The 57671-nt window shown below is 42.3% G+C and carries 57 protein-coding genes and 6 tRNA genes (1 of these 63 cut by a window edge); 39 read left to right on the forward strand and 24 right to left on the reverse strand.

Annotation, left to right across the window (positions count from 1 at the left end; genetic code table 11):
• Window positions 1-142: 142 nt before the first annotated feature.
• A complete protein-coding gene (gene crp / locus KCV09_RS02285; protein WP_004936591.1) occupies window positions 143-847 on the reverse strand; it encodes a cAMP-activated global transcriptional regulator CRP in 705 nt (234 codons plus the stop codon).
• A gap of 144 nt (window positions 848-991) precedes the next feature.
• On the opposite strand from crp, the gene KCV09_RS02290 reads away from it, so the two are divergent.
• The gene (locus tag KCV09_RS02290) at window positions 992-1414 is read left to right on the forward strand and encodes an OsmC family protein (protein ID WP_004936595.1); all 423 of its coding nucleotides are present in this window, start codon (window positions 992-994) and stop codon (window positions 1412-1414) included.
• 91 nt (window positions 1415-1505) lie between these two features.
• Here the strand turns inward: KCV09_RS02290 and gigD are convergent, their stop codons facing one another.
• Entirely contained in the window at window positions 1506-1958 is a 453-nt protein-coding gene (gigD, locus tag KCV09_RS02295; RefSeq protein ID WP_212515470.1) for an Lrp/AsnC family transcriptional regulator GigD, read from the reverse strand.
• A gap of 147 nt (window positions 1959-2105) precedes the next feature.
• On the opposite strand from gigD, the gene kynU reads away from it, so the two are divergent.
• The 6 genes from kynU to KCV09_RS02325 all read left to right on the forward strand — a co-directional run bounded on the left by kynU (window position 2106) and on the right by KCV09_RS02325 (window position 11187).
• The gene (gene kynU, locus KCV09_RS02300; protein ID WP_076032730.1) at window positions 2106-3356 is read left to right on the forward strand and encodes a kynureninase; all 1251 of its coding nucleotides are present in this window, start codon (window positions 2106-2108) and stop codon (window positions 3354-3356) included.
• Between the two features lie 38 nt (window positions 3357-3394).
• Window positions 3395-4807 carry an amino acid permease gene (locus KCV09_RS02305; protein ID WP_076032729.1) on the forward strand — a complete coding sequence of 471 codons (1413 nt, stop codon included), beginning with the start codon at window positions 3395-3397 and terminating at the stop codon, window positions 4805-4807.
• A gap of 8 nt (window positions 4808-4815) precedes the next feature.
• A complete protein-coding gene (locus tag KCV09_RS02310) occupies window positions 4816-5565 on the forward strand; it encodes an alpha/beta hydrolase (RefSeq protein ID WP_151815715.1) in 750 nt (249 codons plus the stop codon).
• Window positions 5566-5913: 348 nt separating this feature from the next.
• Window positions 5914-8493: an ATP-dependent chaperone ClpB gene (clpB, locus tag KCV09_RS02315; protein WP_104124739.1), complete on the forward strand. Its 2580-nt coding sequence runs from the start codon at window positions 5914-5916 to the stop codon at window positions 8491-8493.
• Between the two features lie 241 nt (window positions 8494-8734).
• On the forward strand, window positions 8735-10564 hold the full coding sequence (gene ilvD / locus KCV09_RS02320; RefSeq protein WP_151815949.1) for a dihydroxy-acid dehydratase: 1830 nt from the start codon (window positions 8735-8737) through the stop codon (window positions 10562-10564).
• Window positions 10565-10758: 194 nt separating this feature from the next.
• The gene (locus tag KCV09_RS02325) at window positions 10759-11187 is read left to right on the forward strand and encodes a hypothetical protein (protein ID WP_151815950.1); all 429 of its coding nucleotides are present in this window, start codon (window positions 10759-10761) and stop codon (window positions 11185-11187) included.
• Window positions 11188-11213: 26 nt separating this feature from the next.
• On the opposite strand, the gene rlmKL is transcribed toward KCV09_RS02325, so the two are convergent.
• Window positions 11214-13418 carry a bifunctional 23S rRNA (guanine(2069)-N(7))-methyltransferase RlmK/23S rRNA (guanine(2445)-N(2))-methyltransferase RlmL gene (rlmKL, locus tag KCV09_RS02330; RefSeq protein ID WP_004936607.1) on the reverse strand — a complete coding sequence of 735 codons (2205 nt, stop codon included), beginning with the start codon at window positions 13416-13418 and terminating at the stop codon, window positions 11214-11216.
• Window positions 13419-13718: 300 nt separating this feature from the next.
• Between rlmKL and KCV09_RS02335 the strand changes: the two genes are divergently transcribed.
• The 3 genes from KCV09_RS02335 to KCV09_RS02345 all read left to right on the forward strand — a co-directional run bounded on the left by KCV09_RS02335 (window position 13719) and on the right by KCV09_RS02345 (window position 16867).
• Window positions 13719-14735 (forward strand): aspartate carbamoyltransferase catalytic subunit, encoded by a 1017-nt coding sequence (locus KCV09_RS02335; protein ID WP_004936609.1) that lies wholly within the window; start codon window positions 13719-13721, stop codon window positions 14733-14735.
• A 10-nt stretch (window positions 14736-14745) separates the two neighbouring features.
• Window positions 14746-15981, forward strand: coding sequence for a dihydroorotase (locus tag KCV09_RS02340; RefSeq protein ID WP_004936611.1), 1236 nt, complete (start codon window positions 14746-14748; stop codon window positions 15979-15981).
• 103 nt (window positions 15982-16084) lie between these two features.
• Window positions 16085-16867 (forward strand): Rossmann-like and DUF2520 domain-containing protein, encoded by a 783-nt coding sequence (locus KCV09_RS02345; protein ID WP_212515471.1) that lies wholly within the window; start codon window positions 16085-16087, stop codon window positions 16865-16867.
• 104 nt (window positions 16868-16971) lie between these two features.
• On the opposite strand, the gene trmB is transcribed toward KCV09_RS02345, so the two are convergent.
• The gene (gene trmB / locus KCV09_RS02350; protein ID WP_212515472.1) at window positions 16972-17688 is read right to left on the reverse strand and encodes a tRNA (guanosine(46)-N7)-methyltransferase TrmB; all 717 of its coding nucleotides are present in this window, start codon (window positions 17686-17688) and stop codon (window positions 16972-16974) included.
• A 460-nt stretch (window positions 17689-18148) separates the two neighbouring features.
• Here trmB and KCV09_RS02355 point away from each other — a divergent pair, with 460 nt between their 5' ends.
• Window positions 18149-18760, forward strand: a complete 612-nt coding sequence (locus KCV09_RS02355; RefSeq protein ID WP_004936615.1) for a glutathione binding-like protein — start codon at window positions 18149-18151, stop codon at window positions 18758-18760.
• A 41-nt stretch (window positions 18761-18801) separates the two neighbouring features.
• On the opposite strand, the gene KCV09_RS02360 is transcribed toward KCV09_RS02355, so the two are convergent.
• From KCV09_RS02360 to KCV09_RS02385, 6 genes are all read right to left on the reverse strand, one after another.
• Window positions 18802-19491: a hypothetical protein gene (locus KCV09_RS02360; protein ID WP_151820153.1), complete on the reverse strand. Its 690-nt coding sequence runs from the start codon at window positions 19489-19491 to the stop codon at window positions 18802-18804.
• An 80-nt stretch (window positions 19492-19571) separates the two neighbouring features.
• The gene (locus KCV09_RS02365; RefSeq protein WP_004936619.1) at window positions 19572-20357 is read right to left on the reverse strand and encodes a thiazole synthase; all 786 of its coding nucleotides are present in this window, start codon (window positions 20355-20357) and stop codon (window positions 19572-19574) included.
• Window positions 20358-20371: 14 nt separating this feature from the next.
• Window positions 20372-20569 carry a sulfur carrier protein ThiS gene (gene thiS, locus KCV09_RS02370; protein WP_212515473.1) on the reverse strand — a complete coding sequence of 66 codons (198 nt, stop codon included), beginning with the start codon at window positions 20567-20569 and terminating at the stop codon, window positions 20372-20374.
• 12 nt (window positions 20570-20581) lie between these two features.
• Window positions 20582-20947: a DUF423 domain-containing protein gene (locus KCV09_RS02375; protein WP_004946532.1), complete on the reverse strand. Its 366-nt coding sequence runs from the start codon at window positions 20945-20947 to the stop codon at window positions 20582-20584.
• Window positions 20948-21063: 116 nt separating this feature from the next.
• The gene (rpoH, locus tag KCV09_RS02380; protein WP_004936628.1) at window positions 21064-21933 is read right to left on the reverse strand and encodes an RNA polymerase sigma factor RpoH; all 870 of its coding nucleotides are present in this window, start codon (window positions 21931-21933) and stop codon (window positions 21064-21066) included.
• Window positions 21934-22064: 131 nt separating this feature from the next.
• Entirely contained in the window at window positions 22065-22307 is a 243-nt protein-coding gene (locus tag KCV09_RS02385) for a sulfurtransferase TusA family protein (protein WP_081402570.1), read from the reverse strand.
• Between the two features lie 372 nt (window positions 22308-22679).
• On the opposite strand from KCV09_RS02385, the gene KCV09_RS02390 reads away from it, so the two are divergent.
• Window positions 22680-22892, forward strand: a complete 213-nt coding sequence (locus tag KCV09_RS02390; RefSeq protein WP_004653893.1) for a cold-shock protein — start codon at window positions 22680-22682, stop codon at window positions 22890-22892.
• 101 nt (window positions 22893-22993) lie between these two features.
• The gene (gene rhlB / locus KCV09_RS02395) at window positions 22994-24145 is read left to right on the forward strand and encodes an ATP-dependent RNA helicase RhlB (RefSeq protein ID WP_004936633.1); all 1152 of its coding nucleotides are present in this window, start codon (window positions 22994-22996) and stop codon (window positions 24143-24145) included.
• Window positions 24146-24206: 61 nt separating this feature from the next.
• On the opposite strand, the gene KCV09_RS02400 is transcribed toward rhlB, so the two are convergent.
• On the reverse strand, window positions 24207-24584 hold the full coding sequence (locus KCV09_RS02400; RefSeq protein WP_212515474.1) for a hypothetical protein: 378 nt from the start codon (window positions 24582-24584) through the stop codon (window positions 24207-24209).
• 207 nt (window positions 24585-24791) lie between these two features.
• Here KCV09_RS02400 and KCV09_RS02405 point away from each other — a divergent pair, with 207 nt between their 5' ends.
• The 13 genes from KCV09_RS02405 to KCV09_RS02465 all read left to right on the forward strand — a co-directional run bounded on the left by KCV09_RS02405 (window position 24792) and on the right by KCV09_RS02465 (window position 37590).
• Complete coding sequence (locus KCV09_RS02405; protein WP_025094832.1) at window positions 24792-25370, forward strand: nitroreductase family protein; 579 nt, start codon at window positions 24792-24794, stop codon at window positions 25368-25370.
• Between the two features lie 21 nt (window positions 25371-25391).
• A complete protein-coding gene (locus tag KCV09_RS02410; RefSeq protein WP_004936643.1) occupies window positions 25392-26465 on the forward strand; it encodes an NAD(P)H-dependent glycerol-3-phosphate dehydrogenase in 1074 nt (357 codons plus the stop codon).
• Window positions 26466-26520: 55 nt separating this feature from the next.
• Entirely contained in the window at window positions 26521-26976 is a 456-nt protein-coding gene (sixA, locus tag KCV09_RS02415) for a phosphohistidine phosphatase SixA (RefSeq protein WP_151815763.1), read from the forward strand.
• Between the two features lie 27 nt (window positions 26977-27003).
• Complete coding sequence (gene gspL / locus KCV09_RS02420; protein ID WP_151815762.1) at window positions 27004-28143, forward strand: type II secretion system protein GspL; 1140 nt, start codon at window positions 27004-27006, stop codon at window positions 28141-28143.
• On the forward strand, window positions 28143-28622 hold the full coding sequence (gene gspM / locus KCV09_RS02425; RefSeq protein WP_151815761.1) for a type II secretion system protein GspM: 480 nt from the start codon (window positions 28143-28145) through the stop codon (window positions 28620-28622). Before gspL ends, gspM begins: the two co-directional genes overlap by 1 nt.
• A gap of 92 nt (window positions 28623-28714) precedes the next feature.
• Window positions 28715-29719, forward strand: a complete 1005-nt coding sequence (locus tag KCV09_RS02430; protein ID WP_119689571.1) for a quinone-dependent dihydroorotate dehydrogenase — start codon at window positions 28715-28717, stop codon at window positions 29717-29719.
• A gap of 3 nt (window positions 29720-29722) precedes the next feature.
• Window positions 29723-30313 (forward strand): CvpA family protein, encoded by a 591-nt coding sequence (locus tag KCV09_RS02435; protein WP_212515475.1) that lies wholly within the window; start codon window positions 29723-29725, stop codon window positions 30311-30313.
• A 24-nt stretch (window positions 30314-30337) separates the two neighbouring features.
• Window positions 30338-31876 (forward strand): amidophosphoribosyltransferase, encoded by a 1539-nt coding sequence (gene purF, locus KCV09_RS02440; RefSeq protein ID WP_004936661.1) that lies wholly within the window; start codon window positions 30338-30340, stop codon window positions 31874-31876.
• Window positions 31877-31957: 81 nt separating this feature from the next.
• Entirely contained in the window at window positions 31958-33847 is a 1890-nt protein-coding gene (locus KCV09_RS02445; RefSeq protein WP_053469653.1) for a M48 family metallopeptidase, read from the forward strand.
• A gap of 93 nt (window positions 33848-33940) precedes the next feature.
• Window positions 33941-34582, forward strand: a complete 642-nt coding sequence (locus KCV09_RS02450; RefSeq protein ID WP_212515476.1) for a hypothetical protein — start codon at window positions 33941-33943, stop codon at window positions 34580-34582.
• A gap of 10 nt (window positions 34583-34592) precedes the next feature.
• Window positions 34593-35561 carry a 2-hydroxyacid dehydrogenase gene (locus KCV09_RS02455; protein WP_212515477.1) on the forward strand — a complete coding sequence of 323 codons (969 nt, stop codon included), beginning with the start codon at window positions 34593-34595 and terminating at the stop codon, window positions 35559-35561.
• A gap of 138 nt (window positions 35562-35699) precedes the next feature.
• Window positions 35700-37130 carry a M48 family metalloprotease gene (locus KCV09_RS02460; RefSeq protein WP_076032714.1) on the forward strand — a complete coding sequence of 477 codons (1431 nt, stop codon included), beginning with the start codon at window positions 35700-35702 and terminating at the stop codon, window positions 37128-37130.
• A 97-nt stretch (window positions 37131-37227) separates the two neighbouring features.
• Complete coding sequence (locus tag KCV09_RS02465; RefSeq protein ID WP_004936674.1) at window positions 37228-37590, forward strand: hypothetical protein; 363 nt, start codon at window positions 37228-37230, stop codon at window positions 37588-37590.
• A 9-nt stretch (window positions 37591-37599) separates the two neighbouring features.
• Here the strand turns inward: KCV09_RS02465 and KCV09_RS02470 are convergent, their stop codons facing one another.
• Both KCV09_RS02470 and rpsU read right to left on the reverse strand, forming a co-directional pair.
• Window positions 37600-38043 carry a GatB/YqeY domain-containing protein gene (locus KCV09_RS02470; RefSeq protein ID WP_025094844.1) on the reverse strand — a complete coding sequence of 148 codons (444 nt, stop codon included), beginning with the start codon at window positions 38041-38043 and terminating at the stop codon, window positions 37600-37602.
• Window positions 38044-38079: 36 nt separating this feature from the next.
• The gene (rpsU, locus tag KCV09_RS02475; protein WP_001136722.1) at window positions 38080-38295 is read right to left on the reverse strand and encodes a 30S ribosomal protein S21; all 216 of its coding nucleotides are present in this window, start codon (window positions 38293-38295) and stop codon (window positions 38080-38082) included.
• Window positions 38296-38440: 145 nt separating this feature from the next.
• Between rpsU and tsaD the strand changes: the two genes are divergently transcribed.
• On the forward strand, window positions 38441-39463 hold the full coding sequence (gene tsaD, locus KCV09_RS02480; RefSeq protein ID WP_212515478.1) for a tRNA (adenosine(37)-N6)-threonylcarbamoyltransferase complex transferase subunit TsaD: 1023 nt from the start codon (window positions 38441-38443) through the stop codon (window positions 39461-39463).
• 65 nt (window positions 39464-39528) lie between these two features.
• On the opposite strand, the gene KCV09_RS02485 is transcribed toward tsaD, so the two are convergent.
• Both KCV09_RS02485 and KCV09_RS02490 read right to left on the reverse strand, forming a co-directional pair.
• On the reverse strand, window positions 39529-40671 hold the full coding sequence (locus KCV09_RS02485; RefSeq protein WP_151816022.1) for a DUF6670 family protein: 1143 nt from the start codon (window positions 40669-40671) through the stop codon (window positions 39529-39531).
• A gap of 117 nt (window positions 40672-40788) precedes the next feature.
• A complete protein-coding gene (locus KCV09_RS02490; protein WP_004936685.1) occupies window positions 40789-41664 on the reverse strand; it encodes an ATP-binding protein in 876 nt (291 codons plus the stop codon).
• 166 nt (window positions 41665-41830) lie between these two features.
• Here KCV09_RS02490 and KCV09_RS02495 point away from each other — a divergent pair, with 166 nt between their 5' ends.
• The 7 genes from KCV09_RS02495 (at window position 41831) to KCV09_RS02525 (ending at window position 46740) form a co-directional block, all read left to right on the forward strand.
• Entirely contained in the window at window positions 41831-43336 is a 1506-nt protein-coding gene (locus tag KCV09_RS02495) for a DUF3336 domain-containing protein (RefSeq protein WP_025094848.1), read from the forward strand.
• Window positions 43337-43339: 3 nt separating this feature from the next.
• Window positions 43340-44128, forward strand: a complete 789-nt coding sequence (locus KCV09_RS02500) for a protein kinase domain-containing protein (RefSeq protein WP_151816021.1) — start codon at window positions 43340-43342, stop codon at window positions 44126-44128.
• Between the two features lie 103 nt (window positions 44129-44231).
• Window positions 44232-44316, forward strand: a tRNA-Leu gene (locus KCV09_RS02505).
• A gap of 50 nt (window positions 44317-44366) precedes the next feature.
• Window positions 44367-44440 (forward strand) — tRNA-Trp (locus tag KCV09_RS02510).
• 26 nt (window positions 44441-44466) lie between these two features.
• Window positions 44467-44551, forward strand: a tRNA-Leu gene (locus KCV09_RS02515).
• 548 nt (window positions 44552-45099) lie between these two features.
• A complete protein-coding gene (locus KCV09_RS02520; protein WP_151815204.1) occupies window positions 45100-46404 on the forward strand; it encodes a dicarboxylate/amino acid:cation symporter in 1305 nt (434 codons plus the stop codon).
• A 150-nt stretch (window positions 46405-46554) separates the two neighbouring features.
• Window positions 46555-46740, forward strand: coding sequence for a hypothetical protein (locus tag KCV09_RS02525; protein ID WP_004936698.1), 186 nt, complete (start codon window positions 46555-46557; stop codon window positions 46738-46740).
• A gap of 23 nt (window positions 46741-46763) precedes the next feature.
• On the opposite strand, the gene KCV09_RS02530 is transcribed toward KCV09_RS02525, so the two are convergent.
• Both KCV09_RS02530 and KCV09_RS02535 read right to left on the reverse strand, forming a co-directional pair.
• Window positions 46764-47210: a DUF2726 domain-containing protein gene (locus KCV09_RS02530; RefSeq protein WP_151815205.1), complete on the reverse strand. Its 447-nt coding sequence runs from the start codon at window positions 47208-47210 to the stop codon at window positions 46764-46766.
• 55 nt (window positions 47211-47265) lie between these two features.
• A tRNA-Asn gene (locus tag KCV09_RS02535) sits at window positions 47266-47341 on the reverse strand.
• Between the two features lie 329 nt (window positions 47342-47670).
• Between KCV09_RS02535 and KCV09_RS02540 the strand changes: the two genes are divergently transcribed.
• From KCV09_RS02540 to KCV09_RS02550, 3 genes are read left to right on the forward strand one after another with little or no spacing between them, the layout of a single operon-like run.
• Window positions 47671-49047: an amino acid permease gene (locus KCV09_RS02540; RefSeq protein ID WP_407651948.1), complete on the forward strand. Its 1377-nt coding sequence runs from the start codon at window positions 47671-47673 to the stop codon at window positions 49045-49047.
• 35 nt (window positions 49048-49082) lie between these two features.
• Complete coding sequence (locus tag KCV09_RS02545) at window positions 49083-49562, forward strand: Lrp/AsnC family transcriptional regulator (RefSeq protein WP_048763513.1); 480 nt, start codon at window positions 49083-49085, stop codon at window positions 49560-49562.
• Window positions 49555-50181: a YitT family protein gene (locus KCV09_RS02550; RefSeq protein WP_048763512.1), complete on the forward strand. Its 627-nt coding sequence runs from the start codon at window positions 49555-49557 to the stop codon at window positions 50179-50181. Before KCV09_RS02545 ends, KCV09_RS02550 begins: the two co-directional genes overlap by 8 nt.
• A 101-nt stretch (window positions 50182-50282) precedes the next feature.
• On the opposite strand, the gene KCV09_RS02555 is transcribed toward KCV09_RS02550, so the two are convergent.
• The 4 genes from KCV09_RS02555 to KCV09_RS02570 form a co-directional block, all read right to left on the reverse strand.
• Window positions 50283-50358 (reverse strand) — tRNA-Asn (locus tag KCV09_RS02555).
• Window positions 50359-50365: 7 nt separating this feature from the next.
• Window positions 50366-50441 (reverse strand) — tRNA-Asn (locus KCV09_RS02560).
• 177 nt (window positions 50442-50618) lie between these two features.
• The gene (locus tag KCV09_RS02565) at window positions 50619-51245 is read right to left on the reverse strand and encodes a superoxide dismutase (protein ID WP_004936712.1); all 627 of its coding nucleotides are present in this window, start codon (window positions 51243-51245) and stop codon (window positions 50619-50621) included.
• Between the two features lie 209 nt (window positions 51246-51454).
• Window positions 51455-52213: a Nif3-like dinuclear metal center hexameric protein gene (locus KCV09_RS02570; protein WP_055414573.1), complete on the reverse strand. Its 759-nt coding sequence runs from the start codon at window positions 52211-52213 to the stop codon at window positions 51455-51457.
• A gap of 174 nt (window positions 52214-52387) precedes the next feature.
• On the opposite strand from KCV09_RS02570, the gene KCV09_RS02575 reads away from it, so the two are divergent.
• Window positions 52388-53566 carry a trypsin-like peptidase domain-containing protein gene (locus KCV09_RS02575; RefSeq protein WP_004936717.1) on the forward strand — a complete coding sequence of 393 codons (1179 nt, stop codon included), beginning with the start codon at window positions 52388-52390 and terminating at the stop codon, window positions 53564-53566.
• Window positions 53567-53637: 71 nt separating this feature from the next.
• On the opposite strand, the gene KCV09_RS02580 is transcribed toward KCV09_RS02575, so the two are convergent.
• Genes KCV09_RS02580 through KCV09_RS02590 form a run of 3 tightly spaced genes read right to left on the reverse strand, consistent with a single transcriptional unit; the run spans window position 53638 to window position 55593 of the window.
• Window positions 53638-54246, reverse strand: a complete 609-nt coding sequence (locus KCV09_RS02580) for an OB-fold-containig protein (RefSeq protein WP_004936720.1) — start codon at window positions 54244-54246, stop codon at window positions 53638-53640.
• Between the two features lie 15 nt (window positions 54247-54261).
• Window positions 54262-54570 (reverse strand): Rieske (2Fe-2S) protein, encoded by a 309-nt coding sequence (locus tag KCV09_RS02585; protein ID WP_004936723.1) that lies wholly within the window; start codon window positions 54568-54570, stop codon window positions 54262-54264.
• 18 nt (window positions 54571-54588) lie between these two features.
• Complete coding sequence (locus KCV09_RS02590) at window positions 54589-55593, reverse strand: adenosine kinase (RefSeq protein WP_212515480.1); 1005 nt, start codon at window positions 55591-55593, stop codon at window positions 54589-54591.
• A gap of 313 nt (window positions 55594-55906) precedes the next feature.
• Here KCV09_RS02590 and KCV09_RS02595 point away from each other — a divergent pair, with 313 nt between their 5' ends.
• Window positions 55907-57671, forward strand: partial view of an insulinase family protein gene (locus tag KCV09_RS02595; protein ID WP_212515481.1) — the 5' portion only. 1175 nt of this gene lie beyond the right edge of the window; 1765 of the gene's 2940 nt are visible here — the first part of the coding sequence; its start codon is at window positions 55907-55909; its stop codon lies off the right edge, out of view.

Consider the following 57671-nt stretch of genomic DNA (forward strand, 5'->3'; position numbering starts at 1 on the left):
GTCATGTCATGCATGAATTGATAAGATTTGAATTAACTTAAAGCATAATTAGAGCTATAAATGTCAGTTTTTCGTATTGTTGTGCATTTAGGGCTGTAAAAAAAGCAAACCCTGAGGTTTGCTTTTTGGTATTTAGAAAAACTTATTCGTCATCAGTTTCATCATCGTGATAATTTTGTGCTTCTAAAGAAGCATCAAAAATCAGGATTGCCTTACCATCGGTTTCAATCATGCCTTGCTCTTCAAGCGTTTTTAAAACACGACCTACCATTTCACGAGAACAACCAACAATGCGGCCAATTTCCTGGCGTGTGATTCGAATCTGACGACCATTCGGTAAAATCATGGCTTCTGGCTGGCTCGCAAGATCGATGAGGCAACGTGCAATACGGCCCGAAACATCGATAAACGCAAGATCGGTCACCTTACGCGTGGTATTTTTCAGGCGACGCACCAACTGAGCAAAAACCGCATAACTTAAGTCTGGAAATTGCTTGCTGAGTTCATGAAAATTATCGTAAGAGATTTCAGCAATTTCACATACATCACGCGTTCTTACTTCTGCTGTACGTTGTGGGTTCGATTCGAACAGTCCCATCTCGCCAAAGAAGTCGCCTGGATTGAGATAAGCCACAACGATTTCACGCTCGTCATCTTCACGTAAAATAATGGAAACTGAACCTTTTAAAATCAAATATAAAGACTTAGATTCTGAACCTGCATCAACGATCGTGGTACGTTTAGGATAACGATTGATGTTTGCTCTTTTTAATAGTGCTTTGACTGATTCAGGTAACTGACCAGGTGATAGAGCATCTGTACTAAGTTGTGAGAAATTTGATGTCATTACTAAAGTTTCCAAAGAGGATAATAAGATCGCACAAGACTCAAATGAGTGTATTCATACACGGGAGATGAAATTCCTTCTCAACCCATTTTATGCTAGTGTACAGCTATACTGTAAATTTATAGCTTTTTTTAAGGAGTTGCAATGCAAACAAGTGTACATTGGTTAGAGAATGTCGCCTTCGAAGCAAAATCCGAAAGTGGCCATTCTGTGACCATGGACGGCTCTGCCGCTTATGGGGGTGAAAACCGTGGTCCACGTCCTATGGAATTGATTTTAATGGGACTTGGTGGGTGTGCTTCGTTTGATATTGTGACTATTTTAAAGAAAGCGCGTCAAGATGTGACAGATGTCGTGTGTGAGCTGAAAGCTGAGCGAGCAGACACCATTCCTGCTGTATTCACCAAAATCCATTTACATTTTGTGGTCACTGGCAAAGCGGTCAAAGAAAAGCAAGTGGCCAAAGCCATCGAACTTTCTGCAGAGAAATATTGTTCTGCAAGTAAAATGCTGACCGATGGGGGAGTTGAAATTACCCACGACTTTGAGATCATTGAAGCGACATAAGCATACATCGTTCAAAGTATAAAAACAGTGATAAAAAATGCTGACTTTGAGTCAGCTTTTTTATGCCTTTTGATGTTGTAGCTCAATCACTCTAGATCGGATTTTTCTGAATGACTTTGTCGAGAATGATCTTTGAGTTGATGCTCATGATTCCCTTGATCTTATTGAGCTTATTGATGATAAATTGAGAAAAGTCGGTCAGATCCTTAGTGGCCACATGCAGTACATAATTGGCATCGCCAGTAATAATGTAGGCATGAATGACTTCATCACATTGATCGATTTGATTTAAAAATGCTTTATGCTCGTGCTCGGTCAATTGAGCCAGTTTGATTTCCACAATCGCTTCAATTTTAATGCCCAATTTCTGATAATTGAGTTTTGCCTGATACTTTTCAATAATTCCGCTAGATTCTAAAATTTTTATCCGCCGATGACATGCCGATGCTGAAAGATGAACCAGATCAGCCAGTTCTTGATGGCTCAATCGTGCATTATCTCGTAATAATCCCAGTATTTTTAAATCGATTGTGTCTAAATTCATGTTTGAACTATATCCGTATAAACTCGTTATTTCTCGGATAATATCCTAAAATTTGAAATTTATGCTGATGATTATCGAATAAAATAAAAAAAACGCCGTGCTAAAATCGAATAATAAACGAACAGTTACACACGGATGGACCAATCAATGATTACCTTGGAACAATGTTTATTTTGGGATCACGAAGATGAACTGAAACATCTTCGTAATGAATTTTCGCTGCCTGAAGGTGTGATTTATCTCGACGGTAATTCGCTAGGTGCGCGGCCAAAAAAAGCCTTGAGCTATGCCGATCATGTTATTCGCCAGCAGTGGGGCGAAGATTTGATCAATAGCTGGAACAAGGCCGACTGGTGGGGGCTCCCAATACGACTTGGCAATAAACTGGGGCAGCTCATCGGCGCGAATCCAGATGAAACGGTGGTGTCGGACTCCACAACGCTGAATCTATTTAAGGTGTTATCTGCGGCAGTCAAAATACAGGCAGAGCAGCATCCTGAACGTAAATTAATTGTGGCAGAAAAAGAATCCTTCCCAACCGATATTTATATCATTGAAGGATTTATCGATCTGATCAACCAAGGATATCGCATTGAATTAATTGATGGTGTGACGGGTTTAAATCAAATACTCAGCACTGATGTGGCCGTAGTGGTGCTGTCTCATGTCAATTATCGAACTGGTTATTTGTATGATATGGCTGAGATCAATCAGAAAATACATACAAATAACGCATTGGTGATCTGGGATTTGTGTCATTCGGTGGGTGCGGTTCCAATGGCGTTAAATGAGACCAACAGCGATTTTGCGATTGGTTGCACCTATAAATATTTAAATGGAGGCCCGGGTTCGCCCGCTTTCTTATGGGTTAATCCAAAGCATTTGCAAAAATTCTGGCAACCATTGTCGGGTTGGTGGGGGCATCAAAAACCTTTTGATATGGCACAGCATTATGAGCCAGCCAACAATATCCGTCGTTATTTATGTGGTACACAGCCGATTATCTCCATGAGCCTGATCGAATGTGGACTGGATATTTTCTTAAAAACCAATTTAGAGAAAATTCGTGAGAAATCCCTAAAGCTCACCGATTTATTTATGCGCCTTATGCAGCAAGAATGTGCTGCTTATGGATTTGAGCTGGTGACACCAACCGAACATGCCGAACGTGGCAGCCATGTCAGTTATCGACATGCACATGGTTATGAAATTATTCAGGCACTTATTGCGCGAGGAGTGATCGGCGATTACCGCGAACCTGAAGTGCTGCGCTTTGGAGTTACGCCGTTGTATGTGGGCTTTGAAGATATCTGGCAAGCGGTGCAGCAGCTCAAACAGATCATGCAAAACAACGAATGGAAAAATGAACAATATTTGGTGCGGGCAGCAGTGACCTGATGGTCACCTCTATATGACGCGCAGGCCAGGAGGGCCTTATGGATAGTTTTGAAAAAATTCAATCTCGTGAAGCGGGACTACACAAGAAATTGACCGCAAAACAAATGGGCATGATTGCAATTGGAGGTGCAATTGGTACAGGGCTATTTATGGGTAGTAAGTTTGCCATTAGCTTTGCAGGTCCAGGAGTAATTTTAAGTTATGCAATTGGTGGATTAATTGCATTTGCCTTAATGGCTTGTCTTGCCGAAATGACGGTACAACACCCGACATCAGGTTCATTTGGTGCCTATGCCGAGCACTATATGGGGCCATTGGCTGGATTTCTGGTCCGATATAGTTATTGGGCGTGTATTGTGCTGGCGGTAGGAACTGAAATTACTGCGGTTGCGGACTATATGAAAATGTGGTTTCCGCATGTTGCTTCATGGATATGGATTGTCTTCTTTTCGGGTACGTTACTTGCGGTGAATGCGTATAGCGTGAAAGCATTTGGGTTGGTGGAGTATTGGTTTTCGACCATTAAGATTTTTGCGATTGTGGTATTTATTCTTCTCGCAATTTCCATTTTAACTCAAAGCCACAACGCAGGACATCAACTGGCGACCAATCTGATTGGTCAAGGTGGATTTATGCCCAATGGTGTTAAGGGTGTCTGGATTGGTGTCATCATTTCTATTTTTAGCTATTTAAGTATCGAAATGATCGCGGTTGCGGCAGGAGAAGCCTCAGATCCTGAAAAAGCAGTAAAATATGCCTTTAAAAGTACGGCTATTCGTTTGGTTCTGTTTTATCTGTTATCGCTGTTTTTAATTGTAGCGTTGGTGCCATGGACAGCACTGATCGCAAAAGATGCTACCAGCCCTTTTGTGATGGTCATGAAAATTGTGGGCATTCCGTTTGCCGACAGTATTCTCAACTTTATTGTGATTGTTGCGGCGCTTTCGGCTATGAATAGTATGCTGTATATCTCCACTCGAATGCTGTTTAGCTTATCGCGTGCTGGAGATGCCCCAAAACTATTTGGAAAGATTAGTTCTCAAGGGGTGCCATTCAATGCCTTGATGCTCTCTGCAATGGGAATTGGGGTAGCCAGCGTCGTGTATACACTCAATCCTGCGTCTGCATTTCCGATCATGATTGCATTATCAATGTTTGGTGCACTCTTTACTTGGGGCAGTATTTTCGTTACGCATCTTTTTTTCAGGGCACGTTTGAGTAAAAGCAATACTGCATTGAAATATCGTATTCCGATGAGCCGTGTGATTGCTTGGTTCGGTTTGCTTAGCATATTCAGTATTACGCTCACAACTTGGTTTACCCAAGAGTTTAAATCCACTTTACAGTTCGGATTGCCCTTTATATTGGTACTGGTGTGTTTTTATTATTTCAAACCAAATCCTGCGCGGATGAACCTTCCGCATAAAGAAAATTCGATTGAAAAACTCTGAATGATGCCATGAACAGACCTTACGACAATGCCACAACAGTGCCGAGTGAAGCCGCCATTTTGGCGGATTTTCAAAACCGAAGTAAGCGGGTGTACCAGCACTATGTGCATATGGCCGATATTTGCTATGCCAATTCGCCTCGGGCGATAATGGATGTATTTCCTGTAAAACAGGCGCAGAAAACCGTTATTTTTGTTCATGGTGGCTACTGGCAGTGGTGTGAAAAGTCTGATTTTGCTTTTATTGTGCCAGCGCTATATGAGCAAAATATACAGTGTGTATTGTTGGAATATGCATTAGCACCACTTGTGCCGGTCTATTTGATGATTGAACAAGTTCATGAAGCGCTAGACTTTATACAACATCAAGACTGGATCACTGAACACGTTGTAGTGGTGGGACACTCTGCTGGCGCTCACCTGACAGCCATGAACCTGACGCATCCACTCGTACAAAAAGCTGTTCTACTCAGTGGCTTGTACGATCTGCGGCCTTTATGCGATACGCATCTGAATCAGGCGCTTCAGTTGAGTCTAGATGATGCCGAGCGATTGAGTCCGGCATTACACACGCTCTCCCATAATACTCCTTGCGAATTATATTGCGGTGCAGATGAGCTACAGGAGCTTAAATGGCAAAGCGAGCAGTTTTATCATGCTCTAAAAGGATTGAATCAAACCCATGTCGAACTGCATCTCCTTAAGGATGTTAATCATTACAGTATCTTAGATGCCTATTTTAAGCATATCTCAACTTAGCTCTTTAATTTAAAACATAGATGTTAAAACATATGCCAAGCCACAGATCATCTGCCAATATCAAAAGCATAACATGATGATACAAGGCGCCTGAATCGGATGAAGTATAGTTAGCTTTAAGATTCGGGTATTTTTTAAAGTCTGATCATTGTATTTTGAAAGCGAAGTTAACAAAAACAGCATCGGTATTCACTTGAAATTTTTTAGAAAAGCACCCATATTAAAACCAACTTATATGAATTAAGTTTTGAATATAAGATAATGAAAAATATGAGAATTTATTTGAAATTTTAAAAAACGTTCCCATGTATTAGTCAAGTAGCAAATTGATGATGAGGAATAACAAGAATGCGTTTTGAGAAATTTACCAATCGCCTCCAGCAGGCACTTTCAGATGCGCAATCATTGGCAACCGGTCGAGATCATACCTCGATTGATGCACTGCACATTCTTTCGGTATTGATGGATGAGCCATCAAACCTGAGCCTGTTACAGCAGTCGGGTGCCAGATTACCTGAAATTAAACAAAAACTTGAACAGGCGCTTAAGGATGCGCCGACCATTAGTAATCCCACTGGTGATGTCAATCTGAATCCAGATGCGGTTAAGGTACTTAATCTGGCCGATCGACACGCACAAAAAGCGGGTGATGAATTTTTATCGACGGATTGGGTATTGCTGGCTTTAACTGAAACTGGCAGCACTAAAAGCTTATTGCAAAGTACGGGTGTGACCACAGAGGCACTGCGTAAAGTAATTGAATCTATTCGAGGTAATGACAAAGTCATGAGCAATAATCATGAAGATCAGCGTGACTCATTAAATAAATATACCATTGATCTGACCGAACGTGCTTTGGCGGGGAAACTTGATCCTGTGATTGGGCGAGACGATGAAATTCGTCGTACCATTCAGGTATTGTCGCGTCGTACCAAAAACAACCCCGTACTGATCGGTGAGCCGGGCGTAGGTAAAACTGCCATCGTTGAAGGTTTGGCGCAACGAATCGTTAATGGTGAAGTACCCGAGAGCTTGAAAAATAAGCGCGTATTGTCGCTCGATCTTGGATCATTGCTTGCAGGTGCCAAATACCGCGGTGAGTTTGAAGAGCGCTTAAAAGCGGTCTTGAATGATTTGGCCAAACAAGATGGCCAAGTGATTTTGTTTATTGATGAACTCCACACGCTGGTGGGCGCGGGTAAAACCGACGGTGCCATGGATGCAGGCAACATGCTCAAACCTGCCTTGGCACGCGGCGAGTTACGCTGTGTGGGTGCCACAACGCTAGATGAGTATCGTCAATACATTGAAAAAGATGCTGCGCTTGAGCGTCGTTTCCAAAAAGTACTGGTCGATGAACCGAGTGTGGAAGACACTATTGCCATTTTACGTGGGTTAAAAGAACGCTACGAAGTTCACCACGGGGTCAAAATTCTCGACTCGGCGATTATTGCGGCGGCAAAAATGTCACATCGCTATATCACCGACCGTCAACTGCCAGATAAAGCGATTGATCTGATTGATGAAGCTGCCTCACGAATCAAGATGGAACTGGACTCAAAACCAGAAGCACTTGATCGTTTGGAGCGCCGTATCATTCAGTTGAAAATGCAACTTGAAGCCGTGAAAAAGGACGAAGATCAGGGCAGTAAAACTGAAGTTCGTTACCTAGAAGAGCAGATTGCTAGTGTCGAGAAAGAATATAACGACATGGAAGAGATCTGGCGTGCAGAAAAAGCCCTAGTAGAAGGGACAAAAGATGCACAGGTGAAACTCGATCAGGCGCGGATTGCATTTGAAAAAGCGCAACGTGAAGGTGATTTGGCAGAAGCTGCGCGTTTACAGTATGGTGTCATTCCTGAACTGCAAAAGCAGCTCGAGCAAGATGAAGTGGTTGAAGAAAGTGAAGAGCCGAAACTACTGCGTAATAAAGTTACCGACAACGAAATTGCAGAAGTGGTGAGCGCCGCGACAGGCATTCCAGTGTCAAAAATGTTACAAGGTGAACGTGAGAAATTGCTGCAAATGGAAACATTTTTGCACAATCGCGTGGTGGGGCAGGATGAAGCTGTCATTGCAGTATCGAACGCTGTACGTCGTTCACGTGCTGGCTTGTCAGACCCTAATCGTCCGAGTGGCTCGTTCTTGTTCCTTGGGCCAACGGGTGTAGGTAAAACCGAGCTCACCAAAGCATTGGCAAACTTTTTGTTTGATAGTGACGACGCCATGATCCGTATCGACATGAGCGAATTCATGGAAAAACACTCGGTGAGCCGTTTGGTTGGTGCACCTCCGGGCTATGTCGGCTATGAAGAAGGCGGCGTATTAACCGAAGCTGTTCGCCGTAAACCATATAGTGTGGTGCTGTTTGACGAGGTCGAAAAAGCACATCCAGATGTGTTTAATATCTTGTTGCAAGTGCTCGATGACGGTCGTTTGACCGACTCTCAAGGGCGTGTGGTCGATTTTAAAAACACGGTGATCGTGATGACATCAAACCTTGGTTCACAAGACGTACGTGAGCTCGGTGATGGCGCAACTGATGAGGAGGTACGCGCAGTGGTGATGTCGGCGGTGAGTCAGCACTTCCGTCCAGAGTTTATTAACCGGATTGACGAGCTGGTGGTGTTTCATGCGCTACAAAAATCGCAAATTCGCGGTATTGCAGACATCCAGCTTGATCGTTTACGTGCCCGTTTGGCCGAGCGTGATATTGGACTGACTGTCGATGACGATGCCTTTGATATCCTGATCGATGCAGGCTTTGATCCAGTCTATGGAGCGCGTCCGCTTAAACGTGCTATACAGCAACAGGTTGAAAACTCACTGGCTCAGAAAATACTGGCCGGCGAATTCCAGGCGGGAGATAACATTGTGATTAAAGGCGATCAGGGTGATCTACATTTTGATAAGCTCAAACTTAGCTAATCACTTTTAAAGCTTAAAAAAAGAGAACATGTTCGCATGTTCTCTTTTTTATTATTCATCTTTTCTTGTTTACTTCATGAGCAAAAGTCATATAAAAAAGATCGCCTTAAGGCTCTTCAGTTAAAAACAAGTTGTAGTATGATGTCACATTATTTCGGCTGGTTATCTTTTGCGTAACAGTCTCATTCAGCCAGAGAGAATACAGTATTCTTCTCAAGCTCAACTTGTTGGAAACACCTAAATGCCTGATTATCGTTCTAAAACATCGACACATGGAAGAAATATGGCTGGTGCACGTGGATTATGGCGTGCAACAGGAATGAAGGATGAGGATTTTGGAAAACCGATTATTGCTGTCGTCAACTCATTCACTCAGTTTGTACCCGGTCATGTTCATTTAAAAGATTTGGGTCAGATGGTGGCAGAGCAGATTCAGGCGGCTGGTGGTGTAGCAAAAGAATTTAATACCATTGCCGTAGATGATGGTATTGCCATGGGACATGACGGCATGCTGTATTCGTTGCCATCACGTGATCTGATCGCAGACTCGGTTGAGTATATGGTCAATGCACACTGCGCTGATGCAATGGTTTGTATTTCGAACTGTGACAAAATCACACCGGGAATGCTCATGGCAGCAATGCGCCTGAACATTCCAGTCGTCTTTGTGTCTGGTGGACCGATGGAAGCGGGTAAAGTGAAATTCCGCGGCAATGAAAAAGCCATTGATCTGGTTGATGCCATGGTAGTCGCAGCCGATGAAAGCTATACCGATGAAGAAGTCGAAGCGTTTGAACGTTCTGCTTGCCCAACATGTGGTTCGTGCTCGGGAATGTTCACAGCAAATTCAATGAACTGCTTAACAGAAGCACTTGGTTTGTCTTTGCCTGGTAACGGGTCGATTGTGGCAACGCATGCCAACCGTAAAAAGTTATTCTTAAAAGCTGGCGAGCTTATTGTGAGCCTGGCAAAACGCTACTACGAACAAAATGATAGTCGTATTTTACCGCGTTCAATTGCAACTAAAGCGGCTTATGAAAATGCCATGACGCTCGATATCGCAATGGGTGGTTCGACCAATACAGTATTGCATTTGTTGGCGGCTGCAAGTGAAGCAGAAGTGGACTTTACTATGGACGATATCGATCGTTTGTCACGTAAAGTGCCAGTACTGTGTAAGGTTGCACCAGCAAAACAAGATGTACATATGGAAGATGTTCACCGTGCAGGTGGGATTATGTCGATTTTGGGCGAGCTTGATCGTGCCAAATTACTCGATACCACTGTCAGTACCGTACACGAAGAAACTTTACAGGATGCGTTGAATAAGTGGGACATCATCCGTACTGAAGATGCTGAAGTATATGAATTTTTCCGTTCTTCACCGGGCGGTGTTCCTACTCAAGTGGCCTTTTCACAAAACCGTTACTATTCTACACTCGATGGTGACCGTGAAAACGGTGTGATCCGTAATGTTGAACACGCTTTTTCTAAAGATGGCGGTTTGGCAGTATTGTATGGCAACATTGCATTAGATGGTTGTATTGTAAAAACTGCAGGCGTCGACGAATCGATCTTAAAATTTAACGGTACGGCACGTGTGTTTGAAAGTCAGGATGCGGCTGTCGAAGCGATCTTGGGTAATGAAATCAAAGCAGGCGATGTGGTGGTCATTCGTTACGAAGGTCCACGCGGTGGTCCGGGTATGCAGGAAATGCTGTATCCAACCAGCTACCTTAAATCGAAAGGATTAGGTAAAGACTGTGCACTTATAACAGATGGTCGTTTCTCTGGTGGTTCGTCAGGCTTGTCGATTGGGCATATTTCACCAGAAGCAGCAGAAGGCGGTGCGATTGGTTTGGTCGAAGATGGCGATTTGATCGAAATCGATATTCCAAACCGTAGCATGCATCTTAAAGTAGACGACGAAACGCTTGCGGCACGTCGTAAAGTGCAAGACGAAAAAGGCTGGAAGCCAGTGGAAGAGCGTAAGCGTAAAGTATCGAAAGCATTAAAAGTTTATGCAATGCATACCACCAGTGCTGCCAAAGGTGCCGTACGTATCTTGTAATTTTTCTTCATCGTAGCAAATTTTAAACGTGCGATGACATAAGAAATTTAAAACCCAAAGTATCGTGTGCTTTGGGTTTTTTAATGCCGATGATCAGCTTAAAGGCGTTGAATCTTGCGGATTAGACCAAAAGTTGTTAGCTTAAATAAAGAATAAAAATTATACCGAGACATCAGAACAAGGAATGCAATCAAATGAATATATTAATGAAACAGCTCGTGCTTTGCTCACTAGGCATGCTCTCGGGTATGGTCTATGCAGCAGCGCCGCTTAACGATGCAGTACTTGCAGAACAGGCCAGTCAATCTTCTTCAGTCACACCAGAGCTGGTCGATGCCGTGAAGCAAGATGTGCAACAGCCCGTAATAGTTCAACAGCAACAAAATCGAAAACGCGCAGAAGAATATAGTCGTGAGCGAAAAAAACAAAATATTCAATCTGTAGCATTGTCGCCACATGAAGAACAAAAGAAAACGGTCGATGCGACCCAGTCCGGAAAGCTGGTCTATAACCCGATTCCTATAGTAAGAAATACATCTGCCGATTCATCCATCAATCCACTTTTATTTCGTGGCGCAGATGTGGCAGGTGCGAGAGGAGATGTGAGCGTCACGGTGCGTTAAGTCACCTGACGCTCATGCAGTTTAGATTAACCCATGTGCGGATGTTGAATTTTCCATGCACGATGAATCTTTTGATTGCGTTTGAAATCTAGACCGATGGTATCGTTGGTGATTTCCTGAGCATAAAAGACAGCTTCGATCTCTTCGTCCAGTTCAAAGCCACGATAGTTGTTTGAAAAGTACAACGTACCTTCTGGGCTTAAACGGTTCATGGCACGTTTCAACAATGACACATGGTCACGTTGCACGTCGAACGTCCCATAAAACTTCTTAGAGTTTGAGAAGGTCGGCGGGTCGATAAAAATCAGGTCATATTGCTCATGACCTTCTTTGAGCCATTCAAAACAGTCACTGGCAAAGAACATATGCTGCTCGTCTGCATGGTCGACAGTGAGCCCATTCAGTACAAAGTTTTCTTTTGACCAGTTGATGTAGGTATTCGATAAATCGACACTGGTGGTACTGGCTGCGCCACCCAAGGCAGCATGCAAGCTGGCTGTCGAGGTATAGCTAAACAAGTTGAGGAAGTGCTTGCCACGGGCTTCATTCGCAATGCGTAAACGCATCTGGCGATGGTCGAGGAAAAGTCCGGTGTCGAGGTAATCTGTCAAGTTCACCAAAATTTTGGCTTTGCCTTCTTGTACGACAAAACGTTTAGACGCGGTACTTTGTTTGGTGTACTGGTTTTTTCCTTCCTGACGTGCGCGTGTTTTGATAAATACGGCATCACGAGGTAAACCAGTAACTGCACGAATCGCAGCCAAAGCTAAATTAAAGCGTTTCTTGGCTTTTTCTGGGTCGATAGTCTTGGGTGGTGCATATTCCTGAACATGCAGGCGATCACCATACAAATCGACTGCGACGTTAAAGTCTGGAAGATCGGCATCATATAAACGTAAGCAATACACTTGTTCCTTCACTGCCCATTTTTTCAAAGCCGCCATGTTTTTTTGCAAGCGATTCGCAAAATCTTGTGCACCCTCAACTTCAACAGGGTCTGCATGCCAATTGGTTAAAAACGGTTGGCTATTGCTTAATGGCTTGATCTGACCAAAACGAATGTAAATTGGCAATTTACCATTCATCAGACGTAGTGTTTCAGGCTCACTAAGCGCCAGTACATCGGCTTGCTCAACTTGAGCAGCAATCACTGCGGTGTGCTGATTTGGAAAATGTTGTTGTAGCAGGGCAGACAAACCGAGATATAAAGCACGATTCGATGCTTTATCACCTAGACGCTCGCCATATGGCGGGTTTGTCACAATAAACGCAGTTTTGTTTTCAGCATCGAATGCAGGCCAGTCGGCCAAGGTACGTTCTTCAATCTGAATCTGATCTAGAAGCTGTTCAAATCCGGCAGCGACAATATTCTGACGAGTGGCTTTTACGGCCTCCCAGTCGGCATCGTAGGCAAAGAATTTCGGTAATGGTTGCGCCAAACCTGCTTCATGTCGCTCAGTGGCTTCGGCCTTGAGTGACAACCATAAATCGCGGTCATGGCCATGCCAGCCGTTAAATCCAAAGCGGCGCACCAAGCCTGGGGCACGGTCGGTTAAAATCATCAGTGATTCGATGATAAACGTACCCGAACCACACATTGGGTCTAAAATCAGATCAGGATTCAGCGTTTTTAACTGCGCTTTTTGCAAAATTGCAGCAGCGAGGTTTTCTTTGATTGGCGCGTCGGTCATATAGCGACGATAGCCGCGTTTATGCAGGGAGTCGCCTGAAAGATCGAGGCAGTAGGTATGTTCAGTTTTACCTGCCAAAACAAACAAGGTAATTTCTGGTTGTTTGGTATCGATACTCGGGCGTCGTCCAACTGCTTCCATAAAAGAATCAACCACGCCGTCTTTTACACGTAAGGTAGCAAACTGTGAATTTACTTTAATTTCGCGTTCGACATGCAAACGGATTGCAAAGGTGCTTTGTGGTGCAAAGATAAGTGACCAGTCAAAACTTATCGCACCTTCATATAGTTCCTCTGCAACATCACGTGCATCGTGAGTATGTTCAAGCTCAAAGGTATGAATGGGCTTAAGAACGCGTGAGGCCAAACGCGACCACATACAGATACGATAGGCTTGTTCTAATGTGCCTTGGAGAATTAAACGGCCTGCAAAACGCTCAGTTTTCTCAATACCTAAACCTTGTAATTCTTGTTGAAGTAAGGTTTCCAGTCCATCCGCACAGGTTACCCAATATGTAGAAAGACGTTGTGATGAGTTCATTCAATTTCCCAAAAGCAGCAAAAGCAATCGGCTATTTTAGCGTATTTTATGCCTTAAAACTTGGTCTTTAAATTCGAAATCCTCTTTTTTATTCAAATGTTGATCATCTTGATTTTACATTTTTAAAATACATAATTTTAAAAAATAGAAAACAAATTTTATTATGATTTATTAGGTACTTATTTTTATTGTATTTCTTTTCATAATTGATCTAGAAAACAACAATTGCCAAAAACAGCATCTGCCTGTGATGAAAAAATATCTGTATAATGCCTTAACTTAACGTATAAGGAATCTCTCATGCATCTGGCAGCTTTGCATTCTCCGAGTCAGATTCAGCTCAACCAGCAGGGCAATTTGAAGCACTTCCTGACCATTGAAGGTCTGTCTAAAGAAACTCTTACAAAAATCCTCGACACCGCGCAATCCTTTTTCAATGATCAAAATCAACTGATTACCACACCTTTACTTGAAGGGCGCACGGTAATGAACCTGTTTTTTGAAAACTCAACCCGGACACGCACCACATTTGAAGCCGCAGCAAAGCGTTTGTCTGCCAATGTATTGAATATCGATATTGCACGTTCAAGCACCTCAAAAGGTGAGACGCTACGCGATACGCTTTGGAACCTTGAAGCCATGGCAGCGGATATTTTTGTGGTACGTCACTCGTCTTCGGGTGCTGCACATTTTATTGCCAAAGATGTATGTCCGAATATTGCGATTATCAATGCAGGTGATGGGCGTCATGCACATCCAACGCAGGCAATGCTCGATATGCTGACCATCCGCCGTGAAACCAAAAAACCGTTTGAAGATTTAAAAGTCGCAATTATTGGCGATATTAAACACTCGCGTGTTGCACGATCAGATATTGCGGCTTTACAAACTCTGGGATGTCGTGACATTCGCGTGATTGCGCCAAATACACTACTGCCTGTTGGATTTGATGAATATGGCGATCATGTGCGTTTATTCAATAAAATGGATGATGGCGTAAAAGATTGTGATGTGATTATTGCACTACGTATTCAAAATGAGCGAATCGATTCGCCAGCGCTGTCATCTCAGGCAGAATTTTACCGTATGTATGGTCTGAATCAAGAGCGCTTGGCGCTTGCCCAACCAGATTGTATTGTGATGCATCCAGGGCCAATGAACCGCGGTGTAGAAATTGATTCTGCGATTGCAGATGGGCCACAATCCGTGATTCTGAATCAGGTGACTAACGGAATTGCGGTGCGTATGGCCGTACTGGCGTTGGCCATGCAAGGTCAGGCACAAGCACAAGGTTTAATTGAAGCAATCGCAAACTAAGGGTCTATTCATGAGTAATGTAAAACTTGAAAATGTTCGTTTGTTAGATCCTGTCGCGCAAATTGATGTTACAACAACGGTATATCTTCAAAACGGCCAGCGTGTCGATTCGCTTGATCAGATCGATGAGCAGATTGATGCTCAGGGTAAATGGTTAATGCCGACCATGGTGGATTTATGTGCGCGCGTTCGAGAGCCAGGTCAGCAGCAACACGGCACGCTAAAATCCGAAGGTAAAGCGGCACGTGAAAACGGTATTCTGCATGTGATCACGCCGCCAGACTCTCAGCCGATCGTACAAGATAACGGTGCGTTAATTCATGGTCTAATTGAAAAAGCATGGACTGATGGCAAGTTTCATTTGCATATTATTGGCGCACAAACCCAAGGGTTATTGGGACGTCAGCCAGCCAATATGGCAGCACTTAAGAAAGGTGGATGTACCGCAGTTTCAAATGCCAATGCTGCATTTGAAAACGATGATGTGGTGATTCGGACTTTAGAATATGCAGCCGGTTTAGGTTTGACGGTGGTGTTCTATCCTGAAGAACCACAGATTGCCAAAGATGGTTGTGTGCATGAAGGGTTTATTGCATCTCGCCAAGGCCTGCCGATGATTCCTGTCATTGCAGAAACCATTGCAATTGCCAAATACTTAATCATGATTGAAGCGACCGGAGTGCGTGCGCATTTTGGATTATTATCTTCAGCACAGTCGATTGAGCTGATCCGTGCGGCTAAGGCAAAAGGCCTGCCTGTCACAGCAGATGTGGCGATGCATCAGTTACATTTAACCGAAGCGTTAATTGATGGGTTTAATACTTTAGCGCACGTAAGACCACCACTTCGTTCGGAAGCAGATAAAGTAGCGTTACGTGACGCAGTCAAATCAGGCGTGATTGACGCGATTTGTACACATCACGAACCACTGAGTAGCTCTGCTAAAATGATGCCATTCGCTGAAACCTTACCCGGTATTAGTGCATTTGATACCTATGTCGCTTTGGGTGTGCAACTCATTCAAGAGGGGCTGTTTGAACCTCTGGAATGGGTAGAGAAAGTGACTGTAGCACCGGCACGCGTAGCCAATATGCAAGAGCGCTGGTTAAATGAAAAAGGCTGGGTATTGGTTGATCCAGCGCTTGAGTGGAAGGTTGATAAAACCACAATTTTATCGCAGGGTAAAAATACGCCATTGCTCAATCAAAATCTAACTGGAAAAGTAGTTCAGACCTTTCTACCTTAGATATAGGTTTGATTGATATACAAGATCATAAGAAAGGGCGATTGATTCGTCCTTTTTTTATTGGCATGCTTAGCGCTATTTTGGCGAAATAGATGATTGAAAGATGCGTATTAGTTTTATTGGTTCGGGCAAAGTCGCCACCCATTTAGCTAGCGCGTGTGCATCGCAGCACCAGATCGTGCAAATTATGAGTCGTGATGTTGAACACGCAAAAACTTTAGCGTGCCGTGTTGGTGCAAAACCGATTCATCAATTTGAGCAGCTTGATGCATCCATCGATTTACTCATTATTTCGGTTAGCGATCACGCCATTTCAAGCGTAATTCAGGCTGTGCATCCATATTTGCCCAATACCTTCATTGTGCATACCTCTGGCAGTACTTCAATGCAACAGCTCACACAGCAGCATGCCAATGCTGGGGTATTTTATCCGTTGCAAACCTTTAGCTTTGAGCGCGAGGTAGACTGGTCTGAGACACCATTATTTATTGAAGCTTCAACTGATGAGGGATTAAAACATCTTGAAGTAATCGCAAATAGCCTAAGTAATAAAGTCTATCACTATAATTCTGAGCAACGTTTAAGTCTGCATCTAGCCGCTGTTTTTGCCTGTAACTTTACGAACTATTGTTATGATGCGGCGAAGCAAATTGTCGATCAACAACACGTCGATTTTTCATTGCTTTATCCATTGATACTTGAAACTGCGCGTAAAGCCACGTTGCACGATCCAGCATTGGTACAAACTGGACCTGCGGTGCGAAATGACCAAAATATTCTAAATATGCATCAAGATTTACTGAGTCAAGCCAAACGTCCAGATTTGGCAGAAACTTATCAATTGCTGAGTCAAGCGATTATAAATCGTCGCATTGATAAGATTTAACAGTTTTCGGTACGATGTTTGAAAAAGTTTGACATAAAAAAGGCATCTCATTTTTCAAATCAGATGCCTTTTCATGATTGATGCTGATTTAGCTCAAAATAGACTTAACCAATTTTCTTAAAAATAAAGTCATTAATCTTGTGGCCAGCTTCTAAACCGCGACGTTCAAACTTGGTTTGTGGGCGCCATTCTGGGCGTGGATAACTATTACCCCTACCTGCAAGGTTTTCTAAAGCAGGGCGGTTGTCAAGAACATCTAGCATCCACTCAGCGTAGGGTTCCCAGTCTGTTGCAGCATGGAAAGTACCGTTAAGCTCCAGTTTTTGTTCGACCAGTTCCATGCGCTCATGAGCAACAAAACGACGCTTAAAGTGGCGTTTTTTCTGCCACGGATCTGGGAAGTAAAGCTGGATACAGTTAATGCTGTTATCCGGCATTTCACGCAATACCTGAATGGCATCTGCATCAAGTACGCGTAAATTTTTAAGTTCGGCCATTCCTGCTTCATAAACGCATTGGGCGATCCCCGGTACATGTACTTCAATACCAACAAAGTTACGCTCAGGATTTGCTTTTGCCATTAAGACCAAAGAACGCCCCATTCCAAAACCAATTTCGACTGTCAATGGGCGTTCAGGATGTTCAAAATGCTGGCGTAAATCACCTACCGGATATTCCAAAATCAGCGCTTGATATTGCTCTAAAGCTGTACGCTGTGAAGTATTCAATGGCGCAGCGCGGCGCATAAACGTCACAATTTCTCGGTGTTCAGGCAAATTATCCAGTTCAGTAATCTGCGTTTCTAACTGATCGGTCGACATGATTTTGATGATACTAAAAATTCAGATGCCGTATTTTAAATGCTTAGGGGGGTAAGTCAAACGCTAATCACAGCTTCAACAAGACTAAGCAAGCATTAATACGAAAAGACTCGTCTCATTGGATGCCTTCATGTATTTGTCACGTGTATCTTGTAGATTGTTTTATAAACAAACTTTAGGCGGTTGATCATCAAATATAACCAATCATTTGTAGTGGCCAGATATGCTGCTCATGCCGATCTCTACGTCACAAATTATGCCGCTTGCCTAAGATGTATCGTGTTCACTCATATTTTGAGCAGATCAGGCACAATATCACTTGCGCGCCGAATTTTTTTTGATTAATAGTAGAGTATAAAGATTTTTCTTAGATCGACTTTTGTAAGGAAGTTTATAAAGCCCTTGCATGTGACTTCGAAGCGTTTTAGAACATAAAATAGTTAGATAACAAGGATCCCATATGAAGTTGTATTATTCACCAGGCGCATGTTCACTCGCAGCACATATTATTTTAAATGAAATTAATGTCGACTTTGATTTAGAAAAAGTTAACCTTAAAACGCATCAAACAGAAAAAGGTGCAAATTATTACGACATCAATCCAAAAGGATATGTACCAGCACTGGAAATTAATCCTGGATTGATCTTGACTGAAAATGTTGCAATTTTACCATTTTTAGCCCAGCACGATCCGAAGCAAGATTTAATTCCACCATCGGGAATGGGGCGTGCCAAAGTACTTGAATGGCTTGGTTATCTCAATTCTGAATTGCATGATGCCTATGCGGTATTTTTTGGTGGGCCACTTGAAGGTGAAGCAAAAAGCAAAGCCTATAAAGAAGTCGATCGTTTGCTTACGCACATTGATAAAACCATCAGTGAATCTGAAAATGATTACTTGGTCGATGATAACTTTGGCCCGGCAGATGCCTATTTATTCGTGATTACCAACTGGTCAAAAAGTATTGGACATGATTTGAGTCCTTATCAACATATCAATGCGATCCGTGATAAGGTTGCAGAACGACAGTCTGTACAAATTGCGATGCGCGATGAAGGCTTGATTGCATAAACTTACGCAGAAAAAATGCCTCAAGTAATTGAGGTGTTTTTTTATTCAAATTCTGGTGGTTCTTTAAAATTAATAGATTCCAATTTTAAATCATATTGTTTTTTTAGATTTTTCCATTCGACTTTAGCGGGTTGAGTATTCTCCTCAAACTCATTTTTATCTGTGGTTTTTTTCATTTTTCCAGTAGAAAAATTAATGCTTAATGAACTTTTCTCACCAGAAGCCCGATGAAAACTCATTTGATCAAAACCAATTAATTTGAAACCTTGATTCTGGTAGCGGAAGCTAAATGTATTGTTGGTCACATACCACGAGCCGCAACTGAGCCAATAATGTAAATTGATTTTTAAAATACCTTTTGCAATCGTTACAGCACCATCATCGAGTGGATCTGCAAGACAAGGCGAGTCTGCATCATTTTCACTAGGAAGTTTTTTATTTTTACTGATTAACTGATAACCCTGAGCTATTTTGAATAACACCAACAAAGCTCTTGGATTGGTGTTGAGATTAGGGCTTCCAAATCCATTATTATGAATTATATTTTTGCGATTATTTTCCTCAATTACTAAGACGATATCTTCCATGCCATCATGATTTAAATCACCACGAGCTATTTCGATGATTTTCCAGTCTTTAGGTATAAACTGTTGATAGTTTTTCTGATCGGAACTCGCAAAAGTAACTGTTGTAAAACTTACACTTAAAAGACCCATTATTATTTTTCGCATTTGTGCTTGCTCTCATTCTTCTTACGAAAAAGGATTCCGAAGAATCCTTTGAAAATTTTCAATATAATTAATAGTACGTACTATTTAAAGAAATAACCAGTTTCTGGGGAACTGGCATTAGCCATACGTTTACGTGGCATACGACCTGCCAAATAAGCTTCACGGCCTGCTTCAATTGCTTTTTTCATGGCAGATGCCATGAGAACAGGTTGCTGTGCAGCGGCAATTGCCGTATTCATCAAAACACCATCACAGCCGAGTTCCATGGCAATGGCAGCATCACTTGCTGTACCAACACCCGCATCGACCAGTACAGGAACTTTGGCATTTTCTTTGATAATCGAAATAGTATGTGGATTTAAAATCCCCAGTCCTGATCCGATTAGGCTGCCCAAAGGCATAATGGCAACACAGCCCATGCTTTCAAGTTCTTGCGCGACGATTGGATCATCAGAGGTATATACCATGATCTCAAAGCCATCATCAATCAGCGTACGTGCAGCTTTGATGGTTTGTGTGACATTCGGATAAAGTGTTTGCTGATCGCCAAGGACCTCAAGCTTCACCAAATTGTGGCCATCGAGCAGTTCGCGTGCCAACATGCAGGTGCGAATTGCACTATCTGCATCAAAGCATCCGGCTGTATTGGGTAAAATCGTGTACTTTTCGGGTGGAATGACCGAGAGCAGGTTAGGTTGGTCTGCGTGTTGTCCGATATTAACGCGACGAATTGCAACGGTGACAATTTCGGCACCACTGGCCTGGATGGCCAAATCGGTTTCATGTAGGTCTTTGTATTTACCTGTACCGACTAAAAGACGAGATTGAAACTGGCGTGAACCAATAATCAAAGGGGTGTCTTGCATGAAAAGCTCCGTTTTTAACCGCCACCAACAGCGTGAATAATTTCAATTCGATCTTGATCTGATAAGTGGTATTGCGCCAATTTGCTTTTAGGAACGATTTGTTCGTTCAGTTCTACCGCAAACCGTTTACCTTCAAGCGCAAGCTCTTGTATGAGCTCATACAGGTTTTGGCACGCGGTATCTTTTGGCGCGCCGTTGAGATAAATCTGCATTAATATTCCTGATTACTTTGCATATTTCGTCGCATTCCAAGCCAGTACAAACCAGCCTGCAATCATGAGTGCGCCACCAATTGGCGTAATCGCGCCCAAAATACGGGGCATGCCAAGCGCCATGATATATAAGGAGCCACAGAAAAATAAAATTCCGGTCTGAATCAAAAGAAACGGAAGCTTAATAGGGAGCTGTGAATAGGTTTTGGAAAGTACGCCCAGTAGCAAAAGCCCCAGCGCATGATAAAAGAAATAGTCGGTTGCGGTCTGCCACCAACCAAGCTGATCTACAGATGCATGTGCTTTTAAACCGTGCGCACCAAAGGCGCCTAATATCACGGCTAGAGCCAGATTAACCGCTGAAACTGCGATCCACATAAGCGCACTATTCTTAAGAAAAAGACGCTAGAACCTTAGCATAAAAAGCGAAAGCTCAAAATAGTCAAACAAAACAAAAGGGCACTTGGCCCTTAAGTTTTTCATCATCGGTCAGACTAGGTTGCAGACATTGCCACCTTGATTTTTTCCATGGCATTTTTTTCTAGCTGACGAATACGCTCTGCAGATACATTGTACTCGGCCGCAAGTTCATGCAAGGTCGATTTATCGTCGTCTAACCAGCGTCGTTGCAAGATATTTCTCGAACGATCATCGAGCTGGTTCATTGCTTCGTGTAACGCGCTTGAACTTTGCTCTTCGTAGTCTTCGTCTTCAACCAGTCGTGCAGGGTCGTAACGACTATCTTCTAAATACAGTGCAGGTGCAACGTGGGTGGATGAATCATCGTCATCGTCGCCTTGCGCTTCAAAAGCCGCATCGTAGGCAGTTAAACGACCTTCCATTTCCAATACTTGCTCTGGTGTCACATTCAAATCATTAGCGATTGATTGTGCTTCTTCGAGAGTCAGTTTTTTGCTGGATTTTTTTAAGCTACGCAGATTGAAAAACAGTTTTCGCTGGGCTTTCGTGGTGGCGATCTTAACAATACGCCAGTTGCGAATCACGTATTCATGAATTTCTGCTTTAATCCAATGCACAGCAAAGGAAACAAGACGCACGCCCATATTTGGATCAAAGCGTTTTACCGCTTTCATCAAACCTAGATTTCCTTCCTGGATAAGGTCGCCTTGAGGTAGGCCATAGCCTGCATAACTACGCGCGATGTGCACCACGAAACGAAGATGAGACATCACCAGCAATTTAGCGGCATCAAGATCTTGATCGTAGTAGTAACGTTCAGCCAGCTCTTTTTCCTGCTCGGCAGTCAGAATTGGGATTTGGTTTACGGTGCTGATATAGGCACCTAAATTTACACCGGGCGCAGATAATGACAGGGGCATCAACTGATTGCTGCTGTCACTCATGAGTACTCCTTATAGGATGGTATAACCAATAAAAACATCTTAATGTGAAGCACCTTCATAATTAAGAAAGATTGGGTAGAGAAATGTAAAGTTTTATAGGCACTAAGCGCAATATGTTAAATAATAAATGATTAAGATTCAATCAAGTAATGAAATTCGTGGTCTGATATTTTAGTCAATTTACAAGCCAGTTGATTGATTTGGCAATATCGTGTTACATCAATTTCACTGTGCGGGTCAGATGACAAAAGTTTAAAGACTCGAGGGCCGGTTGTCTTTTTAAGTTGACGTTTAAGCATCAATAGCGGCATAGGGCAGGGTTGACCCATGGCATTAATCTCAATAACAGAAAGTGAAGAAACTGAATCTTGCATCAATAAAAACGATGGGTTGCACACTTGAAAAGCTACTCTAGCAGAAAATCAAGCACAGGTAAAAACCCCAATCAAACTGCTAAAAAAATTCCCGATCAAGTCGATAAAAAATTTAATTAAAAAATGAAGATAAATAGCAAAAATAAATCTATTAATTGTGATCAACCCATGTTAATCTCGAGTGGTTTTAGGATTTATGCGTTATCAAAAATAATTGTTATTAACCCTTTAACAAATGGATGTAACCGGGAAATTGTTGATAGTTTTACAGAATGATTACAAGCTTTGAAATAACAAAGAATTTTGAATCTTGTTTGCTATGCTGTTTGCAACACCGGAAGGTCCTTTAATTTAACTTCTGAGGATTGACTTATGACAGCTCGTGAACAAGGTGTAGTAAAGTGGTTTAACGATACCAAGGGCTTTGGCTTTATTCAACGCAATGGCGGTGATGACGTATTCGTTCATTTCCGTGCAATTATGGGTGATGGCCATCGTTCACTTCGTGATGGTCAACGCGTAGAATTCAGCGTTGTACAAGGTCAAAAAGGTTTTCAGGCTGAAAACGTTCAGCCTTTAGACTAATCAATCTAATTGATTGACTGACGCTCCAATTTTTTAAATTGGAGCGTTTTTGTTTTATACTACTGACTACATCAGAGTGATTAACGTTAGAGCACGAGTTTATGGTATCTGGTTTTGAAACCTTGAATTTACATCCGCAACTGAAAAAAGCGATTGATGCATTAGGGTTTACACAAATGACCCCAATTCAGCAAAAGGTTTTAAAATATACATTGGCAGGGCATGACGCAATTGGTCGAGCGCAAACGGGAACGGGTAAAACCGCTGCCTTTCTGATCAGTGTAATCAATGATTTGTTGAATAACCCCATTAAAGAACAGCGCTACCGTGGTGAGCCACGTGCACTGATTCTTGCACCAACGCGTGAACTGGCTTTGCAAATCGAAAGTGATGCAAAAGAGTTGACTCGCTTCACAGGGTTAAATTTACTCACTTTGGTGGGTGGTGTCGATTTCGACAAACAAAAGAAACCCCTCAACGAAAAAGTTCTGGATATTCTGGTGGCGACCCCCGGTCGTTTGATTGATTTTGTCGAGCAAAAAGAAGTTTGGTTAGATCAAATCGAATTTCTGGTGATTGATGAAGCCGATCGCTTACTGGACATGGGATTCATTCCATCTGTAAAACGTATTGTGCGTTTTTCGCCACGTAAAGAACAACGTCAAACCCTCATGTTCTCGGCAACATTTAGTTATGATGTTCTAAATTTGGCGCGTCAGTGGTTGCATGAGCCGGTTACAGTAGAAATTGAACCTGAGCAAAAAACCAATAACGATGTCGAGCAGCGTGTTTACGTGGTTGCAAAACAGGACAAATATCGTCTTTTGCAAGATATTTTGCGCGAAGAGCCGATTGATAAAGTCATGATTTTTGCCAATCGTCGTGATCAGGTGCGTCGCTTGTATGATCATCTTAAAAAGGATGGCTACAAAGTGGGAATGTTGTCGGGTGAAATTGCTCAAGATAAGCGTCTTAAAATGCTCGAACAGTTCAAGCAGGGTAAGAACAACATCATGATTGCAACCGATGTTGCTGGTCGCGGGATTCATGTGGATGGTGTATCACATGTGGTCAACTTTACTTTGCCAGAGCAGTCTGATGACTATGTGCACCGGATTGGTCGTACAGGTCGTGCAGGAACGCAAGGTGTAAGTATCAGTTTTCTTTCAGAAGACGATGCGTTTTATTTGCCAGAAATCGAAAAAGCGATTGGAAAGAAATTACCGCTGACTCGAATTGAAGGTTATTGCTAAGCTTAAGAGGCTGAGCCAAAAAAAGATCCCTAAAGTGGGATCTTTTTTGTTTTTGGAGTGCTTAATTGGACTTACAGTAAAATTTAAGCGTGGTCTGATAGTCATCATCTTTAGCGAGAGATGCATTTTTGCCTGCTAGTGTACCAATCACGCCAGCAGCGGCTTCCACTATTTTACCGGTTTGCTCGTCGACGACACCTTTTAACACGCCATTGTATTCGGTTTTTTCATCTACAATCACTGGTGTATTACGCGCACAGGTTTTATTTGCAGCAGCCACCGCATTATTTTTTGCAATTAAATTAGATTTGCCAATTCCGGTGACTTCGTATTGATTATTTGCCAGCATGATGGCATTTGTTGCAGATGGGGTGGTGGCGCAACCAGACAGCACCAAAATACCACCTGCCAGCAAAGTACTTAATATTTTGTAGTTCATTTTCTCATTACTCGATTTTTAAGACACTTCTGTATTTGAACATTTTTTTTGCAGCTTACGTTTTAGGTGTTGTATAGGTTTTGATGCGGTTATGCATCTTGGATGAAATGACAATAGAAATCTTGTGAAAAGCCCAAGTTGAACATAGAGCAATACATTACGAATGTGCTACTCTAACTTGAGTTTTATGATTTAGATTTAATATAAATGACAGAGTTAGACGCCAGCCAAATTCATCATGTAATTCATCAACGTCAATCGATTGGACAGCTAACTGAGCCTGCACCTTCAGCACAACAGTTAAATCAAGCTTTTCAAGCTGCATTGACCGCACCTGATCATCACCGATTAAAACCGACACGTTTTTTTGTGATTGATACAGAGCAGCGTGCTGCATTTGGCGAAGCGTTAGTACAGGCATTAGAAGATCTTGGTGAAACCGATCCAAATCAGTTAGATCGTGTGAAGCAGCATCCATTTCGTGCGCCATTGCTGGTGATTGCAGCAACGAACTATCAAGATCATCCTAAAGTCCCTTTATTTGAACAAACTTTAAGTACGGGTGCTGCCATTCAAAATTTTTTGTTGTCACTACAGGCACAAGGTTTCTCGACAATGTGGCGCACTGGTGCAGTGATTGAATCAACCTGGTTAAAACAGCATTTAGGTCTTGAAGCGCGTGACTTAATCTCTGGTATTATTTACGTCGGAACAGCTGCTAAATCTATTTCACCGCGCGCTGAGGTGAAAATTGAAGATTACGTGACCCAGTGGCCGACTCGCTAAAAATAAAAAACAGGATTAAGCATGACCGATTTGAAATTTACTGATCTCGTAGAGCCCGTTGCAGTGGATCAGAAAACCGCGCTGCGTGTAACCGTTTTGGGTGGGGGAAGTTTTGGTACGGCAATGGCCAATCTGGCCACCCGTAATGGCTGTGACACCATGATCTGGATTCGTGATCAGAGCATGGCAGATGAAATCAATCATACACACATTAACCAGCGATACTTACCAGACTTTAACTTAGAGGCAGGATTAAAAGCAGTTTCTGATCTTGAGCTTGCGGTGCGTGATCGCGATATTATTTTGGTGGCTATTCCAAGCCATTCTTTTCGCGAAGTCATCAAGCAGATTTCACCCTTTATTAGTGCGCAGGCTGTAATTTCACTCACTAAAGGCATTGAAGCCAATTCATTTAGCTTTATGAGCGAAATTATTCGAAATGAGTTACCCGAAGTTCCTTATGGTGTGTTATCTGGTCCAAATCTTGCCAAAGAAATTGTCGCCGGCATGCCGTCTGGTACTGTCATTGCCAGCGACTCCGAACTGGTTCGTTATGCGGTTCAGCATGCATTGCATAGTGCTCTGTTTCGTGTGTTTGGAAGTGACGATGTACACGGCGTAGAGCTTGGTGGGGCGCTCAAAAATATTTATGCAATCGCTATGGGTATGGCGGTCGCGCACAATATTGGTGAAAACACCAAAAGTATGATTATTACCCGTGCACTGGCTGAAATGAGTCGCTTTGCCGTGAAGCTGGGAGCTAATCCATTGACCTTTTTAGGGCTTTCTGGTGTGGGCGATCTGTTTGCGACCTGTAATAGCCCGCTGAGCCGTAATTATCAGATTGGTTATGCTTTAGGTTCAGGTAAAACCTTAGATGAAGCCGTTAAGGCTCTAGGACAAACCGCGGAGGGCATCAATACCATCGTGCAAGTGCGTACTCGTGCACAGGAGTTAGATGTTTATATGCCGATTACCAATGCATTATATGAAGTGATTTTTGAAGGTGCGCCACCTTTAAATATTGCTTTGGCCCTCATGAAAAACGGACACCGCAGTGATGTTGAGTTTGTATTACCGCATCATCAGGTTTGAAGAATAAATGTAACAAACAGCCGATATAATAACGCGATAATTTTAAGGAATTGTTATGCAACTTACTTTAGTTCGTCATGGAGAAGCATCTCCAGCGCTTGACGGAAATGATATGACACGACCACTTACGGCACTGGGGCACGCACAGGCCAAACAAACTGCCCAGTTTCTTAAAGAGCAGGTTAATCCTGAGATTTTTGTGGTGAGTCCTCTACTTCGTGCGCAAGAAACACTACAGCATATACAGCAGATTTTTCCAGATGTGCCAGTTTTGATATGTGATAAAATCAAGCCTGAAGATGATGCCAAAGATGCAATTGAATGGCTGTCCCAATTACCTTTTGAGTCGATTGTGGTGGTGTGTCATATGAATGTTGTGGGACATATTGCAGAGCAACTGACCCACGAGCATTTTAATCCTTTTGCGCTTGCAGAAGCACGTCTTTATCATCAAACTGTGATTGCCAATGGATTGTCATCGCAACAAAAAAGCTTTGTACCTACGATATAAAGAAAATTAAACGGTAGTAAAAAATTTATGCTGTATATATGGATGCCAGAAGCGGACGGGGCATGGCTGTGGTCAACAGGTAATGATTGGCAATCGGCAAGCAATCTTGAACAGCTTATACATGAGCTTCAGCCCTTTCAGGGGCAAGAAGCGGTCGTGTATTTTTCGAGCCGAAACATTCAGCTTATACAGCAGAAAATCTCAAAACAGCATGTAAAGCAATTGGGTCCAGATGGCATACGCTATTTGCTCGAAGAGTATGTGACTTTACCTATCGATCAAATGCAGATTGTGCATCATTTCAAGGCACCAGATTCGCTCACTGTCATGGGGGTTGCTTTATCATCATTGCAGCTTTGGCAGCAATCTTTAAGTTTGTTGCCTGTAAAGCTGATTGCACTTTTACCAGACTTTTTATTGTTACCTGTACCTCAGCCCGATCAAATCATACTTGCAAACATACACCAGCATACATTAGCCAGAACGCATGAATTTGCTGGCGCAAGTATTGAAGATGTGGGGTTATTTGTAAGCTTGACACCTTTGGTTGCACACTATAAGTATGCCAATCTGAGCGAAGCACAGTTTGATGCACTTCTTACCTCGACTCCTGAAGCTGAGCACGAAGTATTTGAATATCAGTTTCAGCCAGTTTTAAAAGCCAAACAGCATCCGCTGAATGTGTTGCCTAAACCTAAAAGTACCGTCACAGTCTCGTCATACTGGAAAGTATGTGCAGTAATATTGGCGGCGGTAATATTGGTGCAGTTTAGTTATGATTTGCTTCGTTGGGTACAACTTAAAAAAGTGGCGAACCAGACCGCAGAGCAGTCAATTGCCCAGTACAAAGAATGGTTTGGCGATAATGGCCGAATCACTGAGCAAAATATAAAAAGTTTATTTGAAAGTCAGCTTCGCCTGAATCAGGCTGGCGATACCAATGCATTAAACTTGTTAAGTCGGGTTGGCCCGATTCTGATGCAACGCCAGATTTCTGCTCAACAAGTGAATTATGAGGCCAATGTGTTGACGATGCAGCTTAAGGCAAATTCGTCAGATGATTTACAAAATCTGACCAAGCAGCTTAATCAGCAAGGTTTCAAGGCAGAGTTAGGGCAAGTACAGGCCAATGGTGCAGGCTCATTGGGAATGGTAAAAATACAATAATGAAAATCATGAATCAGTTGCAAAGTGCTTTTGAGCAAAAAATGGAAACCGTACAGCAGGCACTCGAACGAATGTCGGTGCGAGAACGCTATCTGGTGATCTTCACCAGCCTTTTTGTTGTAATTGTTGCGATTGGTTGGTCACTCTGGATGATGCATCACCTTGCAGATGGACAACAGCAACGTTTGAATGTGCTCAAAGACCAAATGGTCTGGATGCAGACCAATGCAGCATCACTTAAACCCTCGACCGATACGCAATTGAGTCTTACGGAAAAAGTGCAACGCGTTTCTCAGCAGCAGGGGGTGAGTGTTTCGGCACAGCAAGTAGGGGAAACGTTACAAATCGTTGCGCAACATCAAAGTTATGCAGTCTTGGCGAATTTTTTAATGCAGTTAACTCAAACGGGCTTAAGTATTGAAAAGATGGAATTAGTTTCTGTAAATAATCAGATTAAATTAACGGCGACAGTGCATTAACCCGCTAAAATAAAGCCCCTGCAAGCATGGCGTTTTGCGGCGCCTGTGCCTATAATAGACGCACCTCAAAAAGCTATAGACTTTGACTGCTTATGTTATATTCGCTTGCTCGCCCTTTGTTGTTTTCTATGGCACCCGAGCGTGCACATGACTTAACGCTATCGCTTTTAAAGTCTGCCCATAAAATGGGATTCATTCGTCAGAAAATTGACGCAAAACCAGTCACCTGCATGGGGATAGAATTCCCAAATCCAGTGGGCTTAGCTGCTGGGCTCGATAAAAATGGCGCATATATTGATGCGCTTGCGGCACTTGGGTTTGGATTTATCGAAATCGGGACGATCACGCCTCGCCCGCAAGCAGGTAATCCGCAGCCGCGCTTGTTTCGTATTCCTGAAGCCAAAGCCATTATCAATCGCATGGGTTTCAATAATGATGGTGTCGATCAGCTCGTCGAAAATGTGAAGGCTTCAAAATTCAAAGGCATTTTAGGGATTAATATCGGAAAAAATGCCGATACACCTGTTGAAAATGCAGTCGATGACTATTTGATTTGTTTAGAAAAAGTTTATAATTACGCGTCCTACATTACAGTCAATATTTCTTCTCCAAACACCAAAAATTTACGTAGTCTGCAAAGTGGCGATGCACTGACCGAACTGTTAGATACATTAAAACAACGTCAGCTTGAGCTTGCAGAGCAGTATCATCATTATGTGCCATTGGTACTTAAGGTCGCGCCAGATTTAAGCCGTGAAGATATCGACTTTATAGCCGCACAATTAATCACCTTTAAAATTGACGGTCTGATTGTCACGAATACCACATTATCACGTGATGGCGTTGAAAATCTTGCATTTGGAAATGAAGCGGGTGGTCTATCGGGTGCACCTGTTTTTGAAAAGAGTACTGCTTGTCTGCGTCAATTTGCAGAGGTGCTCAATGGACAGATTCCTTTGATTGGTGTGGGTGGAATTACGCAAGGCGAACATGCTGTAGCAAAAATAGAAGCAGGTGCCACCCTTGTACAAATCTATAGTGGCCTCATCTATACAGGACCTGAATTAGTTAAACAATGTGTGAGTGCCATAACTTAAACGATGAATACGCTTGATATCATCATTCTGATATTTCTGCTCATTGGAGGGCTTAACGGTTTGCGACAAGGATTTATTAAAGCCTTTGCGAACTTGATTGGCTGGATATTTGCGCTGATTGTCGCGGCAAAATATGCCAATCTCCTTGCACCGAGCATGATGATGTTAAGCCATGACCCCGTGGTTCAGAAAATCGCGGCGTTCGCTTTCATTGTGCTGGTTATTATTGTTTTGACCTGGTTGGTCACTGCACTACTGGATACATTACTCAAGAGCATGAAATTGGGACCGATCAACCGGATGGCAGGCGGTGCTTTTGGTACGTTAAAAGGCCTCATGATCGTTTTGATTACCATGCAAGGTGTAGGTCCGTGGGTCGAAACCTCTCCACATTGGAAACAGTCTAAAGTCATTCAAAACTTATTGCCGTATGCGCCTTTGGCAACAGAGCTGTCGAAAGATGTAGCCAATGAAGCGATACGTGAAGTGACATCGGAAGGTCGTTTATTTCATCGACCTTCAAATGAAGTGGCAGAACTAGATCGAGTCGACAAAGACCATTCTGACCATTCAACGAAAAATCCTTTTTATTAATCCTAGCTTGTCTGCGAGGTTGCTATGTGTGGAGTAGTTGGTATAGCCGGTAAATCGCCAGTTAACCAAATGTTGTTTGATGCATTAACGATGTTGCAACATCGGGGACAAGATGCAGCTGGGATAGTGACTTGTCATGATGGTCGTTTATTTTTGCGTAAAGACAACGGTATGGTGCGTGACGTTTTTCATACCCGTCACATGCGTGCACTGATCGGGAACTATGGCATCGGACATGTACGTTACCCAACAGCTGGTTCTTCAAGTAGTGCAGAAGCACAGCCGTTTTATGTGAACTCACCTTACGGAATCACGTTGGCGCACAATGGTAACCTGACCAATGCTGCGGATATTCATGACGATTTGTTTAAAACAGACTTGCGTCATATGAACACCGATTCTGATTCTGAAGTATTACTGAATGTTTTTGCGCACGAATTGCAAAAAAGCGGCAAGTTATCGCCAACAGCAGAAGATGTCTTTCATGCGGTTTCCCGTGTTCATGAGCGCTGTAAAGGTGCCTATGGCGTTGTCGCGATGATCACAGGACACGGTCTGGTGGGCTTTCGTGATCCAAACGGTATCCGTCCGCTGATTTATGGCTCGCGTGAAACAGAAAAAGGGCTTGAGTACATCATTGCGTCTGAATCTGTTGCGATTACAGCACTTGGCTTTAAAATTGAACGTGATATTCAGCCAGGTGAGGCGATTTTCATTAACGATCAAGGCGAAATGTTCACCAAGCAGTGCGCGGCTGATCCACAGCATCGTCCTTGTATTTTTGAATACGTCTATTTTGCGCGTCCAGATGCGATTATCGATGGGATTTCGGTTTATAAAGCGCGTTTGAAAATGGGTGAGAAGCTTGCCAGCAAGATTCTAAAAGAATGGGGTGAGGATCATGGAATTGATGTGGTCATTCCAATTCCAGATACAAGCCGTACTTCTGCGCTCGAACTGGCCAATATGCTAGGTGTGAAGTTCCGCGAAGGTTTCATGAAAAACCGTTATATCGGTCGTACCTTTATTATGCCGGGGCAACAGCAGCGTAAAAAATCAGTACGTCAGAAACTCAACCCGGTCGAGCTTGAGTTTAAAGGCAAGAACGTCTTGTTGGTTGATGACTCGATTGTACGTGGTACCACGTGTAATGAAATCATTCAGATGGCGCGTGATTCAGGTGCAAAAAAAGTATATTTCGCTTCAGCTGCGCCTATGGTCAAATATCCAAATGTCTATGGTATTGACATGCCGGCAAAAACTGAGCTGATTGCCTCTCAGCGTAGTGTTGAAGAAATTCAAGAAATCATTGGTGCCGATCGTTTGATTTTCCAAGACTTAGATGATCTTAAGAGTGCAGTACGTACCACAAAAGTACCAGATTTACGTGAGTTTGATTGTTCAGTATTTGATGGGGTGTATGTCACAGGTGGTATTGACCATACTTACCTAGAAAACCTTGAACAAAAACGTAATGACACTGCGAAAAAGAAATCCGATGGTTATATTGATGTGAATATCGATGCGGCTTCAGTGGATTTAACTGGAATTCATGAGCACTGAGTTTCCTTGATAAAAAAGCGGGTTTTTCCCGCTTTTTTATTTTATGATGGGGCAAAACAAGCGCAGTAAGGTTGTTTCAAGTTGAGAGAAGTTCGTCACTATCTGATAGAAAATAAAAATATCATGTGGTCGATCAGTATGTGTTTTCTTGCCATGCTGCTAACCATCTTTATTCTCAATGTTACGCTTGGGCTTGCGGTTCATTTTTTTGATTATACCCAGTCGATTGTCTGGCATGTTTTAAGTCCTTATTTACTCATTTTACTGTTTTTCATTATTGGTGGCTCAGCCGCTTATGAGTTTTATGTGTTTCGTGAAGGTGGACATTCACTGGCCAAACAGCTCAATGGGCGCCGCTTGGTATTGCTTAAAAGTACGCCTGAAGAGAGTTCCGCTTTAAAAATTTCCGATCAGCTGGCCAAAAAGTTTGCTCTCGAACCTCCTGTGCTATATGTACTGCCCGATGAGGTGGGGGTAAATGCCCTGACTGCGGGTTTTCATTCAAAAGATATTGTCATTATATTAACTTGGGGTGCCTTGCAAAATCTGGATGAGCTTGAATTATATGGTTTATTGGCGCATGAGTTTAATCAAATTCTTTCAGGCGAGGCTGTTGAAAATACCAAGTTAAAAATTCTCTATAGTGGTCTAACTACGTTCAGCCAATGGGGCAGTAAAATTGCCAAATTGGGTTTTAAGCCCTATCAGAAAAATAAACGACATAGATTTGAAACCATTTTGGTGGCCATTGGTGGCGTCATTTGGCTCACTGGCAGTATGGGGATTTTAATTACTCGTTTTATTAAATATCTCACCCTGAGCCGCCGTACCTTTCGAAATGATCTGAAAACCTTGCAATTGATGGATAGCCACGCCAATTTGCAAACACTACTACGAATTTACGTACACCACGCAGGGTCGCAAATTCATAGTGTGTATTCTGAAGCCATTGCACATATGTGCTTTGCTAATTCACTCAGTCCACAAAGCTGGATGAATATCCACCCGAGTATTGAAGATCGTATCCATCGGCTTAATCCTTCAATTTTACAAGATTCACAACTTGAGAATTTAAAAAAACTACGTAGCCGAGCACTGTTTAGTTTGTTTATGCCACTTGAAGACGAACATGATGAATTTCATATTACTTGGACATCACCACAGCCTTTACCGCTGCTGCGGTTATCACCGATCAGCTTTTCTTTAAATGATGCCATCAAGCCGTTAAATCCTGAAATTCGTCAAGGTATGCCAAGACCTGAGCTACTACAGCGAGCACTCCAAACTGCAACAGGCTCGCGTGAGGTTATGGTGGCGATTTTAATGATCCGGCAGTATCGCGAATTTATTCCGCAAGATGCTGCGGTCAGTCAGGCCATTGTAGATGCGCTACTCCATTTAGATGGTCGTGTGCATGTGCAAATTTTTCATGAGGCATGTCGTAACATTGGCAATATGCCGGCGAGTATTGCACGTCAGTTTCTGACCCGTTTGGCTCTAATTATTCAAGAGGATGGTGAAATTGGGTTGCTCGATGCGTTGTTGCTTGAGCGGGTAAAGTATGAATTGAACCTGATGCCTAATCATACGCCTTCTGCATTAGAAGATGTCAAACCGCAGATTGTGCGTTTGATCGATGCTTTACTGCATGTGCAGCAAATCAATAGTCCTAATCAGCTTGAAGTACGAGAGCGTATCTTGCAAAGTATTTTAACCTTTGAGGATATGCAGCTCTTTTCCGAAATATCCGATGAGCCGATTGACCTAGCAGAAATCTTAAATGATATCGCAGGGCTTTTGTTGCGTGATCGTCTGAGTATTTTAGGTGTGGCTGAGATGTGTCTCTGGAATGATCGTATTATTACCCAAGATGAAATGGATGTTTTAGAGTTATTGTATTGGCGCTTTGGATTTGAGTCTGCCAATATTGTGGATGAAATGCAGAAGAAAAATAGCCTCATGATTATCTAAATGCTATGTATCAAAACAGGCAAGAGAAAAGGCTGCAAAGCGGGCCGAGACACGTTAAAATGCGCGTTGAAATGAATGTATAGATAGAAACGAATGGTCGGTCAGCAGCGGAATATTTTAGCAGCAATGGGTGTGGATGTATGGATACCACGTCATCACGTTGCTCAAAAAAATACAGCGGCGTCCATATGGCGTGATCAAATGCCCGAGCAACAACTGGCCGTACCTAAGTATGTAGATGTTGCTGTCAATATTCCTGAAACAAAATCTTTACCTGTATTGGAGTCGGTTCAGGAACAACCGGTTCATGTTGAAATTACAGCACAACACACTGTGCCTCAACAGCCTAAAGTACTGCTCGAACTTGAAGCACTGGTCGAATGTGATGCGTTTCAGCTTGAAGCATATTGCTTTCAGGACAAAGTGTTAGTGATTGATGCAACTGGATTAACCGAGGCTGAAATTCAGCTTTGGTCAAATATTCAAGCCGCTATGCCAGGTGAGTATGCTGAACTGAGCTGGCCATTTCCGCGTTTAGATTTTAGGGATTCACGTGGGGTGCAGGCCTATGTTCAAGGGTTTTTAGATGCCATAGCAATCGATAAAAAAGTGTTATGCTTGGGTAAGCTGAAGTTTTTAACACATACAGATTGTATGTATCTGGCCAGCTTAAGTGAGATGTTGGAAAAGCCGATACTCAAAAAACGTTTGTGGACATTAATGCAGTCATCGTAAAGGGAAAGAAATGAAAAAAAAGGTAGTGGTATTTAGCCAGATCGACTCAAAAATATTAGCAAAATTACAAGAACTCTATGACGTTCGGGTTTTAGATCCTAAGCAGGGCGATATCAATACTCAAATTCGTGAAGAAGTTGTCGACGCGCATGGCATGATTGGAGCGGGACGATTACTCAACGAATCAAATCTGGCACCAGCCAAGCACTTAAAAATTATTTCAACGGTAAGTGTCGGTTATGACAACTATGATGTGGATTATCTTAATCAGCGTCAGATCTGGTTGGCACATACACCACATGTATTGACCGAAACCACAGCCGATCTGGCATTTACCTTGTTAATGAGTGCAGCGCGTCAGGTGCCGCATCTAGATCGATGGACCAAATCAGGTGAATGGAAGCGTACTGTTGCTCCAGCACAGTTTGGTCAGGATATATACGGAAAAACACTGGGTATTATTGGACTGGGTAATATTGGTGCTGCTATTGCGCGCCGTGGCCTGTACGGCTTTAATATGAATATTCTTTATCATAACCGCCGTGAAAAGTTGGCGCTTGCCCAACCACTAAATGCAACGTATTGTGATTTAAATACACTGCTACAATCGTCTGATTTTGTGGTGGTGGCAGTAGACCTCAATACGGAATCTGAAGCATTAATTGGTAAAAATGAGCTGGCTCAGATGCAGTCTCATGCTGTGCTGGTCAATATTTCTCGTGGTTCGGTGGTTGATGAGGCTGCGCTGATTGACGCCTTAAAGCAGCAACAGATTTTTGCTGCAGGTTTGGATGTCTATCAAAAAGAGCCTTTACAATCTTCAGAGTTGTTTGAACTAAACAATGTGGTGACATTACCGCATATTGGTTCGGCGACTGCGCAAACACGCTATAAAATGGCAGAGCTTGCGTTTAAAAATTTACAGACAGCACTAGATGATCAGACACCAGCCTATCTGGTCAACCCGGAATTTAAATAATTTTTAAAGCAATAACGGCTTCACTGTAAAAGAATCATGATTAAACTCTTCTAACACTTTGTAGCACTTTACGAATGTTGTGGGTGCTATAGTACTAAAAATTCGTTCGGCCTGAGTGTGAAGTTGAAACGTAGCATCATGATTCTGGGAGTCACTGCGGTTGCCACCCTAGCATCGGCACATTCCGATTTTAATTTTGCTGATCATAGCGTGCATTTTGATGTGCCTGAAATTTCAAGTGGCGTGGGTTTGATCGATCAACAAAAAGAAAAACAGATCGGTGAAAAAGTATATCGGGAAATTCAGAAACAATTACCTGTTATGCATGATCCATGGTTGCAAGATCAATATGCCCAGATTTTTTTCCGAATTTTAGGGCAAACTCAAATGAGCCAGCCTGTCGGTTTAGTGATACTGAAAAGCCCTCAAATTAACGCCTTTGCTGTGCCCGGTGGCTTATTTGCACTCAATACTGGCCTCATTGCCAATGCGCAAAATATTGATGAAGTCGCTGGTGTGATGGCGCATGAAGTGGCACACGTTACGCAGCGGCATTATAGCCGTTCTCAAGAAGCATTTAAGGGGCAAGGATTACTGGCGCTTGCAGGCATATTGGTGGGGGCGGCACTGGCGACTAAATCGAATGGTGAAGCAGGCTCTGCACTGATGTTGGGAACGCAAGCAGCTCTCATTGATAAACAACTGACCTATAGCCGTAATCAAGAGCGTGAAGCAGACCGAATTGGCATGCAATATATGTATGCTGCTGGTTATAATCCGCAAAGTATGGCCGATTTTTTTGAAACCATGCAGCGCTCTAGTGTTGGGATTGGGTTTTTACCCGATTTCTGGATGACTCATCCACTCACCACCGAGCGAATGAGCGAGGCACGATTAAGAGCGAATCAATTGCCTAAAGTGACACATAGTTTATATGATCCGAATTTTCAAATATTAAAATGGTACACAGCGGCCGTTTCGAATCAAGCGACGGAAGAACAACTTAAAACAATCGTAAAACAAGGCAACAATGAAGCGAAGTTTGGGCTTGCTGCGTTTTATTTAAATCGGGGTGATAGTCAGGCTACGCAAAATGTCCTCGATAGCCTTCCAGATTCGCTCAAGCAGCATACTTTATTTGCTCTAATTCAAACCGATGTGTATTTGGATCAACATAAGTACGAGCAGGCTTACGCTGTTATCAATGCAGCACAGAAGGTAATGCCAGAAAATCGTGCACTGAGTTATAAGCTTGCAACTGTTTATATTCAACAAAGTAAACCATCGCAGGCGCAACAATTGGTACAAAAGTTTATTAATCAAAATCCGAGAGATATCGAGGCATGGCGCCTGATGCAGCAAGCCGCAGCACTTCAGCCACAGACTTCAGTCAATCAAATCAATGCTTTGCGTTATCGGGCTGAAGTACAGTTTTGGTCAGGCAATGAAGAAAATGCAATTAAATCGATGCTGCATGCTCAGCGTTTGGCGACAACTAATGCTGCTTTATCTGCGCGGATTGATCAACGTTTAAAAGAAATGCAGGCTGACCATGCTTTAAACATTTAAAAATAAATGTTAAAAAGCATCATGAGTAAGTAACAGCTCTCTAAATCTTTTATACTTTTAAAAATTAAACCGAAGATGAATGAAATAATTGAAAATAATGAAATTGAATCAGATACTCGTTGTGGTTTTTTGTGTGGTGATGCAGCAGGGGCATGCTGCAATGCCTGAACGCTATTTAAATGCGGTAGATAAAATATCCAAGCAGTACAGTGAACAAATGAAAACTTTCCTGCGATCACTCAATCCGAAACAAACTGGATTTAACGATGCGCAAAAAGCACAGTATTGTGGCATGATCGATCAGTACATTGATCATATGTACGCAGTTACAGAGAAGTATCGTGGAGATTTACCGCTATCTTATGCTCGTTTGACCAAACAGGATTTGATTCAACAAGTATTGGCATCGAAGGAGATGCAACTGGTGAAAGCCTACAATATTGAGTGTACGTTTAATTAAGTTTTTCTATTAACTCAATTTGGCTTTGATTTTGGAAGAGACTTGTGCAGGATCGGCACGCCCGGCTATGATCGGACGTAGAGAATTCATCACCTTACCCATATCTTTCATGCTAGTAGCACCTTGAGCAGCAATCGTTTGCTCAATGAGAGAGTCAAGCGCTTCCTCAGTCATAGCTTCTGGTAGAAATTGAGAAATAACCTCAATCTCGGCTTGCTCTTTACTAGCTAAATCATCACGACCAGCGCCTTCAAAGGCTTTGATCGATTCTTTACGCTGTTTAATTTGCTTTTCAATGACCGCAAGAACTTGCGCGTCGTCAAGCTCTTTGCGCTCATCGACTTCGATTTGCTTAATTGCTGCCTGAAGACCACGAATCACCATTACTGTTGCCATTTCTTTGGCACGCATTGAAGTTTTTAATACGTCAGTAATCTGGTCTTTTAAAGTCATCGTCGTCATCTTTTTAGGCAGTCAATCACAAATTAATTAGTAAAGGCGAGTAGTGCGAACAGATTCACGCGCCAATTTCTTTTGGTAGCGTTTAACAGCAGCAGCTTTTTTGCGTTTACGTTCTTGAGTCGGTTTTTCGTAGAACTCGCGCTTACGAACGTCAGCCAAAACACCCGCTTTCTCGCATGAACGCTTGAAACGACGGATTGCTACGTCAACTGGCTCGCCTTCTTTCAACTTAACTTGTGGCATGTAAAATCCTCTAGATTATGGATAACATCTAACGCACGATTGCACTAGATGACAAGTGAAGGTCAGTATTTTACTCATTTACAACTGATATCACAAGTCTATAATAGCGATGACACAATTTTTGTAGCATGTAATAGGCGGTTAAATGATTGTTTTGGGTCTTGAAACATCGTGTGATGAAACGGGTCTGGCGCTTTATGATAGCGAACGAGGGCTACTCGGACAGGTCCTCTACAGTCAGATTAAACTTCATGCAGAATATGGTGGTGTGGTGCCTGAGCTGGCATCACGCGATCATGTCAGAAAAATGATTCCACTTCTGGATCAGCTTTTAAATGACAGCCAAATTAAAAAATCACAAATTGATGCAGTGGCCTACACCCGTGGTCCGGGCCTGATGGGCGCACTCATGACTGGCGCCTTATTTGGTCGTAGTTTGGCATTTGCTTTAAATAAGCCGGCAATTGGCGTGCACCATATGGAAGGTCATATGCTTGCACCGCTGCTTTCTGCAACACCGCCCGAATTTCCTTTTATTGCGCTGTTGGTCTCTGGCGGCCATACCCAGTTGATGGCGGCCTATGATATTGGCAAATATGAATTACTGGGTGAGTCTATTGATGATGCAGCAGGTGAGGCCTTTGATAAAGTTGCGAAAATGATGGGGTTGCCTTACCCGGGCGGGCCAAATATTGCCAAACTGGCTTTACAAGGCAATCCCGAAGCATTTGAGTTTCCGCGTCCAATGTTACATCAAGGACTAGATTTTTCTTTTAGCGGTCTGAAAACAGCGGTTTCGGTGCAATTGAAAAAATTAGGAGAAGAACAACGCGATGCCGATATTGCGGCGTCTTTTCAAGAAGCGATTGTTGATACATTAGTAAAAAAATCTGTTAAGGCACTTAAGCAAACCGGCTTAAAACGCTTGGTGATTGCGGGTGGTGTGAGTGCCAATGTGCGTTTGCGGGAACGTTTAGAGCACTCGTTAGCTAAAGTTAAAGCACAGGTCTATTACGCAGAACCTGCACTCTGTACCGACAACGGCGCCATGATTGCGTTTGCAGGTTATCAGCGTTTGAAATGTGGTCAGCATGACAATCTTGTCGTGACCACAACACCGCGTTGGCCCATGACCGAGTTGTCTCATCCAGCGCAAACCAATCAATGATCCTGACCATGTTGTAAAAAGGCATCTTTATCAAGATGCCTTTTTTATTGTATAGCAGGAGTATCCTAGGTTTTTGGCATGAATTCACTGCCGTACTGCTCATTGAATGATTTCTGATCTAAATTTTGTGGATCCATTATATCGATATGCGCCATCATGCCATGACCATGGCTTACAGAATTGAGCTGTTGTGCTTTAAATTTAAAGCCTGCGATGTAGCCTTGGCCATAGCCTGTGTAAGGCAGGGAGTTGAGTTGGGCATAGACAGAAAGCCGCACATCACCATTATTGTCATAAACAGTCCATTCGAATTGCTCAGCGACTAAGGTGTCGTGTCCGTTGGGGGATTGCATAGGAGACGGTTGATACTGAATGATAGAAAAAATAACATCATTATAGACCTCGCATAAACCACCGCTATGACGAATCAATACCGTATTGCAAAGCGGCTTGCCTGCTAAATCCATACGATAAAAAATCACTTGTGTTTGCGCATCTAAATTAAGCATATGCTGCGTAACAAAATAGACGGGCAAGCTGCCGATAAGCTCTCGTGCATAACTATTGGGTGTAGATGCAAGCGCACTTCGCACAAAATCAAAAGTGCCTGTTCCTTGCACCTCATCATGTTTTGAATTGGTCTGTATATAACCGCTATAACGTGTCATAAAATTTAAATGATCGTAGAGCCAAGATTTAGCTAACCGAGATACAGGGCTGCATAGCGAAACCTCAATTTCATAGCGAAGCGATGAAGATTCACCTTTAATTTTAAAGGTGGGAGAGTTGCCCTCAATCAATAGCTGTTGTCCCAAAAGTAATTTATCTGTGCTCGAGATTACATCAGCCTTATGAAATGAATCGCTGGAGTTGATTGTGCTATCCAATAAATGACAGTTATAGGCTAGCCGGACATCTGCAATTGGATTTGTGGCAGAGGCATTATGTGTATCTAGACCATAAAGCCCAGATTCTCCAAAGCTTGCACGTACATTCAGAAATGTTTCAGGCTGAATTAGATTGGGAAAACAAAACTGATATTGGGCGTAATGGTAACGCTCATCATTGAGATAAGGTTGAATAATCGATCTGAGATCTGAATGCGAATTGGATGCTTCTGAAAACTGAAAGATGGGGTAGAGGTGATGTATGGCTTTAGCAAGCCACGCTGTTCTAGCATTCTTATTGGGCGCAGAGAAAATATTCATTGGATTGCCTATCTTCTTATCATGTCTATGCCTATTTTAGAGGCGATAACAAGACAGGCTACAGGGCTATTGATGTCAGTTTCGGGTCATAACAGGACGTAAATTCAGATGAATTGTCTAACAATTTTGGTGAAGTTGCTGCGATCCGATCCAGTGCTTGGAAAACTGATACGCTGCTCGGCCTGAACGTTGTCCGCGTGACTGACTCCAGCGTAAGCTTTCGGCACGAACTGATTCATCAAATGCAAGACCTGCTTGTGCAATGTAGTGCTCGACAATTTCAAGGTATAAGTTTTGATCCATCGGATAAAAAGAAAGCCATAAACCAAAGCGATCTGAGAGTGAAATTTTTTCTTCGATGGCTTCTTGAGGGTGTAATTCTTTGTACTGAGGAACATCAACTTTAGTGACCGGTGTATTTTCATGCATAAACTCAGGCAGTAAATGACGACGGTTACTGGTGGCATAGATGATAAAATTGTTTGACCCAGACTGAAGTGAGCCATCTAATACACTCTTCAGGCTACGATAATTTTCATCTTCAGCGTTAAATGCTAAATCGTCACAATAGACAATAAATTTTTCTGGCCGTTCGGCAATGATTTTCTGAATAAGCGGAAGATCGCTTAAATCATCACGCTCAATTTCAATCAGGCGTAAACCCTCAGCCATATATTCAGTTAAAAGCGCGCGCACAATTGAAGATTTTCCCGTGCCTCGTGAGCCCGTGAGCAAAATATCGTTTGCTGGAAAGCCGTGCAGAAACTGTAAGGTATTTTGTACGATTTTTTTCTTTTGAGCTTCAATGCCTTTTAAGTCATCGAGTCGAAATGTCTTGGGCGTATAGATCGGCTTTAACTGTCGATCTTGCCATTTAAATGCGGGTGCCGAAAAATCGGGTGCTTGAGGTAGCTCAGGTAAAGTCTGCTGTAACTGATTTAAAACACGAGATAAGGTCTCAATCAGATGATCGGGTAAATCGAAACTTGCCATAGTAGAGGTCGATATGTATCAAACAGAATAGCTCAAAGAGTATATCGACTTGCGTGGCTTTTAAAGGGTTGATTGTGAATCAATTGATCACAAGAACATTTTCGCAATTGATCAAATCCGATTGCTGTAGCATAGTTTTGAAACCACTCATCCTATAGGACATGGTATGTTCGCTATGAAAAAAACGGATATGAATCCCTATCAGGCATATCGTATCAAGAAGTTAAAATATCAATTAAAAAATGCTGAAACCTATTCGGAGTGGAAGTCGATTGCCTTGCAACTCGACGAAGAAACAGGATCGCAAGAGTGGAAATTTGATAACAGCTCGCCTTATTTCGATGCGGAACTGATCTCGTATCGGTTGAATTTACTACGTAAATTTAGGCTGCAACAACATGTGTTAGATACGGTTTATTTGCTACAAGAAGGATTAACACATGACATTGCCAATATTGGACACCCGATGCTGTTTGCCTCGACTTACGTAGGCACCAAACAAATCATTGAAGATTATATTGAAGAAGTGTCTGCGTCACTGGCGTTTGTCGCAGGCAGTCAATGCCAGACGCTTACCCATGCAGAAAAAATCCGTTTTTTTAAAAATTGTCAAAAAACCTATGGACAGCCGGCACTGATGTTCTCAGGTGGTGCGACATTGGGCTTATTTCATAGTGGTGTATGTAAGGCACTGATGGAACAGGACTTAATGCCGAAAGTGCTATCGGGTTCGAGCGCAGGTGCTATTATGGCCGGTATGCTTGGAACATCGAGCCCATCGGAGTTTCAGCGCATTTTGGCCGGCGAGACTTTTTTTAGTGAGGCTTTTCGCTTTCGGGATACAAAAGATTTGCTTAGAGGTAATGGTGGGCTTGCAGATGTCAAATACCTTAAAACTTTTCTGATTGAAAACTTGGGAGACCTGACCTTTTCTGAGGCTTTAGAAAAATCAGGCTTGCATATTAATGTAGCGGTTGCGCCGTATGATGGTTCTCAAAATGCCCGCATTATGAATGCTTACACGGCACCAAATCTGCTGGTCTGGAGTGCTGTGCTAGCCTCATGTGCTGTTCCGGTGCTCTTTCCGGCAGTTCGCCTGACCAGTAAAAACCGTGATGGTGAGCATACGCCCTACATGGCCAATACCAGATGGGTGGATGGCAGCGTAAGAAGTGATTTCCCGCAAGAAAAAATGTCGCGTCTTTATAATTTGAATTACACCATTGCCAGTCAGGTTAATCCGCATGTGGTGCCGTTTATGCAAAGCGACATTTCTCGCTATCGAAAGGATATTTTAAGCTGGCCTCAGCGAATTCTTCGTCGCCAAGGAAAAGTCATATCGCTGGGGATTATGGATTTTACTCGCGAGCGCTTAGGCACAGTAGCACCGGTACGCCGCTTGCTTGATCATGGTTATGGAATCGTGGGGCAGCGATATTATGGTGATGTGAATATTATTGCACCGTTCAATCTGCGCCAGTACAAATACATGTTACAAAACCCACGCCCACATCTGTTCAAGCTACTTCAGCAGCAAGGAGAGCGTGCAACATGGCCAAAACTTTCTGCTATTGAAACTTATGCCCGAATTGGTAAAACCATTCAGCATTGTATTGAAGTGCTTGAATATCAAAAGGGAAGTACGACTCAGCGTAAGCCACTCAGCGCATAACCGATGTTTAACGATCATGAGCTGATATTACACACGCATAGTCATCGTTTTGCGTTAGGGCGCCGTTTATATAAATTTCGTGCAGAAGGGCAGCAATACTGGCTCAAAGCACAAATTGCAGAGACTCATGCTGAGACAGAAGCAGGCTTTCACAATGAGATTGGATTTTATCAATGGGCCAGTAACCGTATAAGCCATATTCTGCCAGCGCGAATTGAGACATTAGGCATGCTTGGTCAAGAGCGAACCACTGGAGATATTCTGATTTTACCGCATGCAAGTTCAATGTTTGCTGTAAGCGTGCATGAACTTTCATTTGACATCGTGGTAAAGCGGATTAAGCAGTTGCTCGATTGCTTGCATGACTATGAACAATCTGGCTGCATTCATGGCGATCTAAAGCCAGATCACTGTGTAATATTCAATAATCGCGTTTGCTTGATCGATTTTGAGCAAAGTGATTCTGCCTACATGCATCCACCACCGGGTATAACGGCAACCCCGCGCTATATGGCACCTGAGTTGTTTCATGGGGCACAAAAGAGTATCGGTAGTGATTTATATGCACTGGGAGTGATGCTTTATGAGTGGTTGAATCACACCCGATTAACTGCGAAAAGTTATCGAGAGTGGGCATATTTGCATTGTCAAACATTCGATTTACAGCTAGTACATGAATATTCAGGGCTTTATCCTTTACTTGATGGACTTTTAAAAAAACAGTTTTCACAGCGATTTACATCGGTAAGTGAAGCAAAATGTACATTTGATCAGCTAAAATTGACGATATAATAAACATAAGCCTTTGATTTGATTTTTATTTAATCAACCGGTTGTTTTTTTGAAAAAAAGACTTGTCATCATGAAACCTTATCGATAATATACACAGCCATCGGGGGGCGTGGCGAAATTGGTAGACGCACTGGATTTAGGTTCCAGCGCCGCAAGGTGTAAGAGTTCGAGTCTCTTCGCCCCCACCAACTTAAAACTGAAGTAGTTTTAAGTGACCTGAAAACAGGTCAGATGTTAAAGAGGATTGGTGTAATGGTAGCATGACGGTCTCCAAAACCGTTCGTCAAGGTTCGAGTCCTTGATCCTCTGCCAGATATTGTTGTAAATACCCAGGTTTTGGGGGCGTGGCGAAATTGGTAGACGCACTGGATTTAGGTTCCAGCGCCGCAAGGTGTAAGAGTTCGAGTCTCTTCGCCCCCACCATATAAAGCAGTATGCATAAGCAGACTGTGAAGATCTTGAAAAGGTCAATAAAAAACCCATCATGTATATGATGGGTTTTTTGTTTTTTAAGTGTTTAAAATTTATCATCTCATCACTTATAGCTAAAACCAATAATTCATATAAGAAATTACGTGAATATTCAAATTTATTTAAATTTCAATATGTTACTTTTTAAGTTGTTTTTTCTGCTCTAAGCACTGCAAATGTTGAAAATGCACGATTCAAGATTTATTGCATGGTTAAAGTTTTACCTATAAAACACAAATCGATCGAATAAAAACTGAGATCATTCTTATTTTAAATATTTATTAAATAATTCATGTATGCATTTTTTGCATAAATAATCTGTTTTTTGCATTTTTCTTTTAAAACAAAACCAGTAAAACTTGCCCAAAATATGGTGGAATCGAATATTTCGTAATCAGCTGCATCGTTGCTTGCGAGTTTGATCAACATGGAAGATCGCATCGGATTAGGTTTGTCTAGCTTAATAATCGAAGCGAACTGCTTGTGAAAAGGAAATAGATATGAATCAGAAAAAATTGCTCAAATATATTTTGATTGCAATGATCCTAGGTGTTCTTGTTGGATGGGCTTGTCACAGTGCATTTGATGCAGCGCTCACAGAAAAAATCGCCTCCTACTTTAAAATTTTGACCGATGTCTTTTTGCGTTTAATTAAGATGATTATTGGTCCGCTGGTATTTGCAACCATTGTTTCTGGTTTAATCTCAATGGGCAAATCGTCTTCATTGGGATCGGTTACATTAAAAGCAATGAGCTGGTTTATTGGTGCATCGTTGGTATCATTGTTGCTGGGTATGGGATTGGCAAACTTTTTCCAACCAGGTGCAGGCATGAACTTGGCAATTCCTGTTGAGCATGTGGATATCGGTGTTTCAGCTTCAAATTTAAGCTTACAAAATTTTATTACACATATTTTCCCTCGTAGTTTTGCAGAGGCGATGGCGAACAATGAAATTTTGCAAATCTTAGTATTCTCAATTTTCTTTGGTGCAGCCTTGGCTTATGTCAATCATCAAAGTGAAGAGGGTACAGTAATTGCTCGCCTGATCGATGAACTCGCACGTATCATGTTTAAAATCACGGACTACGTGATGGCATTTGCACCTGTTGCGGTATTTGCTGCAATTGCTGCTGCGATTGCAGTGAAAGGTCCAAAGCTACTGATTGACTACAGTATCTTTATTGGGCAGTTCTATACAGGTTTAGCGCTTCTTTGGGCGGCTTTAATTGCGGTAGGTTATATTTTCTTGAAAAAAGATGTATTTCGCCTGCTTGGATTTATGAAAGAACCAGCTGCACTTGCATTTGCAACATCAAGCAGTGAATCTGCATACCCAAAAATTATTGCAGGTTTAAATAAGTTTGGTGTACCAAAGCGTATTTCAAGCTTCGTATTACCACTCGGTTATTCTTTTAACCTTGATGGCTCGATGATGTATATGTCATTTGCAGTATTGTTTATTGCTCAGGCCTACAACATCGATTTGAGCTTTACACAGCAAGTGCTGATCTTGTTAACCTTGATGATTACGAGTAAAGGAATTGCGGGTGTATCACGTGCTTCTATCGTGGTGATTGCAGCAACGCTGTCTATGTTTAAGCTGCCTGAAGCTGGTATCTTGCTCATCCTTGCAATTGATCAGTTCTTGGATATGGGTCGCTCTGCAACGAACGTGATAGGTAATAGTATTGCAACTGCGGTGGTAGCAAAGTCTGAAGCTCATGATGAAGAAGATCTGGTTGAAGCACAACCTCAGCGAGCTGATATGGTTACACCGACTCAGTCGAGCGGTCAGTTTAGCTAATCTTTCAGCCGTGTTAAAAAGCCTACATGATCTGTAGGCTTTTTTATTTATAGTGATGCTTGGTCATGATTTTGGCATGGCATGCCATCTGTTTTTAAGTTATTGTGCTTCGGTGAATATGATCTAAATGTTGTAGAGGTAAATATCTAGATGAATCAGTCATCTCCCCCAAAAAAGAAAGTACCTTGGTTGTTGATGGCGCTGGGGCTTTTGATTCCAATTGGTGTTCTGGGTTTGGCATTCTTGGCGGCAAAAAGTGATGCTGAGAATCACCGTAAGTATCAACAGCAAAAAGAAGAAATTGCGAAACGACATGCCCAAAACAAAGCAGAATAAACTATTCTGATTCTAGCTCGCATTTAAAGCTGAATGTCTTTATGAAGCTGGCGCACCGACGGAATTTGAGTGTAACGCAGCACGCGATAGCCGGCTTCTTGGAGCATTTGATCTCGAAATTTATCTTCTTGTTGTTTGCTAAGGTGGCTCGCATCATCGAGTTCAATAATAACTACAACGTCTAATTTCTGATTCAAAATAACAAAATCTGTCACTTTTCGATTAAAGCGCCCTCGAATTTTGTACTGATCGCTGGTAATGAGGGCACTAAATGCAACTTGAGCCAATACATTTAAATCTGGAAAAGCGGCTTTGAGCTGCTTAAACATTTTGGCTTCAAAAGGTGTAATGACAGGGCGCGGGTGATATTGTTTTTGTAATTTTAGATATGGCCTAACGCAAATAAACAAGAGTGTAAGGCTTGAAAGAATACCTACAGTAACAAAGAAAACCTGAAAAAAATCAAACACACTTTTACTTCGCTTAAAAAGAAAACCCACTCAAAAGAGTGGGTTTTCAGAATCTTGGCTCTCCCACCTGGGCTCGAACCAGGGACCTGCGGATTAACAGTCCGTCGCTCTACCGACTGAGCTATGGGAGAATCTGGAACGCATTGTATGGGGCGAAGCCAATGTGGTCAAGCCATAATGATGAAATAATTCAAAAAATTGCGTGAGTGTTGTTTAAATCAGCAATTTTATAAGATTTGGCCATAAAGGTCGGTAAAATTTAAGTTCATAAACACTCAATATGCTGATTTGGCTTGTGCATCATATTAAGGCGTAATGTCACATTCTGATGCACAGCTTGGTTTGAACTTTATTAGTAAAATAGGATTAAATTTCACAAATACAATAAAAATGATCATTTATCCTAAAATGGCACATAATTTGCATCATTATTGCGTAAATATGGATGGGGTGTTTTACGTTGTCAGATTCTACAAGTCATGAGTTAAAAAAAGGTTTGTCTAACCGGCATGTGCAATTGATTGCATTGGGTGGTGCTATAGGTACAGGTTTATTTTTTGGGATTTCTCATACCATTCAACTGGCTGGTCCATCTGTGTTGCTGGGATATGCCATCGCAGGTTTGATTGCATTTTTAATCATGCGTCAGTTGGGTGAGATGGTAGTTGAAGAGCCAGTAAGTGGCTCTTTTAGTCATTTTGCCAATAAATACTGGGGACCAATGGCTGGCTTTATGTCGGGCTGGAATTACTGGGTACTGTATGTTTTAGTTAGTATGGCGGAGTTGAGTGCCATTGGAATTTTTGTTCAGTTTTGGTGGCCACAAATTCCGACATGGCTGACTGCATTAGTGTTTTTTATTCTGATTAACGGAATTAATTTTATCAATGTAAAATTTTTCGGTGAACTTGAGTTCTGGTTTTCGCTTGTCAAAATTATTGCAATTATCAGTATGATCGGCTTTGGCGCCTATTTGTTGTTTAGCGGTGGTGCGGGGCCACAGGCAGGTGTGCAAAATCTTTGGCAACACGGTGGTTTTATGCCGAATGGATGGTCGGGCTTGATTATGGCGATGGCATTTATCATGTTTGCATTTGGTGGGCTTGAGCTGGTGGGAATTGCTGCTGCTGAAACCAAAAATCCTTCAAAAACAATTCCTAAAGCCACCAATCAAATTGTGTACCGTATTTTGATTTTTTATGTAGGGGCCATTGGTATTTTGCTCAGCTTGTTCCCTTGGAATCAGGTTGCTCAGGGTGGGAGTCCATTTGTCATGATTTTTCAGTCACTCAATAATTCTGGTGTCGCGAACGTCTTGAATCTGGTGGTGTTGATTGCGGCTGTTTCTGTCTATAATAGCTGCGTTTACAGTAACAGTCGTATGTTGTTGGGCTTGGCGGAGCAGGGCAATGCACCAAAAATGCTAAAGCGTGTCAATCAGCGCGGTATTCCGGTCAATGCACTATTTGCCTCAGCAGCAGTAACCGCATTATGCGTACTGCTTAACTATCTGATGCCGGAAAGTGCCTTCAATATTTTGATGATGTTGGTGGTCGCTGCGCTTGTGATTAATTGGTTCATGATTTCGGTGACACATCTTAAGTTTCGTCAGCACATGCAACAGATGCAGCGTGTGACCTTGTTTAAGGGTATTGGTGCGCCATTTACCAACTATGTCACCATTGCATTTATGTGTTTTATTCTTTTCATTATGAGCTTTACGCCTGAAATGCGCATGGCTGTCTTTTTAGTGCCTGTCTGGCTGATATTGCTCTTTATTCTTTATCGCGTGAAGTTTCAGTCGGCAAAGCCAGCTGTAAGTATACTGAGTAAGTAGTTGGATCTATCTAAATTTTATTTGGGGTTGTCTGAATGAGCCACAGTCTTGATGATTATGATTACAAGATTCTACAGCATTTGCAAAGTAATGGCCGCCTGAGTAACCAGGAATTGGCTGAGATTGTGGGTTTATCGACATCACAATGCTCAAGACGTCGCATAGCGCTCGAGCAAAAAGGCATGATTATGGGATATTACGCACAGTTGCACCCACATGCAGAAAAACAACCGATTATGGGAATGATTGAAATTAAATTTCAACATTACAGCCTAGAAACACTGGAAAAGTTTCTAGGATTTGTAAAAGACGAACCGATGATTCGTGAAGTCTATAAGTTGACAGGGAGTTATGACTACGTATTGAAGGTAACTGTTGAGGACTTGGAGCAAATGAGCCAGCTGATTAATCAATTGATGTCGCTGAACATCAATATAGGTAATTTTAATACCTCAATTGTATTGGAGCGCGTTAAAGAAAATCATCAAATGATGATAGGTGTAGCACATGAGTAATACAGCTGATCTGACCATGCAAATATCTAAACCTTCGCATTCTTCAGTTGAAGATATGCTTGCCATGATCATTGCCACGTTTATTATCTCGTTTGGCATGATGCTCATGCAGCAGTCTGGTACCTTAACGGGTGGAACAGCAGGGTTGTCATTGCTCATCCATTACATTACGGGCATTAAATTTGGTGTGGTGTTTTTTACCATCAACTTGCCATTTTATTATCTGGCCTATAAGCGCCTAGGTATGTCGATGGTCATAAAGACATTTTTGGCAGTGGGGTTGCTTTCTGTACTCACTGAGGTGCATCCACTCTTTCTTCATCTCGATAAGCTCTCACCACTATATGCCACCGTATTAGCCAATGTATTTATGGGCTTGGGTTTTTTAATTTTGTTTCGACATCGCTCTAGTTTGGGTGGCTTTAATTTACTGGTGTTGTTTATCCAAGAGCGTTACGGAATTCGAGCAGGCAAAGTGCAAATGGCTTTAGATGTCACGATTTTGCTGGCCTCAAGCGTCTTTGTGAGTGTGACACTTTTAGCGATCTCTATTTTAGGTGCCATTATTTTAAATATGATTCTTACACTGAATCATCGACCAGATCGATACGTGGTGTAAAATAAAAACTTAAAAACAGTGCCTGAGGGTGCTGTTTTTTTTGCAAAAACTACAGCCATTAAAAAACCCTCAAGCATGAAGTACTTGAGGGTTTTTGAATCTGGCTCTCCCACCTGGGCTCGAACCAGGGACCTGCGGATTAACAGTCCGTCGCTCTACCGACTGAGCTATGGGAGATTAGTTTTGGCTCTCCAACCTGGGCTCGAACCAGGGACCTGCGGATTAACAGTCCGTCGCTCTACCGACTGAGCTATTGGAGAATCTGATGCGCATTTTATGCAGAAGCTTTTACTTGGTCAAGCAAATGTTTAAAAATATCTATCTATTTGATTTAATTATAATCAAAACATGAACTTGTGTTGCTTAATTGCACATTTTTGCTTAAAAAATAAAAAAGCTGCTCTAATGAGAGCAGCTTTTTTTGAAAAATAGAGAACTTATTTTTCAACGCCAGCAGGTTGGCCAGCAAGTTTCGCGTTTGCATAATCCCAGTTCACTAGGCTTTCAAGGAAAGTCGAGATGTACTTAGGACGCGCGTTACGGTAGTCGATGTAGTAAGCATGTTCCCATACGTCAATGGTCAATACAGCAATTTGACCGTGTGCAAGCGGAGTGTCTGCATTTGAAGTTTTAGTAATTGAAAGTTTACCATTGATTTCGTCAGCCACTAACCACGCCCAACCTGAACCAAATTGAGTGGTTGCAGCAGTGGTGAATTCTTCCGCAAATTTTTCGTATGAACCAAATGCTTCATCAATTTTTGCAGCAAGTGCGCCTGTTGGTTTACCACCGCCATTTGGAGCAATCGAGTTCCAGTAAAAAGTGTGGTTCCATACTTGTGCAGCATTGTTGAAAATACCTGCTTTAGATGAATCGCCTGCACTTGCTTTAATAATATCTTCAAGTTCCTGACCTTCAAGATCTGTGCCTTTGATCAGGTTGTTCAGGTTAGTCACATAAGTCTGGTGGTGCTTATCGTGATGGTATTCTAAAGTTTCTTTAGAAATATGTGGTTCAAGTGCATCGTAAGCATAAGGTAAAGCAGGTAAAGTAATGGTTGTCATGTCTAATTTCCTTGCGTTCGCTGGGTATTTGAGGGACTGTTATCGTATCTCGATTTTATAGCACACAAATGCTAAAAAAAGCTTACAGCCCCTTCATTTAGGTGGCTCTAGTGTAAATCATTCTATGTGCAAAAGGTCATCAATTAAAATAACAATACACAATAAAGCTCGAATTAATACGTATAAGGCCTACATCTCGTTTATACGTCCTAAATCGGATTATTCAACTCAAAATAGGTGTATTTGAGCGAAAAATGCTCGCTTAGTGCTTTGCCTAGACGCTGCACACCGTAGCGTTCTGTTGCGTGGTGCCCGCAGGCAAAATAATGTACGTTTAATTCTTGTGCTTCATAAAATGTTCGTTCGCTCACTTCGCCTGAAATATAAGCATCACAGCCTTGTACTGCTGCTTTGGCAATAAAGTCCTGCGCACCTCCGGTACAAAATCCAATTTTTTGTATCGATTTAACCTGTGCTGGTAAGTGAATAATATTAAAATCAAACGTATCTTGCAGTTTGGCTTTAAATGTTTCAGGTGAGACAGCCTGCGTTAAATAACCGATATTGCCTATTGGAAATTTTTCGTTTGGATCGAGCGCTTCAATGCGTTCAAGTTCGAGTAGGTCTGCAATTGCAGCGTTATTGCCCAGTGTTGGGTGTGCATCGAGTGGCAAGTGATAAGCAAGTAGGGAAATATTGTTTTGAATGAGCTTTTTAATGCGATGACCGCGCATACCAGTAATCGGGTAGGGTTCGCCTTTCCAGAAATAACCATGATGAACCAGCAATACATCGGCCTGCATGGCAATTGCAGCGTCAATTGCCGCTTCTGAGGCGGTAACTGCGCACAGCACATGCTTTACTTCGGATGTGCCTTCAATTTGCAACCCATTGGGTGCGTAGTCTTTGAATTGAGCGGAACTTAATGTTTGATCGCACCAGCTGACGATTTCATTTAACTGGGTCATGAATCAACCTTTTTTACATCTATATGATTAAAGATCTTATTACAGCATGCATTTGAATGTAACTAAAGCTAGACAAATCTTTTGATGTGTTCTGAGCTCGTGAGTAAGTTATGCTTTAAAATAGCCAAAAACATAGTTGCTTCAATACATTAAAAACTTTTTGAGGATATATTCGTGCGTCAGACGTTCAAATGGTTGCCCTGGGTATTACTCGTCATTGTCACTTTAAGCTTTCTCGCTTGGCAAAAATTCCAGCAACCGAAGCCGCCAATTGCGGCAGACGGCGTTCAAATGCCAGCAGAAAAAGTTGAGTCTTTAGTCGATACATCAAGATCGGGTGGGGTGGTGTCATATAATGCTGCCGTTAAAGTGGCAGCTCCTGCGGTGGTTAATATCTTTACCACGCAAAAAGTCAAACAACTTAACCATCCTTTACTTAACGATCCGGTTTTTCGGGAGTTTTTTGGTAATCAATTACCGAATCAAACAGAGCAGAAAAATGAAAACAGTCTGGGCTCAGGTGTGATTGTTCGTGCAGATGGGTATATTCTGACCAATAATCACGTGATTGCTCAAGCTGACCAGATTGTGGTCGCACTCTATGACGGACGACGTGCCGAAGCAAAAGTTGTGGGTACAGATCCAGATACCGATTTGGCAGTCATTAAAATTGATCTGGATAAACTACCGGTTTTACCCTTTAAACTCAGCGGAAATGAAGTGGGTGACGTAGTACTCGCAATTGGAAATCCCTTTGGTGTAGGGCAAACCGTCACTCAGGGGATTATCTCTGCAACCGGTCGTTCAGATTTAGGCATCAATACCTATGAAGATTTTATTCAAACCGATGCAGCAATCAATCCAGGTAACTCAGGTGGTGCCTTGATTGATGTAGCAGGAAATCTGGTGGGAATTAATACCGCTATTTTCTCGCAAACAGGTGGCTCACTCGGTATTGGTTTCGCTATTCCTGCACGTGTGTGTCAACAGGTATTGAATTCAATTTTAAAAGATGGACGTGTTGTACGCGGCTGGCTCGGCATTAGCTTGGTTGCGCCTACACAAGATGATGTACTCGCGCCAAAACAACCAGGTGTGGTTGTGGCCGATGTTCTTCAAAATGGCCCGGCGGCACAAGCGGGTGTGAAGGTCAATGATAAGATCATTAAGGCGAATGACGAGCAGATTAATTCGGTATCGCATCTGATTAACTATGTTGCACTGCAACAACCCGGTAGTAGCATCACGCTCGAGGTTGAACGCAATGGTCAACGTCAAAATCTACAAGTGAAAGTGGGTGAGCGTAAGGTTCAAAACCAGAACTCGCAGTACATTCCATTACCTCAGCGCTAATTAGAAGTAAAAAAGGAATACATATCTATTCCTTTTTTTTGCCTGTAAAACCGAAGTTATTGAGTAGGCTTTTAATCTGAATTAAACAGTTGATTTGAACTGGCAATTCGCTTAGCAATGTAATGTGTTTGACGAAAACGAATTAAAATAACTTGAGACTGCACTTCAAGTTCACCAAATTCAGGTTCCACCTGTACATAATGGACTTGCCCAAACTCATCTCGAACACGGGCTTGTGCAGAAAAACCAGGTCGGGCATTACCACTGGAGAGCGTAGCCAAGCGCCCGAGCAAAGTACCAAACTGATGATCCACTTGCGGTTTGATCACCTGATCTAGGCAATGAATCATAAAGACGGTAAAGAAAATGGCAATGATCAATGCAGGCAAAATCAGGTAAAACGGAGAGATAAAAAAGTGTTGTTTAGCAAACACAGATAACTGTAAAAAGTAGCCTGCAAAACTGAAGTTGATGAGAAAGAAAACCAAAATCAGCACTTTAGAAAATTTAACATTAAATAGGGGGGAGTGGCTTAACCAACGCGGTAAAAAGCGTTTAAGAAAAATACTTGGTCGAATGCCAATATATATTCCGATGGTTTCGGCCATGCTGAGGATTACCAATGCCATGACACTTAAGTTAAATGGCAAAAAGTAATAGTTGAGTAAAAACTCCACCATGACCGAAGCTCCTTCTTATTCTGCTAAATAAATGCCGCCATCGGAATGCACCTTAATTTCGACTTTGGTTAAAGCCTCTCCAAGGCACGGACCCGAAATACATTCACCTGTTTCGACATTAAACAAGGCGCCGTGTGTCGAACATTGAATATATTCATGATCGTAATCGAGGAACTGGTTTTCCAGAAACTCAAGTTCGACCTGTAAATGCGGGCATATATTTTTATAGGCGTAAAACATACCATCACGTTGTGTGATAAAAATCGTTTCACCCTCGACCTGATCAAAGGCGCGAGCTTCACGTTCAGGAATGTCTTCCGTCATGCAGATCTTTTCCATATATCAAGCACATTCAGTTTGAAAGTTTGTCAAAAGTGTAGCATAAGTTGTGACGTCCAAACGTGGGCCATATTGTGAAACCACTTCACTTGAAATCAGAATAGACAACTGCGCCGCATCTTCAAGAGACATGCCATGATTTAATGCAAATAAGAAGGCACCTGCAAATGCATCGCCGGCACCATTGGCATCGATTGCAGTAACACGACGGCCATCGAGATGAAAGTGTTGAGATGGTGTCGATACAGTTGCACCTTTTGCACTTTGTGTAATGACAACAGTATGATTTTTGGCTTTTAAGACCTGAAATGCAGCTTCAAGCGTTTCTGTAGCGGTATACATCAGTGCTTCTTGTTCATTACAGAATAATAAATCCACACCATCTGCAATCATTTCATCAAGCCCTTCACGTGCATATTGCACCATTGCTGGATCAGATAACGACAACGCAACTTTAACGCCATGTGCTTTGGCAATCTCACGGGCGTGCATGACAGCTTGACGCGCACTTGGACTAGTCGATAAATAGCCTTCGATATATAACCACTTCGCGCTTTTTAAAGGCTCAAAGTCAATTTGATCGACTGAAAGTGCGGTGGTAATACCGAGATAGGTATGCATGGTGCGCTCAGTATCTGGGCTAATGAGTACCATGCACGTTCCAGTTACACCTTCCGTGAGAGATTTTTCCGAGGTGGCGATATCCGCATCGTTTAATCCTTGGAGGTAAATCGAGCCCAACTCATCATGACCAACGCGACAACCATAAAAAGCCCGTCCACCCAAGGCACTAAATGCCACTGCAGTATTGGCAGCCGAACCGCCACTGGCTTGACCTTTATATTCTTGTGATGCCAAAAGTTTTTCGTAAAGTGCAGCCTGAGTATCACCCTCGGTCAATTGCATGGTGCCTTTTTGCAAACCAACATCAGCTAAAAACTCATCTGACACTTTAAATTCTTGGTCAATAAGCGCGTTTCCAATTGCAAAAAGATCAACTGTTGCCATGGCGTATGTTCACATCTCGATTTAAAAATCCAAATTTTACACGATCATGATCGCAAGCTGTAGTTTATGGCGTGAAATACCTATTCATCGTCTATGAACAACACAACATCAGCTTAGATGAGGGGAATATTAGATATCCATGTATTCTTGCATCGATATAAACGTAATAAGACTTGATCAGATCGAGAATTTAATAAAAAACATTCATTTTTTGGAAAAACTTAGTATTTGAGTCGGATTAAAGCTATCAATTTCAGTAAAAACTAAGGCTATAATGGGGACACGTTAGAAATTGAAAATAGTAGGAGATCACATGACTGTAGATGTCACTGGAACCATTAATCAAACTGTCCATCCTGCGTTTCAGTTGGTACGTCAACACCATGTTGAGGCCTTAGATATTTTGGTCTCTGAATATGCTCATAAGGTGACGGGAGCAGTTCATTATCATTTGGCCACCTCTCACGATGAAAATGTATTTCTGGTTGCATTTCGTACGCAACCTATGGATTCCAAAGGTACAGCGCACATCTTAGAGCACACGGCACTATGTGGATCGGAAAAATTTCCGGTACGTGATCCATTCTTTTTGATGATTCGCCGTTCACTTAATACCTTTATGAATGCGTTCACGTCAGCAGACTGGACTGCTTATCCTTTTGCAACTCAAAATAAAAAAGATTTTCAAAACTTACTTTCTGTTTATCTCGATGCAGCGTTTGCAGCGAATTTGAATCCGCTTGATTTTGCACAAGAAGGAATTCGCGTTGAGCTTGAAAATGGCGAACCTGTTTACAAGGGTGTGGTATTTAATGAGATGAAAGGTGCGATGAGTGCACCTTCGGATCAGCTTTATCATCAGCTTGCGCATCATTTATTCCCTGAAACAACCTATCATTACAACTCTGGTGGTGATCCTAAAGACATTCCAGATTTGACCTATGACCAGCTGGTGTCATTTTACAAATCGCATTATCACCCGAGTAACGCCGTATTTATGACCTTTGGTAATCAAAGTGCTTATGAGTTACAAGAGCAATTTGAAAAATTGGCACTGGCGAAGTTTCAAAAGGGTACGACATTGTACTCAAAACCTGAAAAGCGTCTTGCAGCGCCTATTCAGGTCAGCGAGCATTATGCGGTCGATAGCGATGATTTATCAGATAAAACCTATCATGTACTGGCGTGGTTACTTCCTGAAGCAAGCGATATCAAACTACGCTTAGGTTTGCGTTTGGTCGAAGGCATTTTACTTGAAAACTCGGCTTCACCACTGCGTCATTATCTTGAGACCTGTGGCTATGCGCAATCGACAGGCCCACTGATGGGTGTCGATGATTCAAACTTTGAAATGACCTTTTACTGTGGTGTTCAGGGTTCAAATCCGGAACACGCAGAAGAGTTTAAAGCAGGTGTGCTCAAGATTTTAAGCGATGTGGCTGCTGCACCAATCGATCCGGCTTGGGTCGATGCGATTTTACATCAGATCGAATTACATCAGCGTGAAATCAATGGTGACGGCATGCCGTATGGTTTGAGCTTAATCTTAAATGGATTAAGCAGTGCCATTCATCATAATGACCCGATCCACGTTTGGGATGTCGACAGTGCCATTGAGCAAGTGAAAGAAGAGCTTAAAGATCCGATGTGGCTGTCAAATCTGATTCAGACACATCTTTTAGATAATCCGCATCGAGTTCAAATGACGTTGATACCCGATGCAGAAAAATCGGCCAAAGAACAGGCAGAAGAAAAAGCATGTTTGGCGGCTTTGGGTGAAACTTTAACTGATGCAGATCGTGCTCGAATTCAAGCTGAAACCGAAGCATTAAGACAGCGTCAAGATACACCAGACAATCTCGATTTACTGCCAAAAGTAGGATTAGAAGATGTACCTGCCGATTTGCATATAGTGCAGGGCCAGTTAAGAGAAATTATTTCCAACCGACATGATTATCCGCTCAATTTGTATCATGCAGGAACCAACGGTCTGTACTATCAACAAGTATTGATTCAAATTCCAGACGCTGTGGTGCAATCGCCGTACTTTAATTTACTGTCTATTTTGATGGGCGAGG

Source organism: Acinetobacter soli (assembly GCF_018139125.1).
In the GTDB taxonomy this organism is placed as follows: Bacteria; Pseudomonadota; Gammaproteobacteria; order Pseudomonadales; family Moraxellaceae; genus Acinetobacter; species Acinetobacter soli.

Bases quoted from the DNA above. Each gene is read 5' to 3' on its own strand.
- KCV09_RS02470 (WP_025094844.1), bottom strand. From the start codon at position 38,043: ATGACTTTAAAAGACCAGATTACTGACGTATTAAAAACTTCAATGCGT.
- KCV09_RS02565 (WP_004936712.1), bottom strand. From the start codon at position 51,245: ATGACAACCATTACTTTACCTGCTTTACCTTATGCTTACGATGCACTT.
- KCV09_RS02345 (WP_212515471.1), top strand. From the start codon at position 16,085: ATGCGTATTAGTTTTATTGGTTCGGGCAAAGTCGCCACCCATTTAGCT.
- KCV09_RS02400 (WP_212515474.1), bottom strand. From the start codon at position 24,584: ATGAACTACAAAATATTAAGTACTTTGCTGGCAGGTGGTATTTTGGTG.
- KCV09_RS02375 (WP_004946532.1), bottom strand. From the start codon at position 20,947: ATGTGGATCGCAGTTTCAGCGGTTAATCTGGCTCTAGCCGTGATATTA.
- rpoH (WP_004936628.1), bottom strand. From the start codon at position 21,933: ATGAGTGACAGCAGCAATCAGTTGATGCCCCTGTCATTATCTGCGCCC.
- rlmKL (WP_004936607.1), bottom strand. From the start codon at position 13,418: ATGAACTCATCACAACGTCTTTCTACATATTGGGTAACCTGTGCGGAT.
- KCV09_RS02485 (WP_151816022.1), bottom strand. From the start codon at position 40,671: ATGAATATTTTCTCTGCGCCCAATAAGAATGCTAGAACAGCGTGGCTT.
- KCV09_RS02490 (WP_004936685.1), bottom strand. From the start codon at position 41,664: ATGGCAAGTTTCGATTTACCCGATCATCTGATTGAGACCTTATCTCGT.
- trmB (WP_212515472.1), bottom strand. From the start codon at position 17,688: ATGTCGACCGATCAGTTAGAAACGCAGATTACTGAACTGGATAATTTG.
- gspM (WP_151815761.1), top strand. From the start codon at position 28,143: ATGAAAATCATGAATCAGTTGCAAAGTGCTTTTGAGCAAAAAATGGAA.
- KCV09_RS02465 (WP_004936674.1), top strand. From the start codon at position 37,228: ATGAAATTGAATCAGATACTCGTTGTGGTTTTTTGTGTGGTGATGCAG.
- KCV09_RS02290 (WP_004936595.1), top strand. From the start codon at position 992: ATGCAAACAAGTGTACATTGGTTAGAGAATGTCGCCTTCGAAGCAAAA.
- KCV09_RS02495 (WP_025094848.1), top strand. From the start codon at position 41,831: ATGTTCGCTATGAAAAAAACGGATATGAATCCCTATCAGGCATATCGT.
- KCV09_RS02455 (WP_212515477.1), top strand. From the start codon at position 34,593: ATGAAAAAAAAGGTAGTGGTATTTAGCCAGATCGACTCAAAAATATTA.
- KCV09_RS02305 (WP_076032729.1), top strand. From the start codon at position 3,395: ATGGATAGTTTTGAAAAAATTCAATCTCGTGAAGCGGGACTACACAAG.
- KCV09_RS02410 (WP_004936643.1), top strand. From the start codon at position 25,392: ATGACCGATTTGAAATTTACTGATCTCGTAGAGCCCGTTGCAGTGGAT.
- KCV09_RS02585 (WP_004936723.1), bottom strand. From the start codon at position 54,570: ATGACGGAAGACATTCCTGAACGTGAAGCTCGCGCCTTTGATCAGGTC.
- KCV09_RS02450 (WP_212515476.1), top strand. From the start codon at position 33,941: ATGGTCGGTCAGCAGCGGAATATTTTAGCAGCAATGGGTGTGGATGTA.
- KCV09_RS02590 (WP_212515480.1), bottom strand. From the start codon at position 55,593: ATGGCAACAGTTGATCTTTTTGCAATTGGAAACGCGCTTATTGACCAA.
- tsaD (WP_212515478.1), top strand. From the start codon at position 38,441: ATGATTGTTTTGGGTCTTGAAACATCGTGTGATGAAACGGGTCTGGCG.
- KCV09_RS02460 (WP_076032714.1), top strand. From the start codon at position 35,700: ATGATTCTGGGAGTCACTGCGGTTGCCACCCTAGCATCGGCACATTCC.
- KCV09_RS02545 (WP_048763513.1), top strand. From the start codon at position 49,083: ATGAGCCACAGTCTTGATGATTATGATTACAAGATTCTACAGCATTTG.
- KCV09_RS02365 (WP_004936619.1), bottom strand. From the start codon at position 20,357: ATGCAAGACACCCCTTTGATTATTGGTTCACGCCAGTTTCAATCTCGT.
- KCV09_RS02335 (WP_004936609.1), top strand. From the start codon at position 13,719: ATGCATCTGGCAGCTTTGCATTCTCCGAGTCAGATTCAGCTCAACCAG.
- KCV09_RS02500 (WP_151816021.1), top strand. From the start codon at position 43,340: ATGTTTAACGATCATGAGCTGATATTACACACGCATAGTCATCGTTTT.
- rpsU (WP_001136722.1), bottom strand. From the start codon at position 38,295: ATGCCACAAGTTAAGTTGAAAGAAGGCGAGCCAGTTGACGTAGCAATC.
- KCV09_RS02390 (WP_004653893.1), top strand. From the start codon at position 22,680: ATGACAGCTCGTGAACAAGGTGTAGTAAAGTGGTTTAACGATACCAAG.
- KCV09_RS02525 (WP_004936698.1), top strand. From the start codon at position 46,555: ATGAATCAGTCATCTCCCCCAAAAAAGAAAGTACCTTGGTTGTTGATG.
- crp (WP_004936591.1), bottom strand. From the start codon at position 847: ATGACATCAAATTTCTCACAACTTAGTACAGATGCTCTATCACCTGGT.
- KCV09_RS02360 (WP_151820153.1), bottom strand. From the start codon at position 19,491: ATGCGAAAAATAATAATGGGTCTTTTAAGTGTAAGTTTTACAACAGTT.
- ilvD (WP_151815949.1), top strand. From the start codon at position 8,735: ATGCCTGATTATCGTTCTAAAACATCGACACATGGAAGAAATATGGCT.
- kynU (WP_076032730.1), top strand. From the start codon at position 2,106: ATGATTACCTTGGAACAATGTTTATTTTGGGATCACGAAGATGAACTG.
- KCV09_RS02520 (WP_151815204.1), top strand. From the start codon at position 45,100: ATGAATCAGAAAAAATTGCTCAAATATATTTTGATTGCAATGATCCTA.
- gspL (WP_151815762.1), top strand. From the start codon at position 27,004: ATGCTGTATATATGGATGCCAGAAGCGGACGGGGCATGGCTGTGGTCA.
- purF (WP_004936661.1), top strand. From the start codon at position 30,338: ATGTGTGGAGTAGTTGGTATAGCCGGTAAATCGCCAGTTAACCAAATG.
- KCV09_RS02385 (WP_081402570.1), bottom strand. From the start codon at position 22,307: ATGCAAGATTCAGTTTCTTCACTTTCTGTTATTGAGATTAATGCCATG.
- thiS (WP_212515473.1), bottom strand. From the start codon at position 20,569: ATGCAGATTTATCTCAACGGCGCGCCAAAAGATACCGCGTGCCAAAAC.
- KCV09_RS02340 (WP_004936611.1), top strand. From the start codon at position 14,746: ATGAGTAATGTAAAACTTGAAAATGTTCGTTTGTTAGATCCTGTCGCG.
- KCV09_RS02355 (WP_004936615.1), top strand. From the start codon at position 18,149: ATGAAGTTGTATTATTCACCAGGCGCATGTTCACTCGCAGCACATATT.
- KCV09_RS02310 (WP_151815715.1), top strand. From the start codon at position 4,816: ATGAACAGACCTTACGACAATGCCACAACAGTGCCGAGTGAAGCCGCC.
- KCV09_RS02570 (WP_055414573.1), bottom strand. From the start codon at position 52,213: ATGACCCAGTTAAATGAAATCGTCAGCTGGTGCGATCAAACATTAAGT.
- clpB (WP_104124739.1), top strand. From the start codon at position 5,914: ATGCGTTTTGAGAAATTTACCAATCGCCTCCAGCAGGCACTTTCAGAT.
- rhlB (WP_004936633.1), top strand. From the start codon at position 22,994: ATGGTATCTGGTTTTGAAACCTTGAATTTACATCCGCAACTGAAAAAA.
- KCV09_RS02430 (WP_119689571.1), top strand. From the start codon at position 28,715: ATGTTATATTCGCTTGCTCGCCCTTTGTTGTTTTCTATGGCACCCGAG.
- KCV09_RS02405 (WP_025094832.1), top strand. From the start codon at position 24,792: ATGACAGAGTTAGACGCCAGCCAAATTCATCATGTAATTCATCAACGT.
- sixA (WP_151815763.1), top strand. From the start codon at position 26,521: ATGCAACTTACTTTAGTTCGTCATGGAGAAGCATCTCCAGCGCTTGAC.
- KCV09_RS02325 (WP_151815950.1), top strand. From the start codon at position 10,759: ATGAATATATTAATGAAACAGCTCGTGCTTTGCTCACTAGGCATGCTC.
- KCV09_RS02580 (WP_004936720.1), bottom strand. From the start codon at position 54,246: ATGGTGGAGTTTTTACTCAACTATTACTTTTTGCCATTTAACTTAAGT.
- gigD (WP_212515470.1), bottom strand. From the start codon at position 1,958: ATGAATTTAGACACAATCGATTTAAAAATACTGGGATTATTACGAGAT.
- KCV09_RS02550 (WP_048763512.1), top strand. From the start codon at position 49,555: ATGAGTAATACAGCTGATCTGACCATGCAAATATCTAAACCTTCGCAT.
- KCV09_RS02435 (WP_212515475.1), top strand. From the start codon at position 29,723: ATGAATACGCTTGATATCATCATTCTGATATTTCTGCTCATTGGAGGG.